Annotated in this window: 49 protein-coding genes (1 of these 49 running past the window's edge); 24 read left to right on the top strand and 25 right to left on the bottom strand. The window is 68.8% G+C overall.

Going from position 1 to position 57,344, the window contains the following annotated elements; genetic code table 11:
• Window positions 1–586, top strand: partial view of an SAF domain-containing protein gene (locus tag ACFCYE_RS06050; protein WP_376177227.1) — the 3' portion only. It extends 26 nt beyond the left edge of the window; the window shows 586 of its 612 coding nt (coding positions 27–612); its start codon lies off the left edge, out of view; it ends in the stop codon at window positions 584–586.
• Window positions 583–1,860 (top strand): CpaE family protein, encoded by a 1,278-nt coding sequence (locus ACFCYE_RS06045; protein WP_376177225.1) that lies wholly within the window; start codon window positions 583–585, stop codon window positions 1,858–1,860. The genes ACFCYE_RS06050 and ACFCYE_RS06045 overlap by 4 nt, the downstream gene beginning before the upstream one ends.
• Here ACFCYE_RS06045 and ACFCYE_RS06040 read toward each other — a convergent pair.
• Entirely contained in the window at window positions 1,751–2,977 is a 1,227-nt protein-coding gene (locus ACFCYE_RS06040) for a pyridoxal phosphate-dependent aminotransferase (RefSeq protein ID WP_376177223.1), read from the bottom strand. The two genes, ACFCYE_RS06045 and ACFCYE_RS06040, sit on opposite strands and share 110 nt — an antisense overlap.
• 117 nt (window positions 2,978–3,094) lie before the next feature.
• Window positions 3,095–5,893, bottom strand: a complete 2,799-nt coding sequence (gene secA / locus ACFCYE_RS06035) for a preprotein translocase subunit SecA (RefSeq protein WP_376177221.1) — start codon at window positions 5,891–5,893, stop codon at window positions 3,095–3,097.
• Between the two features lie 179 nt (window positions 5,894–6,072).
• Between secA and ACFCYE_RS06030 the strand changes: the two genes are divergently transcribed.
• The 4 genes from ACFCYE_RS06030 to ACFCYE_RS06015 all read left to right on the top strand — a co-directional run bounded on the left by ACFCYE_RS06030 (window position 6,073) and on the right by ACFCYE_RS06015 (window position 11,637).
• The gene (locus ACFCYE_RS06030; RefSeq protein WP_376177219.1) at window positions 6,073–6,684 is read left to right on the top strand and encodes a PadR family transcriptional regulator; all 612 of its coding nucleotides are present in this window, start codon (window positions 6,073–6,075) and stop codon (window positions 6,682–6,684) included.
• Window positions 6,681–7,409, top strand: a complete 729-nt coding sequence (locus tag ACFCYE_RS06025) for an ABC transporter ATP-binding protein (protein ID WP_376177217.1) — start codon at window positions 6,681–6,683, stop codon at window positions 7,407–7,409. Before ACFCYE_RS06030 ends, ACFCYE_RS06025 begins: the two co-directional genes overlap by 4 nt.
• Entirely contained in the window at window positions 7,406–10,219 is a 2,814-nt protein-coding gene (locus ACFCYE_RS06020; RefSeq protein WP_376177216.1) for an ABC transporter permease, read from the top strand. Before ACFCYE_RS06025 ends, ACFCYE_RS06020 begins: the two co-directional genes overlap by 4 nt.
• 80 nt (window positions 10,220–10,299) lie before the next feature.
• Window positions 10,300–11,637 carry a hypothetical protein gene (locus ACFCYE_RS06015; RefSeq protein ID WP_376177214.1) on the top strand — a complete coding sequence of 446 codons (1,338 nt, stop codon included), beginning with the start codon at window positions 10,300–10,302 and terminating at the stop codon, window positions 11,635–11,637.
• Between the two features lie 60 nt (window positions 11,638–11,697).
• Here the strand turns inward: ACFCYE_RS06015 and hpf are convergent, their stop codons facing one another.
• The 5 genes from hpf to mtrA form a co-directional block, all read right to left on the bottom strand.
• Window positions 11,698–12,354 (bottom strand): ribosome hibernation-promoting factor, HPF/YfiA family, encoded by a 657-nt coding sequence (gene hpf / locus ACFCYE_RS06010; RefSeq protein WP_376177212.1) that lies wholly within the window; start codon window positions 12,352–12,354, stop codon window positions 11,698–11,700.
• A gap of 120 nt (window positions 12,355–12,474) precedes the next feature.
• On the bottom strand, window positions 12,475–13,107 hold the full coding sequence (locus ACFCYE_RS06005) for a ComF family protein (RefSeq protein ID WP_376177210.1): 633 nt from the start codon (window positions 13,105–13,107) through the stop codon (window positions 12,475–12,477).
• Window positions 13,108–13,215: 108 nt separating this feature from the next.
• Window positions 13,216–14,919 carry an LpqB family beta-propeller domain-containing protein gene (locus ACFCYE_RS06000; RefSeq protein WP_376177208.1) on the bottom strand — a complete coding sequence of 568 codons (1,704 nt, stop codon included), beginning with the start codon at window positions 14,917–14,919 and terminating at the stop codon, window positions 13,216–13,218.
• Window positions 14,916–16,640 (bottom strand): MtrAB system histidine kinase MtrB, encoded by a 1,725-nt coding sequence (gene mtrB / locus ACFCYE_RS05995; RefSeq protein WP_376177206.1) that lies wholly within the window; start codon window positions 16,638–16,640, stop codon window positions 14,916–14,918. The genes ACFCYE_RS06000 and mtrB overlap by 4 nt, the downstream gene beginning before the upstream one ends.
• An 8-nt stretch (window positions 16,641–16,648) precedes the next feature.
• A complete protein-coding gene (gene mtrA / locus ACFCYE_RS05990; RefSeq protein WP_376177204.1) occupies window positions 16,649–17,329 on the bottom strand; it encodes an MtrAB system response regulator MtrA in 681 nt (226 codons plus the stop codon).
• 240 nt (window positions 17,330–17,569) lie between these two features.
• On the opposite strand from mtrA, the gene ACFCYE_RS05985 reads away from it, so the two are divergent.
• The 5 genes from ACFCYE_RS05985 to ACFCYE_RS05965 are packed head-to-tail and all read left to right on the top strand — an operon-like array spanning window position 17,570 to window position 23,079.
• Complete coding sequence (locus ACFCYE_RS05985) at window positions 17,570–18,892, top strand: hypothetical protein (RefSeq protein WP_376177202.1); 1,323 nt, start codon at window positions 17,570–17,572, stop codon at window positions 18,890–18,892.
• The gene (locus ACFCYE_RS05980; protein ID WP_376177200.1) at window positions 18,889–19,527 is read left to right on the top strand and encodes a DUF4129 domain-containing protein; all 639 of its coding nucleotides are present in this window, start codon (window positions 18,889–18,891) and stop codon (window positions 19,525–19,527) included. The genes ACFCYE_RS05985 and ACFCYE_RS05980 overlap by 4 nt, the downstream gene beginning before the upstream one ends.
• Complete coding sequence (locus tag ACFCYE_RS05975; protein WP_376177199.1) at window positions 19,524–20,741, top strand: DUF4350 domain-containing protein; 1,218 nt, start codon at window positions 19,524–19,526, stop codon at window positions 20,739–20,741. Before ACFCYE_RS05980 ends, ACFCYE_RS05975 begins: the two co-directional genes overlap by 4 nt.
• Before the next feature lie 52 nt (window positions 20,742–20,793).
• Window positions 20,794–21,768 (top strand): AAA family ATPase, encoded by a 975-nt coding sequence (locus tag ACFCYE_RS05970; protein WP_376177197.1) that lies wholly within the window; start codon window positions 20,794–20,796, stop codon window positions 21,766–21,768.
• Window positions 21,769–23,079 (top strand): DUF58 domain-containing protein, encoded by a 1,311-nt coding sequence (locus ACFCYE_RS05965; protein WP_376177195.1) that lies wholly within the window; start codon window positions 21,769–21,771, stop codon window positions 23,077–23,079.
• Between the two features lie 139 nt (window positions 23,080–23,218).
• On the opposite strand, the gene katG is transcribed toward ACFCYE_RS05965, so the two are convergent.
• Both katG and ACFCYE_RS05955 read right to left on the bottom strand, forming a co-directional pair.
• A complete protein-coding gene (katG, locus tag ACFCYE_RS05960) occupies window positions 23,219–25,495 on the bottom strand; it encodes a catalase/peroxidase HPI (RefSeq protein WP_376177194.1) in 2,277 nt (758 codons plus the stop codon).
• Window positions 25,496–25,535: 40 nt separating this feature from the next.
• Entirely contained in the window at window positions 25,536–25,964 is a 429-nt protein-coding gene (locus ACFCYE_RS05955) for a Fur family transcriptional regulator (RefSeq protein WP_376177192.1), read from the bottom strand.
• Window positions 25,965–26,106: 142 nt separating this feature from the next.
• Between ACFCYE_RS05955 and aqpZ the strand changes: the two genes are divergently transcribed.
• A complete protein-coding gene (aqpZ, locus tag ACFCYE_RS05950) occupies window positions 26,107–26,859 on the top strand; it encodes an aquaporin Z (protein WP_376177190.1) in 753 nt (250 codons plus the stop codon).
• A 71-nt stretch (window positions 26,860–26,930) separates the two neighbouring features.
• On the opposite strand, the gene ACFCYE_RS05945 is transcribed toward aqpZ, so the two are convergent.
• Entirely contained in the window at window positions 26,931–27,926 is a 996-nt protein-coding gene (locus tag ACFCYE_RS05945) for a stage II sporulation protein M (protein ID WP_376177189.1), read from the bottom strand.
• Window positions 27,927–27,942: 16 nt separating this feature from the next.
• On the opposite strand from ACFCYE_RS05945, the gene ACFCYE_RS05940 reads away from it, so the two are divergent.
• Window positions 27,943–28,752 carry an RDD family protein gene (locus tag ACFCYE_RS05940; protein WP_376177188.1) on the top strand — a complete coding sequence of 270 codons (810 nt, stop codon included), beginning with the start codon at window positions 27,943–27,945 and terminating at the stop codon, window positions 28,750–28,752.
• A gap of 18 nt (window positions 28,753–28,770) precedes the next feature.
• Here ACFCYE_RS05940 and ACFCYE_RS05935 read toward each other — a convergent pair whose 3' ends face one another.
• From ACFCYE_RS05935 to ACFCYE_RS05920, 4 genes are all read right to left on the bottom strand, one after another.
• On the bottom strand, window positions 28,771–29,985 hold the full coding sequence (locus ACFCYE_RS05935) for an ABC transporter permease (RefSeq protein ID WP_376177186.1): 1,215 nt from the start codon (window positions 29,983–29,985) through the stop codon (window positions 28,771–28,773).
• The gene (locus tag ACFCYE_RS05930) at window positions 29,982–30,776 is read right to left on the bottom strand and encodes an ABC transporter ATP-binding protein (protein WP_376177185.1); all 795 of its coding nucleotides are present in this window, start codon (window positions 30,774–30,776) and stop codon (window positions 29,982–29,984) included. Before ACFCYE_RS05930 ends, ACFCYE_RS05935 begins: the two co-directional genes overlap by 4 nt.
• Window positions 30,773–31,702 (bottom strand): efflux RND transporter periplasmic adaptor subunit, encoded by a 930-nt coding sequence (locus ACFCYE_RS05925; protein ID WP_376177184.1) that lies wholly within the window; start codon window positions 31,700–31,702, stop codon window positions 30,773–30,775. The genes ACFCYE_RS05930 and ACFCYE_RS05925 overlap by 4 nt, the downstream gene beginning before the upstream one ends.
• 128 nt (window positions 31,703–31,830) lie before the next feature.
• Window positions 31,831–32,037, bottom strand: coding sequence for a DUF3499 family protein (locus ACFCYE_RS05920; RefSeq protein WP_376177182.1), 207 nt, complete (start codon window positions 32,035–32,037; stop codon window positions 31,831–31,833).
• A 68-nt stretch (window positions 32,038–32,105) separates the two neighbouring features.
• Here ACFCYE_RS05920 and ACFCYE_RS05915 point away from each other — a divergent pair, with 68 nt between their 5' ends.
• On the top strand, window positions 32,106–32,531 hold the full coding sequence (locus ACFCYE_RS05915) for a hypothetical protein (protein WP_376177180.1): 426 nt from the start codon (window positions 32,106–32,108) through the stop codon (window positions 32,529–32,531).
• Between the two features lie 15 nt (window positions 32,532–32,546).
• Here the strand turns inward: ACFCYE_RS05915 and ACFCYE_RS05910 are convergent, their stop codons facing one another.
• The 4 genes from ACFCYE_RS05910 to manA all read right to left on the bottom strand — a co-directional run bounded on the left by ACFCYE_RS05910 (window position 32,547) and on the right by manA (window position 38,713).
• The gene (locus tag ACFCYE_RS05910) at window positions 32,547–33,920 is read right to left on the bottom strand and encodes a DUF5719 family protein (protein ID WP_376177178.1); all 1,374 of its coding nucleotides are present in this window, start codon (window positions 33,918–33,920) and stop codon (window positions 32,547–32,549) included.
• Window positions 33,920–37,033, bottom strand: coding sequence for a glycosyltransferase (locus ACFCYE_RS05905; RefSeq protein ID WP_376177177.1), 3,114 nt, complete (start codon window positions 37,031–37,033; stop codon window positions 33,920–33,922). The genes ACFCYE_RS05910 and ACFCYE_RS05905 overlap by 1 nt, the downstream gene beginning before the upstream one ends.
• Before the next feature lie 71 nt (window positions 37,034–37,104).
• The gene (locus ACFCYE_RS05900; protein ID WP_376177176.1) at window positions 37,105–37,422 is read right to left on the bottom strand and encodes a WhiB family transcriptional regulator; all 318 of its coding nucleotides are present in this window, start codon (window positions 37,420–37,422) and stop codon (window positions 37,105–37,107) included.
• Between the two features lie 184 nt (window positions 37,423–37,606).
• The gene (gene manA, locus ACFCYE_RS05895; RefSeq protein WP_376177175.1) at window positions 37,607–38,713 is read right to left on the bottom strand and encodes a mannose-6-phosphate isomerase, class I; all 1,107 of its coding nucleotides are present in this window, start codon (window positions 38,711–38,713) and stop codon (window positions 37,607–37,609) included.
• 67 nt (window positions 38,714–38,780) lie between these two features.
• On the opposite strand from manA, the gene ACFCYE_RS05890 reads away from it, so the two are divergent.
• From ACFCYE_RS05890 to ACFCYE_RS05870, 5 genes are all read left to right on the top strand, one after another.
• On the top strand, window positions 38,781–40,202 hold the full coding sequence (locus tag ACFCYE_RS05890; RefSeq protein WP_376177174.1) for an O-antigen ligase family protein: 1,422 nt from the start codon (window positions 38,781–38,783) through the stop codon (window positions 40,200–40,202).
• The gene (locus ACFCYE_RS05885) at window positions 40,199–41,497 is read left to right on the top strand and encodes an O-antigen ligase family protein (protein ID WP_376177173.1); all 1,299 of its coding nucleotides are present in this window, start codon (window positions 40,199–40,201) and stop codon (window positions 41,495–41,497) included. The genes ACFCYE_RS05890 and ACFCYE_RS05885 overlap by 4 nt, the downstream gene beginning before the upstream one ends.
• A gap of 125 nt (window positions 41,498–41,622) precedes the next feature.
• Window positions 41,623–43,533 (top strand): glycosyltransferase, encoded by a 1,911-nt coding sequence (locus tag ACFCYE_RS05880; RefSeq protein ID WP_376177171.1) that lies wholly within the window; start codon window positions 41,623–41,625, stop codon window positions 43,531–43,533.
• The gene (locus ACFCYE_RS05875) at window positions 43,530–44,486 is read left to right on the top strand and encodes a glycosyltransferase (RefSeq protein WP_376177170.1); all 957 of its coding nucleotides are present in this window, start codon (window positions 43,530–43,532) and stop codon (window positions 44,484–44,486) included. The genes ACFCYE_RS05880 and ACFCYE_RS05875 overlap by 4 nt, the downstream gene beginning before the upstream one ends.
• Complete coding sequence (locus ACFCYE_RS05870; protein ID WP_376177169.1) at window positions 44,486–45,133, top strand: hypothetical protein; 648 nt, start codon at window positions 44,486–44,488, stop codon at window positions 45,131–45,133. The genes ACFCYE_RS05875 and ACFCYE_RS05870 overlap by 1 nt, the downstream gene beginning before the upstream one ends.
• A 24-nt stretch (window positions 45,134–45,157) precedes the next feature.
• On the opposite strand, the gene ACFCYE_RS05865 is transcribed toward ACFCYE_RS05870, so the two are convergent.
• The 3 genes from ACFCYE_RS05865 to glf are packed head-to-tail and all read right to left on the bottom strand — an operon-like array spanning window position 45,158 to window position 47,857.
• Complete coding sequence (locus ACFCYE_RS05865; RefSeq protein ID WP_376177168.1) at window positions 45,158–45,892, bottom strand: ABC transporter ATP-binding protein; 735 nt, start codon at window positions 45,890–45,892, stop codon at window positions 45,158–45,160.
• On the bottom strand, window positions 45,892–46,710 hold the full coding sequence (locus ACFCYE_RS05860) for an ABC transporter permease (RefSeq protein WP_376177167.1): 819 nt from the start codon (window positions 46,708–46,710) through the stop codon (window positions 45,892–45,894). Before ACFCYE_RS05860 ends, ACFCYE_RS05865 begins: the two co-directional genes overlap by 1 nt.
• Before the next feature lie 10 nt (window positions 46,711–46,720).
• Window positions 46,721–47,857: a UDP-galactopyranose mutase gene (gene glf, locus ACFCYE_RS05855; RefSeq protein ID WP_376177166.1), complete on the bottom strand. Its 1,137-nt coding sequence runs from the start codon at window positions 47,855–47,857 to the stop codon at window positions 46,721–46,723.
• A gap of 88 nt (window positions 47,858–47,945) precedes the next feature.
• Between glf and ACFCYE_RS05850 the strand changes: the two genes are divergently transcribed.
• The 3 genes from ACFCYE_RS05850 to ACFCYE_RS05840 are packed head-to-tail and all read left to right on the top strand — an operon-like array spanning window position 47,946 to window position 51,075.
• Entirely contained in the window at window positions 47,946–48,827 is an 882-nt protein-coding gene (locus ACFCYE_RS05850) for a glycosyltransferase (protein ID WP_376177165.1), read from the top strand.
• A gap of 41 nt (window positions 48,828–48,868) precedes the next feature.
• On the top strand, window positions 48,869–50,002 hold the full coding sequence (locus ACFCYE_RS05845; RefSeq protein WP_376177163.1) for an NAD-dependent epimerase/dehydratase family protein: 1,134 nt from the start codon (window positions 48,869–48,871) through the stop codon (window positions 50,000–50,002).
• A complete protein-coding gene (locus tag ACFCYE_RS05840) occupies window positions 49,999–51,075 on the top strand; it encodes an acyltransferase family protein (RefSeq protein WP_376177162.1) in 1,077 nt (358 codons plus the stop codon). Before ACFCYE_RS05845 ends, ACFCYE_RS05840 begins: the two co-directional genes overlap by 4 nt.
• Here ACFCYE_RS05840 and ACFCYE_RS05835 read toward each other — a convergent pair.
• From ACFCYE_RS05835 to ACFCYE_RS05825, 3 genes are read right to left on the bottom strand one after another with little or no spacing between them, the layout of a single operon-like run.
• The gene (locus tag ACFCYE_RS05835) at window positions 51,066–51,809 is read right to left on the bottom strand and encodes a glycosyltransferase (protein ID WP_376177160.1); all 744 of its coding nucleotides are present in this window, start codon (window positions 51,807–51,809) and stop codon (window positions 51,066–51,068) included. The two genes, ACFCYE_RS05840 and ACFCYE_RS05835, sit on opposite strands and share 10 nt — an antisense overlap.
• A complete protein-coding gene (locus ACFCYE_RS05830) occupies window positions 51,806–53,020 on the bottom strand; it encodes a lipopolysaccharide biosynthesis protein (RefSeq protein WP_376177159.1) in 1,215 nt (404 codons plus the stop codon). Before ACFCYE_RS05830 ends, ACFCYE_RS05835 begins: the two co-directional genes overlap by 4 nt.
• Window positions 53,017–53,988, bottom strand: a complete 972-nt coding sequence (locus ACFCYE_RS05825; RefSeq protein WP_376177157.1) for a glycosyltransferase — start codon at window positions 53,986–53,988, stop codon at window positions 53,017–53,019. The genes ACFCYE_RS05830 and ACFCYE_RS05825 overlap by 4 nt, the downstream gene beginning before the upstream one ends.
• Window positions 53,989–54,112: 124 nt before the next feature.
• Between ACFCYE_RS05825 and ACFCYE_RS05820 the strand changes: the two genes are divergently transcribed.
• Complete coding sequence (locus ACFCYE_RS05820) at window positions 54,113–55,147, top strand: glycosyltransferase (RefSeq protein ID WP_376177155.1); 1,035 nt, start codon at window positions 54,113–54,115, stop codon at window positions 55,145–55,147.
• Here ACFCYE_RS05820 and ACFCYE_RS05815 read toward each other — a convergent pair.
• Complete coding sequence (locus tag ACFCYE_RS05815) at window positions 55,125–57,083, bottom strand: DUF6541 family protein (protein ID WP_376177153.1); 1,959 nt, start codon at window positions 57,081–57,083, stop codon at window positions 55,125–55,127. The genes ACFCYE_RS05820 and ACFCYE_RS05815 overlap by 23 nt on opposite strands.
• 126 nt (window positions 57,084–57,209) lie before the next feature.
• On the opposite strand from ACFCYE_RS05815, the gene ACFCYE_RS05810 reads away from it, so the two are divergent.
• On the top strand, window positions 57,210–57,344 hold a 135-nt coding region (locus ACFCYE_RS05810), incomplete at its 3' end, for a sugar phosphate nucleotidyltransferase (RefSeq protein WP_376178139.1).

The raw sequence follows: 57,344 nt of genomic DNA, 5'->3' as shown, positions 1-57,344 counted from the left end.
CACGCCATGGGGTGACGCCCGCTTCTACATCGGCGTCGCCCTGGTCGTGCTCTCGATCCTCGGCGTCTGGCTGATCGTGAATGCCTCCCGAACCACCACCCCGGTGCTGCAGGCCGATCGGACGATCGTCCCCGGCGAAGCGCTCAGCTCCTCGGACTTCAGCGTGGTGGATGTCTCGCTGGGCGCTGCGGCCGACCGCTATCTCGCCCCACAGGACCTCACCGCCGGACAGATCGCCACGCGCGGATTGGCCGAGGGAGAGCTGCTGTCGGCCGCAGCCGTCGGGGACGCGGACGATGCCCGCACCACGACGATCGTCGTGGAGAGCAGCGCAGGGCTGCCGGCCGGGATCGGGCCCGGCACCGTGGTCGAGCTGTGGCAGGCTCCTCCGTTGGAGGAGGGATTCGACGAGCCCCGCATTCTCGTCGCCGACGTGACCGTGGCATCGCTCGTCGAGGCCACGGGCGTGATGGCGCAGAGCAGACCGGCGGTCGAACTGGTGATCGAACGCTCGGACGTCTCCGACGTGCTCTCCGCCATGACCGGAGGCGCCGCGCTGTCGATCGTGCCGATGGGGTCGCGATGAGCGCGGTCGCCATCGCGCTCGACGAGCCACGGGCGTCGGCGCTGGCGGAGGAGCTCGCCGACCTCGGCATCCTGGTCGCGGCGGTGCTGCCGATCGGGACCGTCCCGCATGCTGCTTTCGGCGAACTCGACGCGCTGATCATGCCGGCCACGAGGGCGGCGCTGACCGCCGAGGTCGTCTCAGCGTGCGACCGGGCGGGTATCCGCATCGTCGCCCTCGGCGACAGCGACTCGCGACTGCTCAGCCGGTTCGGTATCGCCGGCGCTCTGCCGTCGGATGCGACGGCAGAGGCCATCGCGAACGCGATCGCCGGGAATGCTCCCGCCGCGCCGGCATCCCCGCCGCACGGCCGTTCGCGCGTGATCGCGGTGTGGGGCCCGCACGGCGCGCCCGGCCGCTCCACTGTCGCCATTCAGCTGGCGGTCGAGTTGACCCGCGCGGGTCATCGGACCGCCCTGCTGGATGCCGACAGCGTCGCCCCCTCGCTCGCGCTGCTGCTCGGACTGAGCGATGAAGGTCCTGGCCTCGCCGCTGCCTGTCGGCGGGCCGAGCTCGGCGGGCTCGATTCCGCTGAGCTGACTCGGCTCTCGGCGACGGTCGAGACCTCGGGAGGAAGCCTCGAGGTGCTCGGCGGCCTGAATCGTCCGAGCCGCTGGCCCGAGCTCTCGGCCGATCGGCTGCGGCGTACGCTCGCCGCCTGCCGCGACTGGGTCGATCGGTGCGTGGTCGACACGTCGGCCGCGTTCGAAGCCGATGACGAAGTGACGTGGGATCTCGAGGGTCCGAGGCGCCACGCCGCGACGGCTGCCGTCCTCGCCGACGCGGACGAGATCGTGGCCGTCGCGTCAGCGGATCCGCTCGGCGTGGCACGGTTCCTCCGCGACCACTCCGAGCTGCGCGGCATCGTCGGCGACACCCCGGTGCGCGTGGCGGTGAACCGGGTGCGCCCCGGACCCCTCGGAATCGACGCGCGTGGTCAGGTCCGCCGCACCCTGGAGCGGTTCGCCGGCATCACGGACGTCAGCTTCCTCCCGTACGATCAGCGCGCGACGGATGCCGCGCTGCTGCACGCGCGGCCGATCGCCGACGTGACCCCGCGGTCCCCTCTGGTCGCCGGCATCCGTCGACTCGCGCAGGACGCCGGCGACGCGACGGCCCCGACCGTCACTGCCGGTAGTCGGCGAGGAAGTTTCCGAGACGTTCGATCGCGTCGCCGAGCACCCGCGGTTCCGGCAGCGTCACGACGCGGAAGTGATCCGGGGTGGGCCAGTTGAACCCGGTCCCCTGCACGAGCAGGATGCGCTCGGCCACCAGCAGGTCGTAGACGAGCTTCTCGTCATCGTGGATGTCGTGCACGTTCGGATCGAGCCGAGGGAAGGCGTAGAGCGCCCCTTGCGGCTTCACGCACGACACGCCGGGGATGGCCTCCAGGCCCTCCCACGCGACGTCACGCTGCTCGTGCAGTCGCCCGCTCGGCCCGATCAGCGCATCGATGGACTGAACTCCCGAAAGCGCTGCCTGCACGGCGTGCTGCGCGGGGACGTTCGGGCACAGGCGCGTCGATGCCAGCAGGGTGATGCCCTCGATGAAGCCCTTGGCGTGTCCCTGAGGGCCCGTGATGACCAGCCAGCCCGAGCGGAATCCGGCGACGCGGTACGTCTTGGAGAGACCGTTGAAGGTCAGGCACAGCAGATCCGGAGCGAGCGTCGCCGTCGGGATGTGCACCGCGTCGTCGAAGAGGATGCGGTCGTAGATCTCGTCCGACAGCAGCAGCAGCTCGTTCTCGCGCGCGATCTGGACGATTCCCTCCAGCACGGCCTTCGAGTAGACGACACCGGTGGGGTTGTTCGGATTGATGATGACGATGGCTTTGGTGCGAGGCGTGACCTTCGCCCGGATGTCTTCGAGATCGGGCTCCCATCCGGCATCCTCATCGCAGAGGTAGTGCACCGGGGTCCCGCCGGCGAGGCTGGTCATGGCCGTCCACAGCGGATAGTCGGGCGCGGGAATCAGCACCTCGTCGCCCTCATCGAGCAGCGCCTGCATCGTCATCGTGATGAGCTCCGAGACGCCGTTGCCGAGATACACGTCGTCCGGGTCGACCGCGGGGAACCCCTCGATCTGCTCGTAGCGGCTCACCACGGCACGACGCGCCGAGATGATGCCCTTGCTGTCGCTGTACCCGTGCGCCGTCGGCAGCGCCGCGAGCATGTCGTGCACGATCTGATGCGGAGCTTCGAAGCCGAAGATGGCCGGGTTGCCCGTGTTGAGCTTGAGGATGCTGTGGCCCTCGGCCTCCAGCCGCGCCGCCTCTGCAGGGACCCGTCCACGGATCTCGTACAGGACGTTCTTGAGCTTCGACGACTGGTCGAAGTGGCGCGAGTGAGTCATTGAGAAAGCCTATCGCCGCGCAGACGATGCTTCTCGCCCGCAGGCCAAAGCGTGATCCATCGGCGTCGGATCGGCTCGATTCCGCCGGCCGACCATGCGGTCAGCCGGCGGAAGGCATCACTTCTTCTTGCCTGCGCGCCGCTGGGCGCGGTTCTGCGCGCCGGAATCCTGGCCGCCCGCGGTGGGCTGCCCGAACGCGCCGCGTTCGGTCGGAGCGTCCGTTGCGGGAGCGGCGGCTGCGGCCGCGGCGGCACGACGAACACGATCGGTCGCCGCCTGCTGCACCTGGCCGCGCTCGTTGCGCACCTCGACGTCGCCCGAGTCGCTCGGCGCGGAATACTCCAGCCGCTGCTCCGGAGCGCCGTCCGCCAGCCCCTTGGCCTCGACGGAAGCCGTCTCGGAATCGCCGGCGCGACGAACCTCGACCTCGAGGTTGTAGAGGTATCCGACCGACTCCTCCTTGATCTGGCCCATCATCGCCTGGAACATGGCGTAGCCCTCGCGCTGGTACTCGATCAGCGGGTCGCGCTGCGCCATGGCGCGCAGGCCGATGCCGTCCTTGAGGTAGTCCATCTCGTAGAGGTGGTCGCGCCAGCGGCGGTCCAGCACCTGCAGGACGACGCGCCGCTCGAGCTCACGAGTCGCCGGGGTGCCCAGGGTCGTCTCGCGCTTCTCGTAGGCGATCTTCGCGTCCGAGAGCAGCTCGCGGATGAGTCCGTCGGAGGTGATGCCGCCCTTACGGCCCTGCGCCTCGGAGACGACCTCGTCGATCGTGACGCCGACGGGGTAGAGCGTCTTCAGCTCGGTCCAGAGCGCGTCGAAGTCCCAACTCTCGTTGTGGCCTTCGGCGGTGTGGTCCTTGACCACGCCGGTGATGGCATCCTCGATGAAATGCTGCACGCGATCGGCGATGTCGTCGCCGTGCAGGATCTGCCGGCGGTCGGCGTAGATGGCCTCGCGCTGACGGTTGAGGACGTCGTCGTACTTGAGCACGTTCTTGCGCATCTCGGCGTTGCGCGCCTCGACCTGCGACTGCGCGCTGCGAATGGCTCGTGAGACCAGGCCCGACTCGATCGGCACGTCATCCGGGAAGTTCGTCCGAGCCAGGATCGCCTCGGCGGCACCGGACTGGAACAGGCGCATGAGGTCGTCGGTGAGGCTGAGGTAGAAACGGCTCTCACCGGGGTCGCCCTGACGGCCCGAACGTCCGCGCAGCTGGTTGTCGATGCGGCGCGACTCGTGGCGCTCGGTGCCGAGGACGTACAGGCCGCCCGCTTCCACGACCTTCGAGCTCTCCTCGGCGACGATGGCCTTCATCGCCTCGTAGGTCTCATCCCATGCGGACTCGTACTCCTCCGGCGTCTCGGCCGGATCCAGGCCCTTGGCCTTGAGCTCCTGAACCGCGAGGAACTCGGCGTTTCCGCCGAGCATGATGTCGGTGCCTCGACCGGCCATGTTCGTGGCGACGGTCACGGCGCCCAGCCGGCCGGCGCGCGCGACGATCTCGGCCTCGCGAGCGTGGTTCTTCGCGTTGAGGACCTCGTGCTTGATGCCCTTCTTCGCCAGCAGCCGAGACAGGTACTCGCTCTTCTCGACGCTGACGGTTCCGACGAGCACCGGCTGACCGTCGGCGTGCCGCTCGGCGATGTCCTCGACCACCTGTGCGAACTTCGCGGTCTCGTTCTTGTAGACCAGGTCCGCCTGGTCCTTGCGGATCATCGGCCGGTTGGTCGGGATCGGGACGACGCCGAGCTGGTAGGTCGACATGAACTCGGCCGCCTCGGTCTCGGCGGTACCGGTCATGCCTGCGAGCTTGTCGTACAGACGGAAGTAGTTCTGCAGGGTGACGGTGGCCAGGGTCTGGTTCTCGGCCTTGACCGGCACGCCCTCCTTGGCCTCGATGGCCTGGTGGATGCCCTCGTTGTACCGGCGCCCCACGAGGATGCGACCGGTGTGCTCGTCGACGATCATGACCTCGTCGTTCATGACGACGTAGTCGGTGTCTTTCTTGAACAGGGCGAGTGCCTTGATCGAGTTGTTCAGGAACGAGATGAGCGGCGTGTTCGCCGACTCGTACAGGTTGTCGATGCCGAGGTAGTCCTCGACCTTCTCGATGCCGGGCTCGAGCACGCCGACGGTGCGCTTCTTCTCGTCGACCTCGTAGTCCTCGCCCTCGACGAGCGTGCGGGCGATCTTGGCGAACTCGGCGAACCACCGGTTCGCCTCGCCCGAGGACGGACCGGAGATGATCAGCGGCGTCCTCGCCTCGTCGATGAGGATCGAGTCGACCTCATCGACGATCGCGAAGAAGTGGTCCCGCTGGACGAGATCCTCCTTGCGCCATGCCATGTTGTCGCGCAGGTAGTCGAAGCCGAACTCGTTGTTCGTTCCATAGGTGATGTCTGCGGCGTACTGCTCCCGACGAACGGCCGGCGTCTGTCCGGAGACGATGATGCCGGTGGTCATGCCGAGGGCGCGGTAGACGCGGCCCATGAGCTCGGCCTGGTACGACGCCAGGAAGTCGTTCACCGTGATGACGTGCACGCCCTTGCCGGCGATCGCGTTGAGGTACGTCGGGAAGGTCGCGACCAGGGTCTTTCCCTCACCGGTCTTCATCTCGGCGATGTTGCCCATGTGCAGCGCAGCGCCACCCATGATCTGGACGTCGTACGCGCGCATTCCCAGGGTGCGCTTGGCCGCCTCGCGGACGGCGGCATACGCCTCGGCCATGAGCTGGTCGAGCGTCTCGCCCTTCTCGAACCGGGCGCGAAGCTCGACGGTCTCGTTCGCGAGCTCCTCATCGGTGAGTTTCTCGAAGTCCGCCTCCAGCGCACCGACAGCCTTCACGACCTGGTTGAGCCGGCGAAGGATGCGACCTTCACCCGCGCGCAGCAGCTTCTCAAGAGGATTCGCCACTTAAGTCATCTCCCTGTTCTGGGTCAGATCCCGGCCGCCCCGATGGGGCCGGTGCCGGGCATACTGTGCCATGTTACCGGGCCGTGACCTGCGCGTCGCCTGCACGGGATCCTGGACTCGATTTCCCAGTATCTATATACTCAGAATAGATTTCGCACACTCCACCCGAAGGAGATCGCATGTCCGTCCGTCAGAGCCTGCTCGCCATCCTCGACCAAGGCCCCTGTTACGGCTACCAGCTGCGAGCCGAGTTCGATCGACGCACCGGTTCCACCTGGCCGCTGAACGTGGGCCAGATCTACAACACGCTCGAGCGCCTCGAACGCGACGGTCTGGTCCACCGCGGTGAGGTCGACGAGCACGGCCACGTCTATTGGCAGATCACGCACGCCGGTTCCGCCGAGGTCGCCTCATGGCTGTCCTCCCCCGTCGAACGAGGTCAAGCGACACGAGACGAATTGGCGATCAAACTCGCCGTCGCAGCGACGCTACCGGGCATCGATGTGACGACGGTGATCCAGACGCAGCGCAAGGCGTCTCTGCGTCAGCTGCAGTCGCTGCAACGCGCCAAGTACGCCGGCGGAGACCCTGAGGGGCCGCAAGAGCTGGCCTGGTCGCTCGTCGTCGATTCGATGATCTTCGCCGCTGAGGCGGAGGTGCGCTGGCTCGATCACACCGAGCAACGCCTGGCAATGCATCCCGAGCACGCGATGGCACTCGAGCTGGCCACGGATCGTCCGCGTCGCGGACGGCCGCAGAAGACCGCCACGGACGCGGCGAACGCACGATGAGCGCCGACGATGTGATCCTGCGCCTGGTCGGAGTCACCCAGCAGTACGGGCGCGGCCCGACGGCCGTCTCGGCCTTGTCGGGCGTCGACCTCGAGGTCGCCAGTGGCGAGCTCGTCGCCGTCATGGGTGCGTCCGGGTCAGGCAAGTCGACCCTGCTGTCGATCGCCGGCGGGCTCGCGACCCCGACGACCGGCGAGGTCGTCATCGAAGGTGCTCACCTGAGCGAACAGTCTCCTGCGCAGCTGGCCCGGCTCCGGCGCCGCTCGCTGGGATTCGTCTTCCAGGATTTCAATCTCATCCCGACGCTGACCGCGGTCGAGAACGTGATGCTGCCGCTGGAGCTCGACGGCTTTCGCCCGCGCGTGGCCAGACGCGCCGGGCGCGACGCGCTGGCCTCCGTCGGGCTCGACGAGAAGCTCGACGCGTATCCCGACGACCTGTCGGGTGGCCAGCAGCAGAGGGTCGCGATCGCCAGAGCCGTGGTCGGCGGAAGACGCCTGATCCTCGCGGACGAACCCACCGGAGCGCTGGACTCGGTCACGGGGGAACGTGTGCTGAGGATGCTGCGCAGCCGTGTGGACGCGGGTGCCGGCGGCATCCTGGTGACGCACGAGGCCCGACACGCCGCCTTCGCAGATCGCATCGTCTTCCTTCGGGACGGACGCATCGTCGACGAATCGCGCCACGACCCCGCCGATGTCCTGCTGACCGGCACGAGTCGATGAGCGCCGCGCTCGACGCACCCGTCGAGCGCCGCACGGCCTTCCGAGCCCGCTGGCGCGTCGCCGCGCGACTCGCCAGCAGGCAGGTGCGACGCACGATCCTTTCGAGTCTGCTCATCACCGCTCTCATCGCGCTTCCGATCGCCGGCATGACCGCATACGCGATCATGGCGTTCAGCATGAGCGCCACGGCCGAGGAGCGATCTCGTGTGGAACTCGGCGACATGCGGGCCTGGGTGTCGGTCGTCGGCGGCCCGGACTCCGCCATCGTGCAGGCTCCGACCGAACCCGACTGGTACGGGTTCGCCTCGCACTCCGACGGCACGCAGGCCGTGCCGGACCAGCTGCCGGAGGCCGCGACCCTGCTGCCGGTCGACACCGAGATGATCCCGATCGTGGAGGGACAGCTCCGTGTGCTCACATCCCACGGAGCCGCAGTGCTCCCCGCGTGGAGCGGCGAGTCCTGGGACGAGCGCTTCACCGGTCGCTTCGATCTCGTCGACGGTCAGCGCCCACGGGGTGCGGAACAGGCCATGGTCACCCCCGCCGCCCTCGACCGGCTCGGTGCATCCATCGGCGACGCTGTCGTGCTCGCCGACACCCGCGAGGCGTTCACCATCGTCGGCACTCTGGATGCCGCGACGCTGGCCGACGACACCGCAGCGCTCTTCCTGCCCGCCGGAGCGCCGATCGCCGGGGAGACGCGCTGGTATCTTCCGCAGCTCGAACTCTCCTGGTCCGACGTGCAGCAGCTCAACCGGCAGGGAGCGGTCGCGTATTCCGCGGCGGTCGTTCTCGACCCGCCCGAGCGCCTCGATGACGAGACGATGACGGTCACGGACAGCGCGCAGGGCGTGATGTGGTCCGTGCTCATGCTGCTCGCCGTGGCCGGGGCTTTCGCGGGCTACGTCGTGGTGATGCTCGCCGGAGCAGCATTCGCCGTCGCGGCGCGGCGACAGCAGCGTTCGCTCGCGGTCGCCGCCAGTGTCGGGGCCTCCGCGGGCGATCTCCTGCGCGCGATCATGCTGCAGGGCGGGGTACTCGGCCTGGTCGGCGGCGTGTCCGGCGTCGTCGTGGGTGCGGTGGCCGCCGCCGGAATCATGCTGCTCACCGCCGACGGCTCGGCCACCCAGTACTGGGGATTCCATGTGCCGTGGGCAGTGCTCGCGGGCATTCTCGTGTTCGCCGTCGTGGTCGGCACCGCATCCGCGGCGATGCCTGCACGCGCCATCGCCCGCTCCGACACGCTCAGCGCCCTGCGCGGCGCGCGTCGTCCGCAGCGATTGAAGACGTCGCGCCCGGTTTGGGGGTCTGTCATCCTCCTGATCGGCGTGGTGGTGACACTCGCAGCAGCGGCGGCGATGGGCGCTGTGAACGCTGCCGATGTCGGGTACGACTCGCCACTGCGGCTGATCCCGCCGTTCGGGATCGTGATCGGTCCGATCCTCGTGCAGCTGGGCATCCTCCTCTCCGGCGCCTGGCTGCTCTGGATCGCCTCACGAGGCCTGTCGCGTCTCGGCATGGCGGCGCGTCTGGCGTCCCGGGATGCCGCGGCCAACACCTCCAGAACCGTGCCTGCGTTCGCGGCGATCGCGGCGACCGTCTTCATCGCGGTGTTCGCGATCGGGCAGATCGCGATGCAGACCTCGCTCTCGGCTCGGAACTGGGCGTATCAGGCGCCGGTGAACTCCCTGTCGGTCCAGCTGTACTCGACGGGAGGGTCCGCCGTGATCGAGACGGACGCGGCCTCCGCCGCGGCGGCGCAGGCGGTCGAGCTCACCGACATGGTCGACGCACGGGGCGCAGCCGTGATCCGGAAGCAGGTGCCTCCGCAGTTCGCCGACACGTCAGCGGAGATCGATCAGGACGCGCCATGGCTCATGGCGGTGCTGCCGGAGCGGTACCTGCTCGATCCGCAATCGCAGACCTCCTACACCTATTCGTCGCAGGATCCGACGAACCCGCTCTCCGTCATCGAGCCGTCCGAGATCGAGACGGCGATCGGCGTCGAGCTGTCGCCTGCGCAGCTGTCCGCCTATCGCGACGGTGCCGCCGTCGTCGCCGACCCGCGGTATGCCTCGGGCGCGGAGATCGAACTGTCGGCATGGACAGCCGCAGAAGCCTTCGACGGTGTCGTTCCGGACAACATCTGGCTGCCCGCGGACGGACAGCCGGCTACGGCGCCTCCTCGTCGGACCGAGACGCTCGACGCCATCGTCCTCGATCTCCCCCACCAGCCGACCGCGATCGCGATCGCCCCCGAGCAGGCGGCGGAGCTGGGCATCACCGCGCAGCCGGCACAGGTGATCGCCTCGTTCGCCGGGTCGCCGTCGACAGCGGAACTCGATCGTGCCACGGCGCATGCGCAGGTCCTCGGGACCACTGCCGTGTCACTCGCACCGCACTACGAACAGGGTCCGTCCCGCGACGGGTTCTGGATGATTCCGATCCTCATCGCCGTCGCGGTGCTCGTGCTCGGCGCGAGCGCCGTCGCCCTGGGCCTTGCCCGATTCGAGCGCCGGCCGGACGATGCGACCCTCTCCGCCGTCGGCGGCACGCGGGCGCTGCGCCGCGGGATCAGCTTCTGGCAGGGCTTGATCATCGCCGGTCTCGGCACGTTCGCCGGCGCAGCGGCGGGCGTCCTTCCGCCGATCGGATTCGCGATCCAATCTCGCGGCACGCTCCTGGTGGAGGACATCCCGTGGCTCGAACTCGGGCTGCTCGCCGTCGCGCTGCCGCTCTCGATCGCGGTCGTCAGCTGGCTCATCCCGCCACGTGCGCCCGACCTCACCCGTCGCACGGCGATCGCCTGACCGCCGCGTCGCCCGTGGGATCCGTTCGCCCCAAGCGGATGCACAGCCGCGGCATCCGCTCGAGAAAGTAGGATCGGCTCATGGCTGGATTCTGGGGCAGACGGAAGCGCGAAGAAGAAGCGGCACGATCGGCGCAGGACGCCGACCTCGCCCGCAAGGCCGAGCAGGCGCTCGTCGCCGCCGACGAGCGCATCCGCACGGCCAGCGACGAGCTGGTGTTCGCCGAGGCCGAGCTCGGTGCGTCCCTCACCGCGGATCTCAAGGCCGCGCTCGAGGCCGTCCGCACGCATCTGCGCGAGGCGTTCCAGCTGCACCAGCTCAACCACGACGAGATCCCCGACACCGCGGAAGAGCTGCGCACCCGCAACGCGCGCATCGCCCAGCTGTGCGAATGGGCCGAGCAGCTGCTGGACGAGAAGACGGCTGCACTGGCCCAGCAGATCGCCAAAGTTCGTCAGGCACCGCAGATCATCGCGCAGCTGCGTCAGGATGCCGAGGCTCTCACCGCACGCCTCCCCCATGCCCGCACCACGATCGAGCGGCTCTCCGCGCGGTACTCGGAATCCGCCATGGACCAGATCTCCGCCGCTGCGGACGAGGCCGAACAACTCGTGTCCTTCGCCACGCACGGCGCCGATGTCTCAGAGCGGCGTCGCGCATCTCGCCAGAACGAAGAGGCCAATCTCGCGCTGGAGACCGCGTCGGAGGCTGTTCGTCGTGCCGGCGTCGTGCTCGACGCCGTCGAAGACTTCGAGATCGAAGCGCTGCGAGCCGAATCGACGCTGGCCGAGGTCATCGCCGACTCGCGTGGGGACATCATCGCCGCTCGGACCGCTCCGCAGGTGCCCGCCGTCACGTCGGCGGTCTCCGAGCTCGAGAAGGCGCTTGCGTCCCTGGCGCCGTCGGGCTCTCGCAACGATCCGTTCGCGGAGCTGAGCCGCCTGCGCACGGCCAATACGGCACTCGACGAGGCCATCGCGACCGCACGTCACCGCATCGACAACCCGCTGCCGCCGCTGGAGCACGTGCAGCACGCGCTCGACGACGCCGACCGTCAGCTGGGAGTCGCCCGCAGCCTGATCGCCGGCCACCGCGGCTGGATCGGTGCGGATGCCCGCACGCGTCTCGCCGAGGCCGAGCGGCTGCGGACCGACGTCCCGACGCTCCTTCCTGCCGAAGAGACCAGGGAGCAGGCGCTCGCGGCTGCTCGACGGGTCGCGCAGCTCGCCTCGGAGGCGCTCCAGCTGGCTCAGCGCGACATCGACTCCGCGCGTCCGCAGCAGCAGAACGACGGCTGGGGCGCAGCTCCGGGTTGGGGTGGCGGCGGCGGACGTCGAGGGGGCGGCGGCGGCGACCTCGCATCCGGCATCCTCGGCGGTCTCGTGATCGGCAGCATCCTGGACGGCATCTTCGACTGACGACCGCCCGCACGACGAAGGCCCGGCGCGAGCCGGGCCTTCGCTGCGTTCACGGGTCGATCAGGACGCCAGCGCTTCTTCGGGCGATGCCTGCGTGGTGAGCGAGATGACGCCGTAGTCCCATCCCTTGCGCCGGTAGACGACGCTCGGGTGGTCGGTGCGGACGTCGACGAACAGGAAGAAGTCGTGTCCGACCAGTTCCATGCGGTCGACCGCTTCCTCCACGGTCATCCACTCCGGGTCGAAGTTCTTCGTGCGGATGACGACCGGCGAATACGCCTCCTCCTCCTGGGGCGGCACCGGGATGGCGCCGGTCGCGACGGCGTGCAGAACGTCGGCGGAAGCCGGCTGCACATCGATTCCTTCCAGGGCTCCGCTGCCCTTCTCGAAATGGGCACCTCTGGGGTGCTGGCGGCCGTCGACGCGCTTCTCCTTCGCGCGTCGCAACTGCTCCGACATCTTGTCGAGGGCGAGATCCAGCGCGACGAACTTGTCGCCGTCCGTTGCTTCCGCTCGTACGACGGGCCCCTTGCTCACCAGCGTGAGCTCGACGGTCTCGTCGGGAATCCGCCCGCCTCGATACGCCCGGTGGGTGACCTTGACATCCAAGCGCTGCGCACGGGCCGCGAGCGTGGAGATCCGGGCGATCTTCTCCTCGACTACAGTGCGAAAGCGATCTGAGATGCTCACTCCCACGCCGACGATGCTCGTTTCCATTCCTGCCTCCTTGTCCCGGTCCTCCCGGCCAAGGGCGGACCGTGGTCGCCTTGTGAACCCCTACCGTAGTCCCCGTTCCCATGGATGTCACGGCCCATTTCCCCCGTGTCGGCCTGGCGTTCACCTGAGCCGCGGCGTGGCCCCGAGAGCGATCGCTCCTCGGACCCGGAATCCCGCCGCGCGGAGGACATCGGATGCCTCGATCAACGTCGCCCCGGTGGTGATCACATCGTCGACGACGATCACCTCCTCGCCGGTTCCCGCGGCGCGCACACGCATGCTGCCTGCGACATTGCGTGCCCGTTCGGCCCGGCCGAGCCCGCGCTGATCCTCAGTCCGGGCGGCCTGGACGAGCAGGCGCGTGGGTTTCCGGCCGCACGCGCGCACCAGCAGCTCCGGCATTCGGAAGCCCCGGCGTCGGAACGCGGCCCGGGAGGTCGGCACCGGGACGAGCAGCACATCGGCGCCGGACGGCATCAGCGGGTGCAGCGCCGCGGCCAGCGGTGGGATGAGCAACGTGCTCCCGTCCTCCTTCACCGCGCGGACGCACCGCGCAACGACGCCGTCGAACGGCAACGCAGCGGTCGCGGACAGGCCACCGGTCAGCGCGCGTCGAACGGGAGCCGGGTGCAGGAGCTCACGGCATGCGTCGCACAGCACTCTGCCCGGTTCGTCGCACCCGGCGCAGGAGGCGCCCAGCAGCACGCTGAGGACCTCGTCGAGCAGCCGGGGCCCTGGCTCGCGTCTGATCATCCCGCCACTGTGCACCAGTGCCCGAGCCCATGAGCACCCGACGACGCGGCATTCACGGTGCCCGTGCAGAACCCGCCGGATCGACGAGCCGTGCAGAACGAGATGTCCTCAGTATCCTGCGCGCGTCCCCAGCACGAGCACGCCCTGATAGAACTCCTGCCAGGCCGACGCGCGCGGCGCGAAAAGGGTGCCGTCCGCGCCCAGTATCCGCACGCCCGCCGGCGACTTCGCTCCGGCGAAGGAGGCGCTCCCGTTCGGAGCGGTCTGCTCGCTGCCCGGTCCGCCGACGATCTGCATCCTCAGCGCCGCCTCGTCCCCTTCGGTCAGGATGCCGAGGCTGTCGGCGCCCAACCACACGAGTCCCTGTGCCGGCGTGCTCAGCTCGACCACCTCGTGCGTCGGCCCGAATCCGGTGGGGACATTGCTGTCGTCCCGCAGGATGACCGCTGTCACGACGCTCTGGCGACCGCCGATGGTCACCAGCGCGGCGATGCGCACACCGTCCGTCGAGACCCGCAGCGCCGAGATCGCCGATGCCTCGGGCCACGCATCGACGATGTCGGGCGAGGTCACGTCCTCCGTCCACGCATGGACATCCTGCGGATCGCCGGTCGGGGCCGACCAGATGTAGCCGTACGGATCGATCGAGGGCTCGACGAGTCCTGGCCGGGCATCGAGTTCGTTCGCCTTCGAGTTCGTTATGGCCCAGATCGCCCCTGTGCTCAGCTGCACGGCGGCCAGGCCCTCGCCCTGCGCGAGGTCGATCGCGGAGACGGGCTCGTCGAACTGGGCAAGCGGTTCGGTGATGCCTGCGATCGGAGTCACCTCGCCGCCGACCAGGCTGCCGAAGCCGTCCTCGGTCAGCACGATCGTGCTGACGTCCGAACTGTCGGACGCGAGACCCGCTTCATCAGCATCCAGCTCGCTGCCGTTCACGGTGAAGCGGACCTCGCTCACGCCCGTGGCCGCCAGGCTCTTCTCGAGCTGCGTCCTCATCCGCGCGAGCGTGGCCGCGTCGAGCGACAGCGCCGCGTCCGTGAGAGCGACGCTGGCGACCTGCTCGGTGACCGGGACGGAGTTCCCGTCCAGCAGCACATCGGCAGGGAACGCGCTGTGCACGGCCGGTTGGAGCCAATCGCTCGGGGTCCCCTCGATCGCGGCCTGCGTGATCGAGGTCGCCACGTTCGACCCGCGCGGATACCAGCGCACGTCCGGTACCAGGTGCCGCCAGCTCTGGTCGTAGTACTGGAGCGAGTAGCGGCTGTAGACCTGCTGGAACGACCCCTCGTCCAGCACGATCCCGTCCGGAGCGCTTGCGATCCGCCACTCGCCGTCGTCGTCGCGCTCCAGGCGGAAGGCCAGCTCCGTGTCGCCCGCCGCCTCCGTGTAGCGGCCGTCGGCGTCCACGCTCGCGCGCTGATCCAGATCGACTCTGACGTCCGCTTCATCCGCGGAGTCGAGCTCCTCCGGTGTGTCCACGCTGGAGGCATACGACCGTGAGCCGGCGACATCGATCGTGATGCCGGCGCCGGGTCGCCACGTGTCGGCCAGATCCGATGTCAGGAACTCCCTGGCGATCGACCAGTTGTCCGTCGGCGTGATGGAGGCCTCCAGGAATCCCGCCACGATCACTTCCGGACCCGCGCCCGAGATCGGACTCGACGCCCGCTCGGTGAACGGCGAGTCCGCTTCGACGTCACCGACCGGGAGACCGGCCTGAACGGGACCCGACGTCGGAAGCCCGGCGCAGGCTGTCAGGGCCGCCGCGAGGACGACGACGGCGACGCCGCGCACCACGGTCGAGATCCTCATGGTCGGTCCTTCCGATCTCGCGCGGCATCGGGGTCGACAGCGCCGTTCGCCTCGGCATCCAACTCGTAGCGCACCTGCGCGATGTGGAGGGGCTGCGTCGCGTCGGAGAGATCGCCCAGCGCATCCTCCGGTTCGAGCGACACCGGCGACGGCCCCAGCAGCGCACCCGGGTGTCGAGGGATCGTCAGCACGAAGTTCGATCCGACCGCGAGCTCGGACCAGACGGACAGGGTGCCCCCGTGCAGGCGCGCATCGCCGAGCGCGATCGACAAGCCGAGCCCGGTGCCGCCGATCGTGCGCTGGCGCGACGGATCCGCGCGCCAGAACCGATCGAACACCCGGTCGACATCGGCAGCCGACATCCCGAGCCCGAAGTCCCGCACGCCGATCGCGACAGCATGCTGATTGCTGTCGACGGTGACGACGACCGGGCGCCCCTCGCCGTGCTCGATCGCGTTGCCGATCAGATTGCGCAGCACACGACGCACACGACGCGCATCCATGTCGACCGGCGAGTAGCCGCCAGGGGCGACCAGGCGCAACTCGGTGCCGTGGCCGTCCGCCAGCGGCCGCATCTGGTCGATGACGTCTTCCGCGAGGTGAGCCAGACTGGTCGCCTCCAGTTCCAACTGCACGGATCCGGCGTCGTAGCGGCTGATCTCCAGGAGGTCGTTCAGCAGCGTCTCGAAACGCTGAACCTGCGTGTGCAGGAGCTCGGCGGTGCGGGCGGTGGTCGGGTCGAAGTCTCCCCGCTGATCGTTGAGCATGTCGGCGGCGAGACGGATCGTGGTCAGCGGAGTACGCAGCTCGTGAGAGACATCCGAAACGAACCGCTGCTGCACGAGAGAGAGCTCGCCTAGCTCCTTGATCTGCGCCTCGATGCTGTCGGCCATCGCGTTGAACGACCGGCCGAGCGTCGCCAGCTCGTCCTCGCCGTGCACCGGAATGCGCACACCGAGATCGCCGGTCGCGAACCGCGCACTGGTCTCGGCCGCTTCGACGATCGGCACGGACATCGACCGCAGCACGATCCACGAGATGCCGGCGATGATCGCGACCAGAGACAGTCCGGCCACCCACAGGGTGCGCTGCACGAACACCAGTGTCTGCTCGGAGTCGGACAGGTCGTAGGCGATGTAGACCTCGTACGGTCCGACATCCGGTACGAACATCTGCTGGCCGACGATGATGCCCGGCACGTCGTCGCCGTCCTCCTCGAGCGCGACCGACTGCCAGGACTGCACGTCGTCGAGCGTTTCGACGCGGGTGCGAAGGGTCGGGCTGACCAGCCCGTCGTCCAGCAGCTCGATCGACCCGAAAGTGGGTGGTGCATAACCGCCTGGTTCGATGTCCCCCTGGAAGACGGCGATCCGATCGGAGGAGGACGTACCGCGCAGATCGCGCTGCACGACGCGCCACAGCGCCACGAACGCGGCGCGATCATCGCCGACCTCGGCTGCGTCCAACGTGCTCTGCGCCGCAGCGACAGCGCGACGCGCGTCGGCGAGCGCCTGATCCTTGCGGGACTCGAACAGATCGTTGGCGATCACGAGCGCCATGGTCCCGCAGGTCACGAACACCGCGGATGCCGTCAGCAGCAACGTGATGGTGAGCGTGCGGAAGCGCAGCGACCGTCGCCACAGCGCGCTGACGTTGGCGCTCCAACTGCGCCAATCGCGCCAGAGGCCGACCTGCGTGACCGTCGCGGTCGTCGCGATCACGCGGACTCCTAGACGACGGTGCCGGCGCGATATCCGACGCCGCGCACCGTCATGACGATCTTGGGGTTGTCCGGGTCGAGTTCGACCTTGGCCCGCAGACGCTGGACGTGCACGTTCACCAGACGCGTGTCGGCCTTGTAGTGATAGCCCCACACCTGCTCGAGGAGCATCTCGCGGGAGAAGACCTGCTGCGGCCTGGATGCCAGCGCGACGAGCAGCTGGAACTCGAGCGGTGTCAGCGCGATCGGCGCGGTGCCTCGGCGCACCTCGTGCGCGTCGACATCGACGACCAGGTCCCCGATGCGCAGCACCTCGCTGGTGGCCTGCGTCGACGGGCGAAGGCGGGTACGGATGCGCGCGACGAGCTCCTTCGGATTGAAGGGCTTGACGATGTAGTCGTCGGCACCCACCTCGAGGCCCCGCACGACATCTGCAGTGTCGCTGCGGGCGGTGAGCATGATGATCGGGATGCCGGATTCAGCGCGGATCCGCGTGCAGATCTCGATGCCGTCCATGCCCGGCAGCATCAGGTCGAGCAGGATCAGGTCCGGCTTCTGCGTGCGCCACTCCTCGACGGCTCGCGCACCATCGGCGCAGAACACCGGCTCGAATCCCTCGGTGCGCAACACGATCCCGATCATCTCGGCGAGTGCGGTGTCGTCGTCGACAACGAGGATGCGTGAGGTCATGTGTGCCCAGCTCCGACTTTCTTCCCAGGGCTGCCGTCGGGAACACACCGAACGGCCGCAGATTTTCCCAGCGTACTTCACGACACGCCGGGATTCACGGAACCATCCGCAGCCGGTCGGTTCCCATGGCCGGTATGACACGATGGGAACAGGACTGTCGGAGGGAGCGCCGTGAGCGGACAGACGTGGACACCCGCCCCGAAACGGGGAATCGTCCCCCTGCACCCTTTCACTTTCGGCATGCTTCTGGGCCGCGCATTCGCCGTGCTGCGGCACAACCCCAAGGTCGTGTTCGGCTTCGCGGTGGTGATGCAGCTGCTGATGACCATCGTCGCCGCGGGCATCATGGTCACCGTCCTGATCGTGACGATCCTGCGTCTGCAGAACGTCGACCCCGGCTCGCCGGACTTCGAGCCGCTGGTGATCGGAACGTTCGCCATCAACGGCCTCGTCGCCTTCGGGGTCGGTCTGCTCTCGCTGGGCTTCACCGCGCTGGTGCAGGGAATCGTCGCCGCAGAGGTGCGCTTCGCCGCTGTCGGCGAGAAGGCCGGGCTCGGCCGGCTCTGGGCGCAGGTGCGGCCCGTCTTCTGGCGCCTGGTCGGCTTCGCGCTGCTGCAGATGCTCTTCACCCTCGGAGTGATCGCTGTCGCCGGCGGCATCATCGTCGGTCTCGTGATCGGCGCCATCGGCGGATCGTCCGATTTCCTCGGGCTCGGAATCGGGCTGATCCTGCTGGTGATCGCTGCCAGCATTCCGCTCGCGGTGTGGCTCTTCACGAAGCTGCTGCTCGTGCCCAGTGTGCTCGTGTTCGAACACGCCGGGTTGCGCGAGGCGCTGGTGCGCAGCTGGCGTCTGACGCGCGGCCGCTTCTGGGTCGCATTCGGCGTGATGTTCCTGATCAACCTGATCATGGGATTCGCCGCGCAGCTGGTGAGCTTCCCGTTGTCCCTTCTCTCCAGCCTGCTGATCCCCGTGCTCGCGCCGACCGGATCGGACGACCCGGCGGCGGTGGTGGCAGCGGCCGTCCTCGCCACCGCGCTGCCCCAGATCCTGGTCCTGGTCATCCAGGCGGTGGCGCTGGTCGTGCAGGGCACCGGGGCAGCATTCGTCTACATCGACTGCCGGTACCGCTATGAAGGGCTCGATCAGACCCTGATCGCCTTCCTCGAGCGCCGCGACCTCGGGTGGGCACACGACCAGCTCGGCGACCCGTTCGCCGTCGATCCGACCCGCGCCGTCACGAGCGCGCCGCCGACCGAGCGGACCGACGGCCAGGTCATGATGCATCCGGGTCAGGCACCGGGATACAGTTCTGCGCCGCCGCTGTACGGCGCGGGGCAGTCCCAGCCGCTCGCCGGCGTTCCCGGCCGACCGTACGCTCCCGCCGGTGACGCACCCGTCGGCCAGGCAGCCGCCTTCGGTCCCTCCGTGCCGGCGCAACCGCGGACGCAACCCGCACGGCCATACGCGCAGCCCGTTCCGCCGCCCGCTCCCCCGCAGCAGCCGCCCCAGGCGCAGCCGCCGTCCGACAGCCCCTGGGCGCCGCCGGGCGGGCGCGCATGACCCTGCCCTTCGAACCCTTCGTCCCCGACGGGGACGAGGCACGCCGATGGGCCGAGCAGGAGCTCGCCGAGCCCCGCTACGACGAAGCACGCCCGACCTGGTTCGATCTGCTCGCACGCGACGTCGTGCGGTACCTGAACGACCTGTTCACTCCCGAGGGCGGCGGACAGGTGGGCCCGCTCGCGCTGGTCATCGTCTGCATCGTGATCGTCGCAGCTCTCATCGCGGCTCTCATCGTGTGGGGCCGCCCCCGTGGCTCGCGTGCGGTGCGCGCCGCCGGTCTCGACCTCCTCGGCGAGCGCGACGATCGCACGGCCGCTCAGCTGCGCGCCGACGCCGAACGCGCAGCGAGATCCGGCGACTGGGACGCAGCGACCATCCTGCGCTTCCGCGCACTCGCCCGCCACATGCTGGAGCGCGACCTGATCGATCCGGCTCCCGGTGCGACGGCGCAGGCCATCGCCAGAGACATCGCGCACGTGTTCTCCGATGAGACCACGGCATTGCAGGCGGCCGCCGCGTCCTTCGATGATGTGCGCTATCTCGAGCATCCGTCCTCCCCCGAGCGCTACCGCACCCTCTCAGAGATCGACGATCGGCTGGCGTCGCGGCATCCGGAGGCGGTGCCGGCATGAGCTCGCTCGACGTCTCGACCCCAGGACAGCCGGCGGCCGAGCATGCCGCGTCCACCGCGGCGCCGACCTCGCGCCGCTCACGGCGGTGGCTCGGCTGGGTCGTGATCGTGCTGCTGGTGCTCGGCGCCGCCCTGCTGATCATGCGGATCAGCAACTCGGCATCCGTGCCGTTCCGTGGCGGAGGCGATCCGGACGCCACCGGCGACCACGGCATGCTCGCCCTCACCGAGATCCTGCGCGATCAGGGCGTCGACGTCGAGGTCGTGCGGACCCGCGCAGACGCGATCGCCGCGATCTCCGATGACACGACGCTGACGATGACGGATCCGTACACGTTGTCCAGCGATGCCGTCCGCGACCTGCTGGACGCGGCGAACGATGTCGTGCTGCTGTCGTCGAGCACCCGGATGCTCGACCTGCTCGAGCTCGGCGAGACCACCTCGGCGAGCACGTCGGCCGCGGTCCCGGCATCCTGCGACCTCCCCGAACTCGCCAAGGTCGGCGAGATCCACCCTGGACGGCTCTTCATCCCCGGCGACGGCGTCACCGGGTGCTACTCGGATGCCGAGGGCACTGCGGCACTGCTCGTCGATGAGTCGTCCGGATCGCGCCGGGCGATGATCGACGGCACCCGTCTGTTCGGCAACGCCTACCTCGCCGAGGACGGCAACGCGGCGCTCGGACTGGCGCTGCTCGGACAGAGCGATCACGTCGTCTGGTACGTTCCGTCGTTCGCGGACGGCGACATCGAGGCGCAGGCTGAGCCGTCGCTCGGCGACCTCACCCCGGAATGGGTCACCCCGGCGATCGTGATGCTGATGCTGGCCGGTGTCGCCGCCGCCCTGTGGCGGGGTCGGCGCTTCGGCCCACTGGTCGCCGAGACGCTGCCGGTGACGGTGCGAGCCTCCGAGACCATGCACGGTCGCGCCCGGTTGACGGCCAAGGCCGCGGACGCGGGCCACGCCGCCGAGGCCATCCGCGATGGCTCGATCCGCCGGCTCGCGCGCCGGCTGAGCCTGCACGAGCGCGCGAGCGCCGCCGAGGTCGCGGATGCCGTGGCCGACCGCCTCCGCATCCCGCGCGCCGCGGTGCAGGAACTGCTCACCGGTGCCCTCCCGGCGTCCGATGATGCCCTGATCGATCAGGCACGACGACTCAGCGAGCTCGAATCCGCGGTCGACGACGCCGTCCGAGCCGAACGGGGAACGCGATGACGCCGACCGCCCCGCTGAGTGCAACCGACCCGCTGCCTGTGGAAGGGAACCCATGACCACCCCATCGACGAACATCACGGACGACGCGGCACTGCGTCAGGCGATGCATCGTGTGCGCCAGGAGGTCGACAAGGCCGTGATCGGGCAGGCCGGCACCGTGACCGGCCTGCTGGTGTCGCTGCTGGCCCGCGGACACGTCCTGCTGGAGGGCGTGCCGGGGGTCGCGAAGACGCTCGTGGTGCGTTCGTTCGCGCGCGCCCTCGGTCTGGACACCAAGCGCGTGCAGTTCACCCCGGACCTGATGCCGGGCGATGTGACGGGTTCACTCGTCTACGACGCCCGTACCGGAGAGTTCGAGTTCCGCGAGGGCCCTGTCTTCACGAACCTGCTGCTCGCCGACGAGATCAACCGCACACCTCCGAAGACCCAGGCCGCCCTGCTGGAGGCGATGGAGGAGCGCCAGATCTCGGCCGACGGCGTGAGTCGGCCGCTGCCGGATCCGTTCCTGGTCGCCGCCACGCAGAACCCGATCGAGCACGAGGGGACCTACTCGCTGCCCGAGGCGCAGTTGGACAGGTTCCTCATGAAACTCGTCGTGGCGATGCCGGAGCGGGACGCCGAGGTGAACGTCCTCCGCCTGCACGCCCGGGGATTCTCGCCGCGTGAGCTCACCGGCATCCGCCCGGTCGTGACCGCGGAGGAGATCCGAGCCGCGCAGGATGCGGCGGCGCGCGTCGACGTCACGGACGATGTGCTCGGCTACGTCGTCGACCTCGCCCGCGCGAGCAGGCAGTCGCCGTCGGTCCAGCTGGGCGCGAGCCCTCGAGCCTCGACCGCGCTGCTCGCGGCGGCGAAGGCGTGGGCGTGGCTCAACGGATCGTCCGCTGTGACCCCCGACCACGTTCAGACGATGCTCGTGCCGGTGTGGCGCCATCGTCTGCAGCTGCGCCCGGATGCCGAGATGGAGGGCGTCTCGGCCGATGCCGTGCTGACCGCCGTCGTGCAGCAGACCAGGGTGCCGATCTAAGTGTTCCTCACCGGCCGCTTCCCCCTGCTGATCGGGCTGGGGATCATTCCCGTCGTCGTGATCTCGTCGACGACGGGAACCGCGGCGTGGGCGGTCGTCGGCGGCTGGCTGCTGCTGGTCCTGGTCCTGATGTGCGTGGACGTCATCGCGGCGGCATCGCCACGAGCCGTCGTGGTCACTCGACGCGTCCCGTCCAGGGTGCGCCTGAACGAGCCGGTGGCGGTGAGCATCGCGTTGCAGAACGTGGGGTCGCGCACGCTGCACGCGCGCTTGCGCGATGCGTGGCAGCCGACCGCGGGCGCCGGGACGGAACGTCAGCGGCTGATCGTGCCCGCCGGAGAGCGCAGACGGATCGAGTTTTCACTGCATCCGCGACGCCGAGGCGAACTGGTCAGCGAATTCGTGATGATCAGGGCTGTCGGTCCGCTCGGACTCGGCGGTCGCCAGGCGCGGCATGACGTGCGCGGCGCCGTGCGGGTCCTCCCTGCGTTCGCATCGAGGAAGCATCTGCCGTCGCGGCTGGCCCGGCTGAAGGAGCTCGACGGAAACACGAGCATCCAGGTCCGCGGACAGGGGACGGAATTCGACTCGCTGCGCGAGTACGTCCGCGGCGACGATGTGCGATCGATCGACTGGCGTGCGACGGCCAGAGCGGGCACGACCATGCTGCGCACCTGGCGGCCGGAGCGCGATCGGCACGTCGTGATCCTCATCGACACAGGCAGGACGGCCGCCGCGCGAGTGGGCGACGGCACCCGCTTGGAGGCATCCCTCGAGGCGGCGCTGCTGCTGGGCGCGCTCGCGTCCAGGGCCGGCGACCACGTGCACCTGGAGATGTTCGACCGTGTCGTGCGGGGCCGAGTGACAGGCGTCGACGGTGCTGCGCTGCTTCCGGCGATGTCGGATGCGATGGCCCCGGTTCACGCGGGCCTCGTCGACACGGACTGGCCCGCCGCGTTCGCATCGCTGCGCACGCTGACGACGAGGCCGTCGCTGATCGTCGTGCTCACCGCGCAGGATGCCGCGGAGTCCGCCCGAGGATTCCTCGGCGCATTTCCGACCGCGGGGCGCGCCACGACCGTGCTCGTCGGGTCGGTCACGGACACGTCGATCATCGAGATCGCCCGCGGGCGCGGCTCACGGGAGGACGTGTATCTGGCGGCTGCCGCCGAGCGCACGCTGCGGGATGCCGAGAACGTCGCCGACGCCGTGCGCCGCGCCGGCGGAGAGGCGATCACGGCCGACCCCGAGGCGCTGCCCCCGCGGATCGCGGATCGCTACCTCGAGCTGAAGGCCGCCGGCCGCCTGTAGCGCACGGGTGTCGGCTCCCGTCGCAGTTCGTGTCGCTGCGCTTCCGATGAACCGACACGCAGTGCGCCGCGAGGAGCTGACAGACCACGAACGGCCCCCGCCGTGAGGCGAGGGCCGTTCGGATCAGGCAGAGACCGGATCAGACCAGGTCGAAGCGGTCCAGTTCCGTGACCTTGCCCCACGCGGCGACGAAGTCGCGCACGAACTTCTCCTTGGCGTCGTCGGAGGCGTAGACCTCGGCGATCGCACGCAGCTCGGAGTTCGAACCGAACAGCAGGTCGACACGGGTGCCGCGGCCGACGAGCTCGTCCGAGCCGTCCTTGCGCCCCTCGAACGCGTGCGAACCGGGATCGAGCGGCTTCCACGTGGTGCCGAGGTCGAGCAGGTTCACGAAGAAGTCGTTCGTGAGCACACCGGGCGTCTCGGTGAACACGCCGTACTGCGAGCCGTCCCAGTTCGCACCGAGCACACGCAGACCACCGACGAGAACCGTGAGCTCGGGCGCGGTCAGCGTGAGCAGGTTCGCCTTGTCCAGCAGCAGGTGCTCGGCGGGGATCGCCGCGACCTCCTTCGAGACGTAGTTGCGGAAGCCGTCTGCCTGCGGCTCGAGGAACGCGAACGACTGGACGTCGGTCTGCTCCTGCGAGGCATCGGTGCGTCCGGCGTGGAACGGCACGACGGCGTCGACGCCGGCATCCTTCGCGGCCTTCTCGACACCCGCGTTGCCGGCGAGCACGATCAGGTCGGCCAGCGACACGCGCACGTCGCCGGTCTGCGCGTCGTTGAACTCGGTCCGGATGCCCTCGAGCACGCTCAGGACACGAGCGACGCGCTGCGGGTCGTTGGCCTCCCAGTCCTTCTGCGGAGCCAGACGGATGCGAGCGCCGTTCACACCACCGCGCTTGTCGCTGCCGCGGAACGTGGATGCCGCAGCCCACGTGACCGAGACGAGGTCGGCGACCGACAGACCGGACTCGAGGACCTTCGCCTTGAGCAGGGCTGCGTCGGTGTCCGAGATCAGAGCGTGCTCGACGGCGGGGACGTTGTCCTGCCAGATGAGCTCCTCGGCAGGGACCTCGGTGCCGACGTAGCGGGCGCGCGGGCCCATGTCGCGGTGCGTCAGCTTGAACCAGGCACGCGCGAAGGCATCGGCGAACGCCTCGGGGTCGTTCTTGAAGCGCTCCGAGATCGGACCGTAGATGGGGTCGAAGCGCAGCGCCAGGTCGCTGGTGAGCATGCGCGGCTCGCGGCGGCCGTTCGAGTGGGCGAGCGGGACCATGTCCTCGCCGGCACCGTTCTTCGGACGCCACTGGTTGGCCCCGGCCGGGCTCTGGAAGAGCTCCCAGTCGTACGCGTAGAGGATGTGGAAGAACTCGTTGTCCCAGCGGGTCGGGTGGTAGGTCCAGGTGACCTCGAGACCACTGGTGATCTGGTCGTCGCCCTTGCCGGTGCCGTGGTTGTTCTTCCAGCCGAGGCCCTGGCGCTCGAGACCGGCGGCCTCGGGGTTGTCCTCGAGGTTCGAGTCGGGCGCGGCGCCGTGCGTCTTGCCGAAGGTGTGTCCACCGGCGATCAGCGCGACCGTCTCCTCGTCGTCCATCGCCATGCGTGCGAAGGTCTCGCGGATGTCGCGCGCCGAGGCGAGCGGGTCCGGGTTGCCGTTCGGGCCCTCAGGGTTGACGTAGATGAGCCCCATCTGCACGGCCGCGAGCGGACGCTCGAGATCGCGATCGCCCGAGTAGCGCTCGTCGCCGAGCCACGTGGTCTCCGGGCCCCAGTACACGTCGTCGTCGGGCTCCCAGGCGTCGATGCGACCACCGGCGAAGCCGAAGGTCTCGAACCCCATCGACTCCAGCGCGACGTTGCCCGCGAGGATCATCAGGTCGCCCCAGCTCAGCGACTGGCCGTACTTCTTCTTCACCGGCCACAGGATGCGGCGCGCCTTGTCAAGGCCGACGTTGTCCGGCCAGCTGTTCAGGGGGGCGAAGCGCTGCTGCCCGGTGCCGCCGCCACCACGTCCGTCCGTGACGCGGTAGGTGCCGGCGCTGTGCCATGCCATGCGGATCATGAGCGGGCCGTAGTGACCGAAGTCCGCGGGCCACCACGCCTGCGAGGTCGTGATGGTCTCCTCGATGTCCTTCTTGACGGCATCCAGGTCCAGCGCCTCGAAGGCGGCCTTGTAGTCGAAGTCGGCGCCGAGCGGGTTCCGCTCGGCGGTGTTCTTCGCGAGGATCTTGAGGTTCAGCTGCTCGGGCCACCACACGCGGTTGGCCGAGCCCATCGTCGGATGCGGCTGGGCGTGGATGACGGGGCAGGCGCCCGCCTCGGTGGGCTCGACGGGCTCGTCGGTGACGGTCTTCGACTGGTCGATTCCGGTGACGTCATCACCGATACCGGGGACCTGTTCGTGAGCGGTCATGGTTGTCCTTCCGATGTGAGGGCAGGTGGATGGTGGAGGATCAGGAGTCTTCGTCCGCGCACGAGGCGCACAGTCCCCAGTACGTGACCTCGGCGACCGCGACGCGGTAGCCGTGAGTATCGCCGGGGACCAGGCACGGGGCGTGACCGGTCGCGCAGTCCACATCTTCGACCGCGCCGCACCGGGTGCACACGAGATGGTGGTGGTTGTCGTCGACGCGCAGTTCGAACAGCATCGGATGCCCGGCGGGCTCGATGCGGCGCACGAGGCCGGCGGCGGCGAAGTCACCCAGCGCGTTGTACACGGACTGCAGCGTGGAATCGACGATCGGATGCACGGCGGCGTGGATCTCGTCGGCGCTCGCGTGCGGATGCGAGCGCAGCGCATCGAACACGGCGCGACGCGATTCCGTCACCCGAAGACCGGCGGCGCGGATCGCGTCGTCGATGTCCGAGGTGAGAAGCGGCATGTCTCGATCCTAGTTGTTTTGAGTAATTCAAGAAAGCCCGGCGCGCGGTGCGCGCGGCGCGCCTTCTGAGAGTTCTCTGTGAACAGCGGAATCATGTGGTGCGCCGGACCAGCTGGGCCGGTCATGCGAAAGGACACAGATCATGAGTGATTCCACGTCGGCTGTGCCCACCCTCGGCGCGAAGCTCGCGGCCGAGGGATTCGGCACCTTCCTTCTCGTCTTCGGCGGCGTCGGCACCGCGCTGTTCGCCTCCAACCTCTACACGGAACCAGCCCCCAACGCCGCGGTCTACAGCGCGGTCGCGCTCGCCTTCGGCCTCACCGTGGTCGTCGGCGCCTATGCGTTCGGCCCCATCTCGGGTGGCCACTTCAACCCGGCGGTCACGCTGGGCGCGGCGGCCGCCGGTCGCATCGGCTGGAAGGACGTCCTGCCCTACATCGTGGCGCAGGTCGTGGGTGGCGCGGTGGCGAGCACCCTGCTGTTCCTCATCGGACAGTTCGGGCCCGAAGGCTGGCTGACCGGGGCGCAGAACGCCGGCTTCGCCAGCAACGGCTTCGACGAGCTCTCCCCCGGTGGATTCGGGCTCGGTTCGGCGATCATCGCCGAGGTCATCCTGACCGCGATCTTCCTGTTCGTGATCCTCGGCACCACGCACTCCAAGCGCGGCACGCCGTTCGCAGGCCTGGCGATCGGTCTCACGCTGACGCTCATCCACCTCATCAGCATCCCGGTCGACAACACCTCGGTGAACCCGGCGCGCTCCATCGCCGCGGCGATCTACGGCGGCGTCGGCCCGCTGTCGCAGCTGTGGGTGTTCCTCGTGTTCCCCATCGTCGGCGCGCTCATCGCCGGTTTCGCCTACAAGGCACTGTTCGACAGCACCAAGCGAGCCTGACGCTCACAGGAAGGGCCGGTGCCGCGGCACCGGCCCTTCCTCATGCCCGGATGCCGGTGCGCACCGAAGGCTCAGCCCGCGACGAGGCGCGGTGTGCCTGCCTCGTACTCCAGCAGATCGCCGGTCTGGCCGCGGCGATACGCGCGCCCGCCGATCACGAGCATGTAGATGAGGAAGATCGCGAGCGCCGCGGCTCCGATGCCGATCTTGATCGGCCATGGAAGGGACCATCCGGTCACGAACCCTTCGACGAGGCCGGACAGGAACAGCGCGAAGACGAGTCCGATCGCGACGGTCGCCAGGGACCGCCCCTCCTGCGCGAGTGCCTCACCGCGCGTGCGGTGCCCAGGAGCCACCCACGCCCAGAACACGTGCAGGCCGGCGGCGGCTGCGACGAAGAGGCAGGTCATCTCCAGCATCCCGTGCGGGAGGATGTACAGCACCATGATGTCAGCGCGGTCGTGGGCGGCCATGACCGCGCCCGAGACGCCGAGCCCTACGGCGTTCTGCGCGATGATGTAGATCGGCCAGATGCCTGTGACACCGAACAGCACGCACTGGGCTGCGAGCCAGGCGTTGTTGGTCCACACCATCCCCGCGAACACCGCGGCCGGGTTCTCGGTGTAGTACTCGGTGAAGCTCTCCTCGGCGTATTCGGCGAGGAACTCAGGGGTCCCGAGCGTGGCGATCAGGTTCGGATCGGCCGATATCCAGGCCGCGGTTCCGACGGTGATGGCGACGAACGCGATCGCGATCACGAGCGTGGTCCAGCGCACGCGGTACAGCGCGGCGGGGAGCTGATCCGCGAAGAATCGCGCGATCTGGACCAGAACGTTGTCGCCAGCGCCGGTGAGACGCAGGCGGGCCCTGGCCAGGATCGTCGAGAGGTACGCGCTCTGCGGCGACTCCCCCACGGAAGTCTTCAACTCGGCGAGATCCGCGGATGCCGCGCGGTACCGCACGACCAGCTCATCGACACGATCGCCGTCCTCGAGGCGGGCGCGACTCAGTTCATCCAGGCGTGTCCACTCCGCCCGGCGCGCGTCACTCAGAGCGTCGGCATCCACCTGATTTACTGTACTCATGTCCACGCCGATCGAGTCAGCCGAAGAGATCCTCTCCGGTGAGGCCGTCGCGATCGACGTGCAGCCGATCGGCTTCTTCCTGCGCGTCATGGGCGCCTTCATCGACATGGTGCTGTCGTTCGCGCTCTACATCCTGTTCATGTTCCTGCGCATATGGGCACTCGATGCCGGGCTCATCGACGACGCGATCGACCGCATCCTCAATGTCACGTCCCTGGTCGTGTGCTTCGTGGTCGTCCCGGTGGCGATCGAGGTGTCGCTGCGCGGACGGAGCCTCGGCAAGCTCGCGGTCGGCGGTCGCATCGTGCGACTGGACGGCGGCGCCACAGGATTCCGGCACGCGTTCATCCGGGCGCTCCTCGGCGTGCTGGAGATCTACATGACCTTCGGATCGGTCGCGCTGCTGACCGGCGCCTTCACGGCGCGGTCGCAGCGACTGGGCGACCTCGTGGCCGGTACCTACAGCCAGCGGGTCCGCACGCCGAAGCTCGAGCCGCATGAGCCTGCGATGCCGCCCGCGCTCGCGGAGTGGGCTGCGATCGCCGACGTCGCGCGCCTCCCCGATCGTCTGGCCAGGCGGATCTCTCAGTTCCTCCGGACGGCACCGCAGATGATGCCGCAGGCACGTATGCGCATCGCCGAACAGCTCGTGGCGGAGGCAGCCGACTTCGTCTCGCCTCGCCCCGTCGCCCCGGCCGAGCAGGTGCTCGCGGCGATCACGGTGATCCGCCGCCGGCGCGAGCTGCGCGGACTGCAGATCGCCGATGCACGCGCCGAGCATCTGACGGGCCGCTCGATCGGCGTCTGAACCGCCCGGCCGACCGCGTCAGAACCGGATCGCGTCGATCACCTTGACCCTCAGCGCGACCAGCGCCGGGATGAATCCGGCCACGGCGCCGACGATGACCGATGCCACGAGACCGGTGACGGCCGCGCGCATCGGGAACGGCGGGATGTCCTGGATGCCGGGGAACATGCTCGTGACGATCCAATCCGAACGCAGCAGCGCGACCACGATCGCGATGCCGATGATGCCCGCCACCGTCGTGGCGACGAGACTCTCCAGCAGGACGGTCGTGAACACCCGTCCCCCGGTCGCACCGAAGGCACGGCGTACGCCGATCTCCCGCACGCGCTGGCGCATCGCGACGAGCTGGATGTTGATCAGGCTCAGGGCGCCCAGCGCAAGGATCAGCACGGCGACGCCGCCCATGATCAGTTCGAAGATCCGCGCCGCCTCCTCGCTGCCCGACAGAGATGCCCAGTCGGTGCGGTTGACGGACACCTGCTGCCCTTCGGGCAGCCCCGCGCGCAGATCCATCGCGAGCACGGGGCCGACCTCGGCCGCCTGATCGGTGCCGAGCCAGACCTCGTAGACAGGCATGACGCCCTCGGGCAGGCTGTCGACGCGGGCGCGATACGCGTCGAAGAGAACGTCGACCCGCGGTTCCTCATCCCAGACGCTCTGCCGCGGCGTCACGCCGACGACCTGGTACGTTCCGCCGGCGGGCCCGGACACGGTGAGAAGCGGATGCTGGGACAGCGCGACCCTGCCGAGGCGGTCCCAGAGCGGCTCGCTGATCACCGCCGCCGGTGCGAGCGCCTGGAGATCGTCGTCATTCAGCCAGCGGCCCTCGAGCAGCTCCTCGCGGTGGATCAGCGGGAAGGCCGCATCGATCAGCCGCGTCGGGATCTCGACGACTCCGTCCGGCAGCTGCACCGGCAGCATCATCCCCTGCACGTTGCGCGCCGTGTGCGAGAAGCCGAAGCGCTCGCTCACCCGCTCGAAACGCGCGTCGAAGTCGTCGATGTCCACCGGGACACCGGTCTCGTCGTAGGCGTTCACCGCGATCGTCGCGACGCGTCCGCCCCAGCGGTCGGACTGCTCTGCCTGGAACTGCTGCTGGAACTCGCTGAACGCGACGACCGCTGTCAGAGCCGCGACCGAGACTGCGATGCCGATGAGGCTCAGCAGGACGCGGAGCTTGTGCACGCGGATCTCGGCCCAGGCATCCGCGAGCGCACCGAGGATGCCGCTCATGAGGCCACCTCTTCGGCCGGTGCGACGATGTCAGCGGCCGCACGCAGCACGACGGGCTCTGCCGTCGGCACCGATTCGGCGAGCGTCGACGCCTCGAACGCACGCGTGAGGTCCGCGGTCGCCAGCAGCCCGGCATCCAGCCGGTAGTGCCGCCTGGCGCGGGCGGCGACATGCAGGTCGTGCGTGATGGTGACGAGCGCGGCGTCCGTCTCGGTCGCCACCTCGTCCAGAAGCGCCATGACGGAGGCTCCCGTATCGATGTCGAGGGCGCCGGTCGGCTCGTCGGCCAGGATGAGCACGGGCTTTCTGACCAGAGCGCGCGCGATGGCGACGCGCTGCTGCTCGCCACCGGAGAGCCGGTCCGCGACCTGGTCGATCCGGTGCCCGAGCCCGACGCGATCGAGCATGTCGGCGGCGATCTCGCGTCGGCGCCAGAACAGGCGGCCCGACGCGTGCCCCAACGGCATCATGACGTTCTCGAGTGCCGTACGTCCGGCGAGCAGGTTGAACTGCTGGAAGACGAAGCCGACGTTGGCGCCCCGGAGCCGGTCGAGCCGTCCCGTGCGCATCTTCTTCACCGGTCGCCCCTCGAACGACACGGATCCACTGGTCGGCGAATCCAGCATCCCGAGGATGTTGAGCAGGGTGGATTTGCCGGAGCCCGACCGACCCACGATCGAGACGTGATCACCGGCGCCGACCTCGAGGCTGATGCCGCGGAGGATCTCCAGCGTGGAATCGTCCGCCAGTGCGACGCTCTTGGTGACGTCTTCGAGCACGACGAGGGTCACCAGCTGGTCCCGCTCTCGCACTGCTCGACTCCGGGCTGGACTTCGTAGCAGACCTCTTCGACCGGAGCGACGAAGCCGGGGACGAACTGCCGGATGCTGTCGCCCTCGGCGAGTCCTTCCGTGACCTCGACCGTGGTGCCGTCGTTGACGCCGAGGACGACCGGACGCTCCTCCGGCTCGCTCCCGTCGCCGGCATCCACCCACACGATGCCCGAACCGGACCCGCCCTGCACAGCCGTCACCGGGATCACCAGCGCGTCGTCGACCTGGCCCAGCGCGAGGTCGAGCTGCGCGGGGAGCCCTGCGAACACCGTCTGATCGGCGGGGACGGCGCAGCGGACGCTCGCCGTGCCCTCGGCAGAGACCTCGACGCGGACGCCCGTGCAGACGAAGGGCGCCGGCCCCCCGGTGATGGTGACCGTCGCTTCGCTCGGCGCACCGACGAGACGGTACAGCTGCACGGGGTCGACGGTGGCGAGCACATGGTAACGGGCGGGGTTCAGCGTGCCGATCTGCTCCCCCACTGCGGCGATCTGCCCCTTGACGAGCGCGATCTCGGAGATCTCGCCCGCTTCGGGCGCGACGATGTCGACGCTCTTCTTGGGATCGTCCTGCTTGATCGTGAACAGCTTCTGACCGGCCGCGACCGTCGCACCGTCGGTGACGTGCACAGCGGTGACGGTGCCGTTCACGTCGCCGCGCAGCGGGAAGGACTCGTCTCGCGCGACATTGGCCGGCAGCGAGAGCGCATTGACCACCGAGCCTCGTTCGACCGGGATGACCGGGTCCGAGACACCCGCTTCGGGCGAGACGACCGCGGCGGTCGAGCTGTCCGGGAAGAACGCCAGCTTGACGAGCGCTGCGGCGCACGCGCCGAAGACGATGAGCAGGAGGATGGGGAGGACCCAGCGACGCCAGACGACCACGGCAACTGCCTTTCCGGGTGCGCCGCCATGACGCACTCGGGATCAGGATAGCGGGAAACTATTTTCCCGGTACATACCGAGTGCTGACGGCGCGTCGCGGCGTCCTCCGCCCGCTCGCGGCGGTGGTGTCAGGCCCGCAGCGCCTCGTGACGGACGACGATCCATCCGCTCGGCACCGACAGCCGATCCGCGTGCTGCGCGCACAGGTCGTGGGCGTTCGGGTGCCGGGATCCACCGAGCGGGCCGAGGGCGGCCATCTGGTCGCCGTAGTCATAGGTCAGCGTCGCCACGGCCTCGCGTGCGCAGCCGACCTTCGAGCAGAGTCGTTCGTCCATCTCCGTCAGGCTATGCCCCTTGCTCCGATCCCGCGCGGAGGCCGCGCCCAGCGGCCTAGACTTTCGTCATGCCTCGTCGCCGCCTGCCCCGCACCGTGCCTCGCCGTGGCGCCAGGCACGGCAGACACGGTCGTCTCGGGCGCAGCGAGGTCGTCCGTCCGCCTCTGCCGCCGCTGGACGGCCGCATCGACCGGTTCGATCTGGCCGTCGGCACCGCCGTCGAGTTCCTACGAGGCACATGGCCGGAACTCGAGGACGTGCGCTTCGAGATCGGCGCGATGCCGATCGGCGAGGACGAGTCCGGCGAAGTCCCGCGGTGGACGATCGATCAGGGCGCGCGCCGGATCGTGCTCTACCGCATACCGATCGAGCGGCTCCTGCCGCCGGGTCATGACGATGCGGCCCATCGGCGCATCTCGATCGAGAGCGCGGTGTTCCGCGCCGCAGCCGAGTTCGTCGGGCGCGACCCGTGGGAGCTGGGCCCGGAGGGCTGAGGCACCCGATGGGGTCTACGGGTAGACCGTGATCTCCCGCTCCGCGCTCGCCCCTGACACCACCGGCCAGCCGGCGAGCGCTCCTGGCGCCGTCATCGTCACCGCTGCCGTGATATCTCCGTCGGCGACGAGGCGGTAGACCGCTTCGTTGCGGACGTCGACCGTCTCCGAGGTCCCGGCCGGAACCGCCACATCGCGCGACGCCGCACCGAGGGCGGAGAGCTCCACAGTGATGTCCTGGTCGGAGCTGTTGACGAGGTGCAGCCTCGGATTCGGTCCCGCCGGCACCGCGAACAGCGACTCTGTCAGCGTCGGGGCGGGCGTCATCCATGCGAAGTCCGTGCCGGCTCCGGTGCCTTCGCTCTGCCAGATCGCGCCGACCAGTGGCGCGTCAGCCGTCACCTCGACGTTGTACGTCCCGAGCTCGAGGTCGGCGAGCGCGACGTCGAGAGGCGTGGCAGCGGTCAGCGGGACCGTGAACTCCGAAACCGCATCACCGGCCTCGTCGCGAACGACCACACGCGCTTCGGCGTCTGCGTCGACGGACAGCAGTCGAACGGCGTCGGTCGCCGTTCCCTCGGTGGGGGCGACGACCTGGACTCCGGCGAAGCGGAGGGTGTCGGATGCTTCCATCGCGGAGCCCTGCAGGTCGGTGCCGGCCGGGTCGAGTGTGCGCGTCAGCGCCGACTGCAGGACGGCGCGCACCGGGGCGCCCTCTGCGGTGATCCGCACGACGGGATCCTCGGCATTCGCGGCGATCGATGCGAACGGCAGAGCGATCTGCGTCGCCGCCGGAATCACCCTCGTCGTCGGATTCGGCGATCCGCCGTAGACCTGGAGCGTCACGGTGGCCGGCACCGACCCCGGGTTGGAGAGCACGAGCACGTCGTTCGCGCCCGTCTCGACCGATCCTCCGACGATCCACGATTGAGTGGTCGCCGGCGCGCACGACGCCGCAGCGAGGCCGATCAGGTCTTCTGCCGCGAGTGCGATCGATTCGGATGCGGCGATCTCGGCGCTCTCACGGCCCTCCACCGCGCCGGTCAGCACGGATGCGCCGTCTCCGCCGACCAGATCAGGCGTGGCGATCGTGCTCTGCTCTGGTGCGGTCGGCTCGCCGTCGACCGTGATCTGCGCGTCGCCCGCGGACTGCATCTGGTCCGCGCTCTGGGAGTCTCGTCCCAGGGCTCGGAACGGTCCGGTGCACACGAGAACCGGATCGCCCGGCACCGTCGTGACCTGCGTGGACGCTGCGGTGTGCTCGAGGGCGGGCCATGGTGCCACGATCGCGGCTGCGACTCCCGCCACGCACCCCACCGCGACGATGGCACCGACGAGCAGCCGTGCGCCCGTGGCGACGACCGTGATCGCCCTCCTGCTCGTCGCCATCAGCGGTCCTCCTCGGTCTTCGCGCGGACGCCGGGCTGCGGGTCCGCTGGCTCAGCGTCGTCCGCTTCACCGCCTGGCTGCGGTTCGGCTGCGGACTCGCGCTCGTCCTCGTGCTCGGACGACGCGGCCTCCTGGCTGCTCGACACGGTCTTCGTCGGCGCATCCGAGGCGTCAGGGCGCACCTCGTCGGCGCCCCTCGGCTCTTCGGCCACCGGCTCGTCGGCGTGCTCTTCCACCGCGGCATCGGACTCCTCGTGCGCGGCGTCACCACCGTGTCGCCGGACCGGCGTCAGCGGCTCCTCCGGCGCCTTTCCGACCACTCGGGAGATCGCCCTCGATGCGCGACGCGATGCGCGCGTCGGCACGGCGAGGAGCAGCGCTGCGAGCACCACGAGCAGCTGGAGCGTCATCACCGATCGGGAGATGCCCTGATCATCGCCGGCCTGGTCAGCACGTGCGGCGCCCTCGGCGCCGGAATCCTCCAGCCGCCAGAGCACCCCGATGCCCGTCACGTCGCCTCCGCGGACGAACCCGGTGCGCTGATCCAGAGCGATGACGGCGTCCAGACGAAAGCCTTCGGCCCCGTCATCCGCCCCCGCTGGCAGTTCGTCCAACAGCACGAAGTCGATGCCGAGGTCCGCCAGCTCCGCGGCCGCGTCGAAGTCGCGTGTGGAGATGAGGTCGACGGCGAGCGCGGTCACATCGGTGCCCTGGACCTCTGTGGCCGTGCTGAGGAGGGTGGTCTGCGCGCCGAGCGTGTCGCTGGCGCCCCACACGACGCGCGTCGCAGCGCTGTTCTCCCCGAGCGGTGTGATGACGAGCGTTCCCAGGTCCCTGTCGCCGCGGGCGTTGGCGGCGATCAGCGCGGGCAGCGTGCTCCCCGATCCCTCGACGAGCACGCTGCGTCCGGCATGGACGGCTGTCAGCGCCGGCACCGCGGCGACGGCGAGTGCGAGGCCCGCGACCACAGCCGCGATCGTGCGCAACCGCGGCAGGGCGATCAGTGTGTCCAGAGTGACGGCCGCCGCCCCGACGACGCCGATCCACGCGAGGCTCAGTGCGGCTCCGGGCCAGATCGCGACGGGGGTGCCCTGGGCGAAGCTGATCGCGATGCCGACGACGAGCATCGCCGTCGCCAGCCCCGCGACGGCCACGGCGAGCAGGACGAAGCCGGCACGCCAGCGCGGGGCGAGCGCGGAGACGACAGCGAGCAGCGCCAGGGGGGCGAGCAGCAGAGGCGCCCATGCGGCGACGGCCGGATCCAGGATCTGGGTCCACCCGGCGATGTCGCCGGTCGGGAATCCGGTGGCGAGCAGCATCCTTCCCGCGGCATCCGCCTGTGCCTGCGCGGACTGCCAGATGAAGCCGGGGTCGGCGAAGACCGCCAGCACGTCGCCCTGTGCCAGGCGCCGCAGTACCAGCGGCAGGAACATCGCGAGCGTCGGGATGAGCAGCCAGATGATGCGCATGGCGCCGCGCAGCCTCCGCTGCGCCAGCACGGTGACGAGCGCGATCGCCCAGATCACGGCCAGTGCCGGCGCAAGCGATGGGGATGCGGCCACGACACCGACCAGAAGGATCGAGGCGGCGCCTGCGGCACCCCACGACCGGTGTGCCACGGCGGCGGTGTGGAACAGCCACGGCAGCAGCAGGTGGACGATCACCGCGGCCGGGCGACCCTCGATGAGCGCGGTCAGGAACGTCGGCGCCAACGCCCAGGCGACGCCGACGAAGATGCGAAGGCCGGAGCGGTCGGTCACCCGGGTGGCGGCGAACCAGCCGCCGAGCACCGCGAGAGGCAGCGCGAGCAACCACAGCAGGACGACGGAGAACGAGGGGCCCACCGGCCACAGCGTCCCGAGGACCGCGAGGACGGCGGCGAACGGATCAGCAGGACCTGTGACCGCGACACCCAACCCTCTCAGGCCCCAGGCCGCATCGTCCCAGAGGCCGGCGAGCGTATCGCGCATGGGCAGCAGCCCTCCTCCCGAGAGGTTCTGCCACGCCAGCAGGGACGTGAACGCCGCAACGCTGACGATGGCGGCCGCGAGCACCGTCCATGCGCCCCCGCCGGAGAAGAAGCGCAACTCGCTGACGGCGCCGCGTTCGCTGCCGTGACCGTCGTCGAGGCGCCTGCGCAACTGCGAGCCCGTCACGCGCAGCGGCGCGATGCTCGACCACCCGGCCGAGCGGAACGCCTGGATCCGGCCGCGCGCTCTTGCGACGGCACCGAAGCGCACCATCGCGGTCGCCGCGGCCGCCCACTCCGGAAGCACCGCCGCTGGACGCTTGCCGATGAGGCGGATGATCGTGCGCCACAGCGCGAGAGGGAGGAACGAGAGCCAGTGCAAAGGCACGACGAGAGCCGGCGCGTAGGCGAGGCGACGGTGCAACTGGGCCAGGCGGGTGACGTAGGCGCGCTGCGAAGGGCGCTGCGGCAGGGTCGCGGGGGCATCCGCTTCGACGCGGATGCGAGCACCGGAGGTCAGCACGACTCGGCCGCCTCCGAGTCTGGCTCTGACGCCGAGATCCAGTCCCTCGTCGGCACCGGCGAGCGCATCGTCGATCGTCAGGTGCTCTCGGACCTCTGCGCGGATCAGGATGCCGCGGATGTCGGCGCCCAGCGCTTCATCGGCGCCGTCGTGCTGACCCTGATCGAGCTCGTGCGCGGCGAGCTCGACGGATCTGCCCAGCGTCGTCATCGTCACGCCGAAGGACACGATCTCGCGATCATCATCCGCACGGACCAGCTTCGGGGCGGCGATGGCCGCAGACGGCGACCGCTCCAACGCACCGGCGAGCTGTGCGAGCGCCCCAGGAGCCGGCGCACTGTCGTGCGTGAGCAACCACAGGGCGCTGCCGTCGGGAATCCGAGCCGCCGCGAGGGCGACAGCATCCGCGAACGATGTCGCCTGGCGGGCCTCGATGATCGCATCGGCCATCGCGGCCACCGCCGGACTCTCCCTCGCCGTGGTGACGTCCCCGCACACCACGAGGGTGACGGCATCAGGGCGACGGGTCTGAGAGGCGAGTGCGTCGATGGTTCGAAGCAACTGCGCACGGGCGGTCGCGCCGGATCGCGCGACGATGACGGCATGAAGTCGGGCTGGCATGGCGTGGCCAGCCTAAGCGCCTCGCGACGTTGTCGCCCTCACTGCGACCGGCGCGCCTGCGAAGCAGTGCGTCAGCTGGCGCGGCGCTTGAGCTTGCGGCGCTCGCGCTCGGACAGACCGCCCCAGATGCCGAAGCGCTCGTCGTTGCTCAGGGCGTACTCCAGGCATTCGCCGCGGACATCGCACGAGGTGCAGATGCGCTTGGCGTCCCTGGTGGATCCGCCCTTCTCGGGGAAGAACGCCTCAGGGTCCGTCTGCGCGCACAGCGCATCGGTCTGCCACGCGAGCGTGTTCTCTTCTTCGACGTCGATGCGCCGGACCCCGGGGACCCCGAGGTTGACTGGATCGACGAACCAGTTCTCGGGAACGTCGGAACGGTAACCCGTCATGTCGCTCTCCTTGCCCTGTCAGTTGCCCCCCGCCGGGCCGTGCTCAACTAATTACACCCGTGTCATTCGCCGTGGTCAAGTCGCGGAGAATAAACCCTCAAGCGGGTCTTGAAGGTTCTTGAGCACCCATCGGCGTGTCGCGTCGGGCGAGTCGCGCCTCGACGTCAGCGAACCGCGATACGGCTCAACCGGGTTGCGCGATGAATGCCTCACCCGTGCCCGTGACCGTGAGGATGCTCTCGTCGGAGGCGAACAGCGCACCGCCGACCTCGACGCTGTGCCGCTGCGCATCCGAGCCGGAGACCGTGACGGATCCGGATGTGACGAGGATCATGGCGGGCGATGTCACCTCGACCCTCACGGGCTCCCCCGCGAGCGTCACGCGTCGAAGCGCGAAGTCGTCCACATCGACCGGGTACGAGGTCACCGGCTCGGCTGTCGGCGTGATGACCGGAACGACCCCGGGCGTCGCATCCAGAACGCTCAGCAGCTCGGGGACGTCGATGTGCTTGGGCGTGAGCCCTCCGCGCAGGACGTTGTCGCTGGCCGCCATGATCTCGACGCCGAGACCGGAAAGGTAGGCGTGCAGGAGGCCCGCGCGCAGGAAGATCCCCTCGCCTCGCCGCAGCACGATGTGGTTCATCAGCAGCGCGACGACGACGCCGGGGTCTCCGGGATTGCGCTCCGCGACGGCCCGGATCGCACGCAGGGTGTCGCCGAACTCCGATGCGGACGATGTCGCCAGCGCCGCCGAGATCTCGAGGGCCTCTGCATCGGCGGCTCCGGACAGCAGCCAGGCGATGGTGGCCTTCAGCCCGTCCTCCCCCGTCAGATGCGCGCGCAGCGCCGACACACCGGCACCGTCGCCGAGCCCGTCGAGGAGCCGCAGCGTGTCGGCCACCGGCCGCAATCCCCCCAGCGCCTCGAAGCGCTCGCTGAGAGCGACGATGAGCTCCGGCTTGTGGTTGTCGTCGCGATAGTTGCGCGTGGGGTCGTCCGCGGCGAGTCCGGCTTCGCGCGCCCAGCCGTCCCTCGCCTGGGCGATGGTCGGGTGCACCTGGATGGAGAGCGGATCGGCGGCGGCGAGGATCTTGAGCAGATACGGCAGGGAACCGCCGGTCACGGCATCCAGCGTCCGGCCGTCAGCCAGATCGGCCGGGTCCCCGGGGTGATCGCCGAACCAGACTTCGGCCTCCGGCGCCCCGGAGGGCGAGCGGCCCTCCAGATCGGCGATGAGAGTGGTCGATCCCCACGCGTAGTCGCGCGGCACGTTCGAGAGACCCAGCAGCATGCTTCCAGCGTAGAGCCACGGCGCTCGGCACAGCGGATGCCGGAGCACCCGCGGTAGCCTGAATCCGATGGCGCAGTACACGAAGCATCCCGTGGCAGCCCCGCCCACCGCGCCGGAGCGCGAGTCGACGGGGCATCTGCTGTTGCGCGGCTACGTCGTCCTCGTGCTCATCGCCGCGTTCGCGCACTCGGCCGTGTACAACCTGGTCGGTCAGATCGGGGCCGCGATCGCGATCGCCGTTCTGACGCTCGCGACGTCGGCGATCGGCATTCCGATGCTCGCGCGATCGCTGCCCGCGCCGTTCCTCTGGCGCCGTCTGCCCTGGGCGGCTCTGGGCTACACGGCGTTCGCCCTGGTCTCGGTGGTCTGGTCCGGATGGCGCATTCCGACCCTGGCCACCTGGGTGCTGCTGGCCGCGGTGACCGTGAACGCCCTCTTCATCGCCCATGCACTGAGCTGGCAGGAGATCCTCCGCGCGCTCGCCTCGGCGTTCAAGTGGATCCTCGGCCTGTCGCTCGCGATCGAGCTGTGGGCCTCGTTGGTCGTGCACGGTCCGATCCTGCCGAACTTCTTCGACGCCCCCGGCGGGAAGATCGACGAGCAGTGGTACTGGGTGCGCGACAATCTCTTCGACGGCGGCCGACTGCAGGGCATCGTCGGAAACGCGAATCTCCTGGCCTTCCTGTCACTGTTCGCGATCATCGCCTTCGGCATCCGCTTCGCCCTCGGGGCGCGGTGGCGGACGACGCTGGGCATGTGGATGCTGCTGGCCGCCTACTTCTTCGTGCGCGCGTCCTCCGCCACCGCCTGGATCTGCGCCTTCGCCGCCGCGGCGGTGCTCGTGATCGCCCTGCTGATCCGGCGCACCCGCACGCCGAGGGGGCGCGCCAAGGTGTACGCGTGGTGCCTCGGCATCCTGGTCGTGACCGTCGCGGCGGCACTGCTGCTGTACCGGCCGATCCTCGCCGTGCTCGGCCGCTCGGCCGACCTGACCGGTCGCAGCGACCTCATCTGGGCCGTCGTCCTCGAGAAGGCGGCGACCAGCCCGGTGGTCGGACTCGGGTTCTCGAGTCCATGGGTCCCGACGCATCCCGCTTTCGCGGGCTGGATCACCGATCACGGCATCACGGTCTTCCATGCCCACAACATGTGGATCGATGTGCTGTTCCAGCTCGGGATCGTCGGTCTCGTGCTGATGGCGGTCGCTTACGGCGCCCTGCTCTGGCGCTCATGGTTCTTCGCCGTCGATCGGCCGCGCTGGGACCTCAGAGCGGACCGACCCTTCTCCCCCGTCACGCTGCTGCCGATCGTGTACACGACCGTGCTGCTCGTCCAGGGGCTGAGCGAGTCGACGCCGATCATGCTGTGGGGATGGCTGCTGCTGGTGATGCTGTCGTTCAAGATGAAGTCGGTGCCGCTGGTCGGCGTCGGACTCAGCGAACAGGTCAGGATCACCGAACGCGGGCGCGGCGCGCGGCGGGTGCCATGAGCTCGCGCCAGCGCATGGCACGCCTGCTCGGCTCGGTCGAGATGGCCAAGGCGTTCACGCTGGCCGCGCTGATCGCCGTGTTCGGCTCGTTCGCGATCGAGCGCATGACATCCACCGTGACGTTGGCCGCGATCGTCTTCGCGCTGTGCACGATCGGCGTGGCGATCCTCATCGTGCGTCGCGAGGAGCTTTCGCTGCTGCGGCTGGCGCCCTCATCGCTGCTCGCGTTCCTGGCGCTGGCGCTGATCAGCGTGATCTGGACGACCGACCGCGGCGACACGGTGTTCGCGTGGCTGTCGCTGTTCGGCTATGCCGTGCTCGCGATCACGATCGGCCATATCCGCGACACTCTGCAGACCGTGCGGGCGATCGGCGACACGCTGCGGGTGCTGCTCTCGATCTCCCTGGGACTCGAGATCCTCTCCGGCGTCCTGCTCGACCTGCCGATCGCGTTCCTGGGCATCGAGGGCGCCCTCGCCTCGGGCGGACCGATCCAGGGCATCTTCGGCACTCGCAACATGCTCGGGTTCGTCGCCGTGCTCGCCCTGATCACGTTCGTGATCGAGTGGCGCACGCAATCCGTCACCTCCCCCGTGGCTGTGCCGTCGATCGCGCTCGCCGGATTCCTCGCCCTGCTGTCCGCTTCCCCGACCGTGCTCGTGCTGGCGGCCGGCGTCGGTGTCGCCACGGCAGCCCTCACGATCGTCCGGCACACGGCACCGGCGCACCGCGCGTTGGTGCAGTGGGTGCTCGCGGGGCTCGCCACGGCGGCGCTCGCACTCGCGTTCGTCCTCCGGCATCCGATCATCGCCTGGCTCGGCGCCGGCTCCGATTTCTCGATGCGCGCCGACCTGTGGAACCGGATCCTCGACTTCGTGGCGATCAAACCGTTGCAGGGGTGGGGCTGGTTCGGCCCGTGGCACCGCGGCGAATACCCGTTCAACTCCCTGAACTATCTGCTCGACCAGCAGCATGCGACCGCGCTGAACGCATACTTCGACGTCCTGCTCCAGCTGGGCGCGGCAGGTCTCGTGCTGTTCGTGCTGCTCGGCGGTGTGGCGCTGGTCCGGTCCTGGCTGGTTGCCAGCTCGCGTCGGTCGGTCGTGTACGCGTGGACGCCGCTGATCCTCGTGACCCTGGCGATCGACTCGATGTTCGAGAGCTTCACGCTGTCGGACCTCGGCTGGTTCATGCTCGTGCTGTGCGCGCTCAGGGCCGGACAGTCCCGGTCATGGCGGGAGAACATCGACGCCGCACAGACGGGCGTCATACCGACGCTCCCCCCACAGCGCTGATCCGGCCGGGGCACCGCCTGGCTCCGGGGATCCCAAGATCGGCCAGGTAGGCTGTCTCTGCTCGCCTGAGCCGCCCGTCGGCATGCCACGTCGGCGCGCGTCGCCCCACCCGGAGAGATCATCACGTGACACACGTCCTGCAGAACGTCGTCTTCCCGCTCGATCGTGACCCCGACCTGCTGCCGCTGTACGCCGACCCTGAGACGTGGTCGACCATCGAGGGCGAAGCCGTGCGGGTGTCCTCCCGTGCGCACCTGGGCAACATCCTCGGACGCAACCGCGCGCGCATCGTCGCCGGACGCCGCGTCTCCCTCGGCACCTATTTCAACGCGTTCCCGGCGTCGTACTGGCAGCACTGGACGAGCGTGCGGCAGGTGCGCCTCACCGTGCACACCAACGGCCCCGCAACAGTCCTGGTCTACCGCTCGAACGGGGCCGGTGTCCAACAGCGCGTGGCGACGCAGGAGGTCACCGGCGAGGCCACCAGCAACTTCGACCTCTCGCTCACCCAGTTCAGCGACGGCGGGTGGATCTGGTTCGACGTCGTGGCCGATGAGAAGCACGCGGTGCTCGAGGGCGCCGAATGGACGACGGAGCAGGAGCCGTCGCGCACGGGCAAGGCCTCGATCGGCATCACGACGTACAACAAGCCGGACTACTGCGTCTCGACCCTGACCGCGCTGGCTGACGCCCCCGAGGTGCTCGAACTCGTCGACCGCATCTTCCTGATCGATCAGGGCACGCAGCTCGTCGCAGACGAGAACGGCTACGCCGCCGTCGCCGAGCGTCTCGGCGACACGCTCGACATCATCCGCCAGCCCAACCTCGGTGGTTCCGGCGGCTTCGCCAGGGCGATGCACGAGACGCTGCAGCGACCGGAGAGCGACTTCGTCCAGCTGCTCGACGACGACGTCCGCATCGAACCCGAATCGCTGCGCCGCTCGATCATGTTCGCGCGCTACGCGACCAACCCCGTCCTCGTCGGCGGACACATGTTCGATCTGCTCGACCGACCCAAGCTCCACGGCTGGGCCGAGGTCGTCGACGAGGTGCCCTTCATGTGGCGCAACCTGTACCAGGAGGAGCTGCCGCACGACTTCGGCGCCGCCAACCTGCGTCAGACTCCGCTGCTGCACATGCGCATGGATGCCGACTACAACGGCTGGTGGATGTGCCTGATCCCGCTGGACGCGATCCGCGAGGTCGGGCTGTCGCTGCCGGCGTTCATCAAGTGGGATGACGCGGAGTTCTGCCTTCGCGCCGGCGAGGCCGGGTTCCCGACCGTGTCGATGCCCGGTGTGGCCCTCTGGCACGTGTCCTGGATCAACAAGGACGACTCGATCGACTGGCAGGCGTACTTCCACGCCCGCAACCGCATCGTCGCCGCGCTGCTGCACTCCGGAGTCTCACGCGGAGGACGACTGATCCGCCACAGCCGCCGCGTCGATCTCAAGCACCTGATGATGATGCAGTACTACCCGGTCGCGCTGCGCGCTCAGGCGCTGCGTGACGTGCTGTCCGGGCCCGATCACATGCGCGGCAATCTGGCGACGGCGATGCCTGCCGCCCGCGCCCTGGCCGCGGAGTATCCGGAGACGATCGTGCACCGGGACCCCACCACCGTGCTGCACTCGCGCCACGGCCGCCGGGTGTACAAGCAGCTCAAGAAGAACGAGTTCGACAGCCCGACCGGAGTGAAGCTGCGCTGGTTCACGCTGTCGACGCTCGTGTCGCACTGGCTGCACCGCCCCGACCCCGCCAACGTGGCGCAGCCGGAAGTGGAGTTCGGCAAGGGCGATGCCCACTGGTGGCGTCTGCCGCACTTCGACAGTGCGCTCGTCAGCGCGGCCGACGGCTCGGGCAAGAACATCTACACACGCGACCGCGCGCGCTTCCGCAGCATGCTGCGCGAGACCATGCGCCTGCACGCCCAGCTGCAGCGCCGGTGGCCCGAACTGCAGCAGCAGTACCGCGATGCGCTCCCCGACCTGGTGTCCGACGCCTCCTGGCAGCAGACCTTCGAGGAGAAGGCATGACCCCCGCCGTGTTCGATCCGGCCTCGGCGACGATCGTCATCGTCACCTTCAACCGCTCGCATCTGCTGACCGGGCTGCTGACGAGCATCTCTCGGATGGAACCGAAGCCCGGGCACGTCGTCGTCATCGACAACGCCTCATCGGACGACACCACCGAGGTGGTCGAGTCCTTCCGGCCGACGATCGGCACCGAGATCGTGTACCGCCGCCTGGCGGAGAACACCGGCGGCTCCGGCGGCTTCAGCGAGGGCATGCGCACGGCGTACGAGCTGGGCTCCGAATGGATCTGGATGATGGACGACGACGTCGAGGTCGTCCAGGACGGGCTCGCTCGCATGGGAGCCTGGACGCCGCGCTTCAAGAGCATCCAGGGCCGGCGCTACGACTACGACGGCAGCGAGTTCTACTGGCAGTACCGGATAGCCGAGCGGATGGGCATTCCGATCCCCTTCGCACCGGCCGGCTTCGACGCGTCCGGCTTCAAGGAGATGAACAGCGGATGCTTCGAGGGCATGTTCATCCATCGTTCGATCGTGCAGCAGATCGGTCTGCCCGATCCCCGGTTCTTCATCTACTGGGATGACCAGACCTACGGCTGGCTCGCGTCGCGAAGGACGACCGCCGTGATCGTCGACGAGTTCGTCCTTCGTCGTACCCGCGAGATCCGGCAGTGGGACATGGGCGTTCGCCATCTGAACGCGTCGAGCAACGCCTATCGGTACTACATCATGCGCAACCGCGCCTTCATCAAGCAGTACTACCGCGCGAACGGCGTGTACAACCCTGTGCTGTTCGGGCTGGGCACGACCGCGACCTTCTTCAAGGAACTGATCCGACTCGTCTTCGTCGAACGCACCGTTCGCGGCACGAGCAACCTCTTCCGCGGCATCCGTGACGGCGGCAGGCTCGGCCGCGACCGGAGCTGGAAGCCGATGCCCCCTCTGGAGGCGTGATGACGAACGACTCGCAACCTGGAGACGCCCCGCAGCAGGAGGCGGTCTGGTACTTCTCCCCGAAGAAGAACAGCAGCGGGAAGATCTGGCTCATCTCGGCTCTCGCCGGCATCGCCCTGGCGATCGCCGTCGTGTTCCTGGTGTTCGTGCTGCCGAGCGGCTTCCAGGCCGAGCAGACTCCGTCTCCGACGCCGACGGAGTCCCGTACGCCGAGCCCGAGCCCGACGGCGACCGATACGCCAACGCCGACACCCACCCCGACGCCGACTCCGACACAGGCGCCGACACCGACCCCGACGGCGGCACCGGAGGAACCTGCTCCCCCGGTGCCGGATCCCGGTGTCAGTGAGTTCACCGCTCAGGTGCAGCCGCGACTCGACGACGGCGTGACCGGCCTGCAGTACGCTGCCGAATCGGGCGGCGAGCAGGCGGCCACGGACATCGGCTTCCTCCGTGCGGATGCCGAAGTGCTGTCGGACACGCCCGCGCCGAGCTCGATCTCCGCCGATTGGTCCAGCGGCGTGTCGAACTACCTCACCGCCCTGGACAATCTGCAGAACGCCTACCGCAGCGGCGCGGACGTGGCAGGGGCGCAGAGCACCGCCGCATCCACTCTGCAGACGCTGCGCGACCTCGTCGGACTCTGAGCAGCCGAGCAGGCTCCGGCCGGCTCAGACTCCGAGGTCGGCGTTGTAGCGGTCGAGCACGTCCTCGAGCGGACCATCCAGCACGAGCCCGCCGCGGTCGAGGTAGAGCCCGCGGGTGCAGAACCGTCGCAGGTCGCGTTCGTTGTGACTCACGAAGAACATGGTCCGTCCCTCAGCGAGCAACTCGTCGATGCGGCCGTAGCACTTCTCCCGGAAGCCCTTGTCGCCCACGGCGAGCACCTCGTCGACGAGCAGGATCGGCTCGTCGAGCTGCGACACCACGGAGAACGCGAGACGCACCTTCATCCCGCTGGACAGGTGCTTGTACGGGGTCTCCTCAAAGCCTTCGAGCTCGGCGAATTCGATGATGCCGTCGTAGCGGCGGGCGACCTCGGCGCGTGACATGCCGTGCAATCCGGCCATCATCCGCACGTTCTCGCGCACGCTGAGATCGTTGACGAACCCACCGGTGAGTTCGATCAGCGGCGCGACCCCGCCGTTCACGCGGACGCTGCCCTCATCCGGGAGCAGGACGCCGGCGACCAGGCGCAGGAGTGTCGACTTGCCCTGACCGTTGCGGCCGACGACGCCGATCGACTCCCCCGGCTGCACGTCGAACGAGACGTCGCGCAGCGCCCAGAACTCGCCGGGACGCGAACGCCGAGTCGCATCGGCGAAGATGTCCTTGAAGTTCCGCCGTCCGCGGCGGTTCCGCCGGAAGCGGACGCCCAGGTCTCGCACTTCGATCGCTGCGGCCATCACAGTTCCTTCAGCACGGTTCGTTCGAGCCCGCGGAACGACCAGGCGCCGAAGATCAGGATGCCGAAGCTGATCACGACGCTGGCGGTCACGGCCACGGGCTCCCACTGGTCGGGGAAGAACGCCATGCGGTACAGCGTCATGATTCCGGCGAGCGGATTGAACGCCCCCAGCGTGTCGAAGGGCGCTGGGAGATCCTGAACGCTGTAGATGATCGGGGACGCGTAGAACAGCGCACGCAGGATCAGCGCCGTGGTGCGTTCGAGGTCGTTGTACAGCACGCACAGCGGCGCGATGAGCAGGCCGAGCCCCACCAGGAGCACGACCTGCAGCAGGACGGCGACCGGGAACCACAGGATGCCCCAGCCGATGGTGACCGACTTGGCCGGATCCGTCTCGGCGATCAGGTTGACGATGACGAAGCCCACGAGCACAGGGAGGGAGAACAGGAACTCCATCCCCTTGCTCAGCACGATCCTGTTGATCCAGATCGAGCGCGGGATGTTCGTCGAACGGACCAGGCGCGCATCCTTCTTGAAGGCGCGCGTGAAGTCCGACACCGCCACGTTGAACCACACCCACGGCAGAAGCGCGGCGATGAGGAAGATGATGTAGGGCTCATCGCCCACCGAACGCTGGAACACCTGAGTGAAGACGAACCAGTAGATCAGGCTCATGACGAGGGGATCCAGGACCGACCACAAGTAGCCGAGGAAGCTGGTCGAGTAGCGGACCTTGAGGTCGCGGGCCGACAGCAGCCACAGCGAATGCAGGTATCGCCGGGGCATCCCCGGCGCCCCGACGGCAGCGTGACTCACGGTATCGAGTCTAGGAGAGCTGGTTGTTCCACATGGACAGCGCCGAGCCGATGGCCATGTGCATGTCGAGGTACTGGTAGGTGCCCAGGCGTCCGCCGAAGTAGACGTCCTTCTCGCCCTTGGCGAGCTCGCGGTAGGCCAGCAGCCCGGCACGATCGTCCGCGGTGTTCACCGGGTAGTACGGCTCGTCCGCCCGCTCGGCGAACCGGGAGAACTCGCGCATGATGACCGTGCGGTCCTGCGCGAAGACGTCCTTGCGCTCCGGGTGGAAGTGCTTGAACTCATGGATGCGCGTATACGGGATGTGCGCATCCGGGTAGTTCATGACGCTCGTGCCCTGGAAGTCGCTGATATCGAGGACCTCCTGCTCGAAGTCCAGCGTCCGCCAGCTCAACGCCCCCTCGGTGTACTCGAAGTACCGGTCCACCGGGCCGGTGTACACGACCGGGACCTGCCCGATGACGGCCTTCTTGTTCAACGGCTGCGACTCGTCGAAGAAGTCCACATTCAGCTTCACCTCGATGTTCGGGTGATCCGCCATCCGCTCCAGCCACGCCGTGTACCCGTCCGTGGGCAGCCCCTCCCACGTGTCGTTGAAGTACCGGTTGTCATACGTGTACCGCACCGGCAGGCGGCTGATGATGTCCCCCGACAGCTTGGACGGATCCGTCTGCCACTGCTTGGCCGTGTAATCGCGGAAGAACGCCTCGAACAACGGACGCCCCACCAGGGCGATGCCCTTCTCCTCGAAGTTCGCCGCCGTGGTCACATCGAACTCGCCCGCCTGCTCACGCACCAGCGCCCGCGCCTCGGCCGGCGTGTACGCGGCCTGGAAGAACTGATTGATCGTGCCCAGATTCACCGGCATCGGGAACACCACATCCTTGTGGTTCGTGTACACCCGGTGCACATAGTCGGTGAACGACGTGAACCGGTTGACGTACTCCCACACCGTCGCATTCGACGTGTGGAACAGGTGCGCACCATACCGGTGCACCTCGATCCCCGTCGACGGCTCCGCCTCACTGTACGCATTCCCACCGATGTGATGACGACGATCGATGACAGTGACCTTACGACCCGCAGCAGCAGCACGCTCAGCAATAGTGAGGCCGAAGAAACCCGACCCGACGACAAGGAGATCCATAACACCATCGTATCCACGGGCGGCCGTGAACCCCCTGCGCGCCCGCTTCCGGGAGTCCCTGCGGATCGCGACCTATGATGTTCCTGCCATGACTCTGCAGATCTTCATTCCCTACTGGGGTGATCCGGACCTCCTCTTCGATGCGATCGACTCGGTCCGCGCCCAGCGCAACCCGAAGTGGGAGTTGACGATCATCGACGACTGCTACCCGGACGCCTCTGTCGGCGAGCGGCTGCAGACGGAGACGGATCCGCGGATCACGTATGTGCGCAACGCGACCAACCTCGGCATCACCGAGAACTACCGCGAGGCGATCCGCCGCGCGACCGGTCGTCACGTCGCCATTCTCGGGTGCGACGACCTGCTGCACCCGAACTACGTCGATGTCATCACCGGGGTCATCGAGCGGCACCCCGAGGCGGACGTCATCCAGCCCGGTGTCCAGGTCATCGACGAGAACGGCAAGGTTGTGCTGCCGCTCGCCGATCGCATCAAGCAGCGCGTGCTCGCTCCTCGCGACGAGACGGTGCTCACCGGCCAGGACATGGCGACGAGCCTGCTGCGCGGGAACTGGCTGTACTGGCCGTCGCTCACGTTCCGCACCGACACGCTGCGTCGAGTCGACTTCCGTGACGGACTGCCGATCATCCAAGATCTCGCGCTGCTCGTCGACATCGCGTTCCAGGGCGGATCCCTCGCCTACTCGCCGACGCTGGCATTCTCCTACCGACGCCACAGCGGCAGTGCTTCGCAGAAGACTCTGCTCGACGGGCGCCGGTTCAACGACGAGCGGACGTATTACGCGACCGCTCGTCGCCAGGCCGCGGACAAGGGCTGGAAGCGCACCGCGAGGGTGACCCGGATGCGGGTCCTGGCGAGGCTGCACGCGATCACCGAACTCCCGGGAGTTCTCAGGCATGGCAACGCCGCTGGGCTAAAGTCGACTCTGGCTCACATCTTCGCCCTGTAGCGGAAGCCTGCGAGGTGGGCCCGATTGGAGAGACTCCCCTCATGGCCGACCACGTTCTGATCACCGGAGGCGCCGGCTTCATCGGCACCCGTCTCGCGCAGCGGTTCGTACGTGCTGGATTCCGCGTGACCGTCCTGGACTCCCTGCTCCCGCAGGTGCACGGCGACGCCCCAGAGGCATCGCCGCTGCTGCGATCGCTGGACGGCACGGCGACCGTGGTGCGGGGAAGCGTCACGTCGAAGGATGATCTGCGTCGTGCGCTCGATGGCGCGAACATCGTCATCCATCTGGCGGCCGAGACCGGTACCGGCCAGTCGATGTACGAGATCGACCGCTATGTCGAGACGAACGTCGGCGGAACCGCGAAGCTGCTCGACCTCCTGACCAACGAGCAGCACGACGTCCGGCGCATCGTGATCGCCTCGTCCCGCTCGATCTACGGCGAGGGCGCGTACCGCACAACGGACGGTCGCGTGGTCTACCCCGAGCACCGCGCGGATGCCGACATGGCCGCCGGTGACTTCCAGGTGCATCACCCCGACGAGGGCGAGCTGGAGCTCATCCCGACCGACGAGTCGGCGCTGCTGCACCCCTCGTCCCTGTACGGCATCACGAAGCAGATGCAGGAGGCGATGATCATGACCGTCGCCCCGACGATCGGCGTCGAACCAGTATCGGTGCGGTACCAGAACGTGTACGGGCCCGGTCAATCGCTGAAGAACCCCTACACCGGCATCCTGTCGATCTTCTCCACCCTGATCCGGCAGGGCAAGGAGATCAACATCTTCGAGGACGGCGAGGAGAGCCGCGATTTCGTCTACATCGACGATGTCGTGGAGGCCACATTCCTCGCGGCGACCGAGGCGGCTGCGGCCGGCGAGATCCTCAATGTGGGCTCCGGCGTCGGCACGACCGTCAACGAGGTCGTCTCCGCGCTGTTCGCCGCGCTCGGACGCGAGGTGCCCACCCGGATCTCCGGGAACTACAGACTCGGCGACATCCGGCACAATATCGCCGACACGTCGCGCATGACCCGTGTGCTCGGCTTCACCCCGCAGGTCGCCTTCCGCGACGGCGTCGCGGCGTTCGCCGAGTGGGTGCTCACCGAGCCGATCGAGCAGGACGCGTACCAGCGCTCGCTCGACGAGATGGCGCAGCGGAATCTGCTGAAGTGAGCGCAGACCTGACGACGCCGCGGGAATTCCCGTTCCGGAGCAACAGCCTCAACCTGTTCCGGCTCATCCTGGCGTTCCTCGTGCTCGTCGCGCACGCGTTCTACACGGCGGGTCTGAACTGGGCTCCCGGCTTCAACGGCGAGAACCTCGGCGGGTGGGCCGTCATCGGCTTCTTCGTCATCAGCGGCTTCCTGATCACACGCTCCAGACTTCGGACGGATGCCGGGACGTTCCTCGTCCACCGCATCGCACGCATCATGCCGGCGTTCCTGGTGTGCCTCGTGCTGACCGCCGCGGTGTTCGGTCCGATCGCGCAGTTCGCCACCACGGGTACGCTGGCCGGCTACCTGACGACGCCGACCACCCCGCTCGAGTACATCTGGGGCAATCTGTTCCTGCACATCGATCACTACGCGATCGGCTCGTCACTGAGCACGCTGCCCTATCCGGATGCCTGGAACGGGTCGCTGTGGACGCTGTACTTCGAGTTCATCTGCTATCTGGTCGTATGGGTGCTCGGCGCGTTCGCGATCTTCCGACGCTCGGTGCTGCTGGCGCTCGGCCTGTGGATCGGCGCCGTCGCAGTCCGCGCAGCGACCGCGGCCGGGCTCTCCGGCGGCCTGGACGGGGACTTCGATCTGCTGGCCAGGCTGCTGCCGTACTTCCTCGCCGGCTCGCTCGTGTACCTGGTCGTCCAGCGTTGGGGGTTCGTGCCGCTCGTCGGCATCCTGTCGATTCCGGTGGCGGCCGTCCTGATGGTGTTCGTGCCGATTCTGGGCGGACCCTTGGCCGCTCCCCTGCTGTGCTACGCGCTGCTGTATCTGTCGACGGTGGTCCCGCAACCCGAGTGGATCGCGCGCAACGACATCTCGTACGGGTTCTACATCTACGCGTGGCCCATGCAGCAGCTCGTGTACATCTTCGGCGGTGCGCAGTTCGGCGTGCTGGTGTACCTGCTGATCACGACGGCGGTGACGGCGCTGCTCGCCATGGCGAGCTGGTTCGTGATCGAACGACCGGTGATGCGGCTCGCCAGGCATCGGCCGGCGAAGATGGTGCCTGCTCAGGCCTGAGCGCGCACTCGCCGCCGGGCCTCGCGCCACAGCCGAACCAGCAGCAGACGCGAGCGAAGCGCCGGCAGGATGCCGCGCGGGCGATCGCTCGACGCGTTCTCGCCGTGCACACGTCGGCGCAGCGTCGGCTGCTCCACGTGCACGAGCTCGCCGGCGGCGTTCGCGACGGTGGCCAGCCACAGGTCGTGGGACTCGGACAGCCCGTCGGGGAAAGGCAGCGCCACAGGGAGGAAGTCGCGACGGATCGCCATGGCGCATCCGAAGTACGGCGCGTCGCCGAGCAGAAGCCTGAGCTGGTTGCGGTGCTGTTGCGCACCCCCGCCGGTCCGCAGCAGCCAGTCGCGGCGCGTCAGAGGCGACCGCAGCGGCACACCGGTGGACAGCAGGACCAGATTGGATGCCGCGACCGCACGCTCCTCGAGCGCGGCGACGAGCAGAGCGCGTCGGCCGGGGATCCACACGTCGTCCTGGTCGGAGAGCATGAGGACGTCGCCGGTCGCGCGAGTCAGCGCCTCTTCGAACGAGCGCACATAGCCGTGGTTGACGTCGCGGGCGAATACGCGGACGCGCGGGTCGTCGTAGGTCTCCAGGAGCGCGACCGTGCCGTCCGACGAGGCGTCGTCGATGATCACGACCTCGTCCGTCGGTTCGAGCTCCGCGAGGATCGAGTCCAGCTGCTCGCGCAGGTACCGCTCGCCGTTGTACGTCGCCATGCAGACGCTCACTCCGGTCATGCCGGTATCCTCCGGTCCGCCAGTGCTCGCCGCAGGACGAACAGCTGATACCCGGCCACGCAAAGTTCGGACACGGCCACCGACCAGGCGATCAGCGGCAGCGAGCCGAGCGCCGCGAACAGCAGGATCAACGGCGCGCCGACCAGGGCGCCGACCAGCGTCGACACGGCGAGCGCCGAGACGCGCCCCAGCACGACCAGGCACGCGTACCCGACGACCGCGGCGACGCCGATCCCGATGAAAGCCACCCCGAGCGGGATCGACAGCGCGAACGGCACCTGGATCTGGAAGCTCGACAGCGGCAGCGACACGAAGGGCGAGAGAACCGCGATCGCGATCCCGCCGAGCGTCGCGATGCCGGCGGCCGCCCATGTCGCGGTGCGGCACCGGGCGGCGACGTCGGCACCGCGCTCTGGAACCCAGCTCTGGAAGAACTGCTGCACGGGCTGGAAGGCCACGGAGGCGTATCGGAACAGACGGTCGGCGAGCCCATAGACGGGCATGGCCCCCGGGAGGAAGATCTGCACGGCCACGACCGGGAGCGTCACGTAGAGACTGCTCGTCAGCGTCGCGAGCACGGCGTGCCGCTGCGCCATGAGACTGTCGCGCCACGGCACGGGGCTGGGCCCAGTCGGCGCGCCGCGCAGGATGACGAGCGCGGACAGCGACACGCCGACAAGGTACCCCAGGCCCTGACCGGCGAGATAGGCCCACAGCTCCCCCGTCACGATGGCACCGACGATGCCGAGCACTGCACCGCCGACGATCGGCAGCGTGTCGAAGCGGATCAGTCGGGACGGGCTGCCCGTGCCGATGAAGTACCAGGCGGCACCGACACTGGGAAGCAGGTAGACGAGCGCGCCGAGCAGGGATTCGAGCCACATCCCGCGCGTCAGGATGCCCAGGATGACGAACACGAACGGGAGTGTGATGAGGTACAGCATGGCGCGGATGCGCAGTGACGAACGGTAGAAACCGGTGCGTTCCTCGACGGTCATGGACGCGACGCTGGCGGCACCGGTCGCCCCCCACCCGAACGAGACCACGATTCCGCCGAGCTGCGCCACGCTCTGGATGACCACGAGGATGCCCCAGGTCGTCTTGCCGAGCGCGTCGGTCAGCACCGGGATCGAGACGACGCCGACGAGCGTGACGATGATGACCGAGATCGTGAATCCGCTCAGCCGGCCGGCGATCTGCCCGCGGCTCATGCGTCTGGCCTCTCGTCGGGGGCGGCGCCCTGGATCGGTGCGGCTGACCAGCGGATCGTTCCTGCGATCTCGCGCAGCCCCTGCGGCATCGCGCCCATGCGCCCGCGGACGGCCGCGACCGCGGCGACGCGGAACACCCGCCACATGACCCGCCTCGGGCGCGCGACGCGGAGCACATCGACGAAATGGATGCCGTCGAACAGCGTGTCGCGCAGAATCCGCGCCGGCATGGCACAGAAGTATTCGCGATCGATCACGAGCCGGTTCCGGACCCGGTAGAAGTACCGGAACGGCGTGCTCAGCGTCAGTACCGGCGGGATTCCCGGCACGCGCACCGGAAGGCCGAACAGCGTCCTGTCGTAGGAGGCTCCGAGTGCGTGTCCGAGGCGCACGCCGTCCGCCGCCAGCACGGCGAGCCCCGCGCGCTTCAGCCGCAACTCGAATTCGATGTCGACGAGGTCGATGAAGAAGTCCTCGCGCAGCGCGCCGACGTCGTCGAGCACCTCGATGGGGATGAGCATCCCGGACTGGATGACCTCGGCCGCCGGGGCGTGGCCGTTGCGCGCCGCTCCTCTGGCCTGGCGCACGCCGGCGAAGTACTCGGGCACGATAGCCCCGAACCGGATCCCGTCGGCCTCGGCGGCCTCAGCCGCCGCGAGCAGTCCGGCGACGAGACCGTCCGGCGCGTGGGAGTCCTGGTCCATGGTGAGCACGTACGTCGCTCCGCCGTCGCGGGCCAGGGCGATTCCGCGGTTCAGCGCCGCCGCGATGCCGGCGTTGCGGTCGAGCCGCTCCACTTGGGCGCCGAGACCGGAGATCCGCTCGAGCGCGGCATCCGCGTCCGGTCCCGATCCGTCATCGACGACGATCACGCGATCGACCTGACCGACGACAGAAGTCACCGCTCGTACCGCGGCGTCTGCGGGGCCGAACGTCGAGAACACGGCGACGGTCCTGCGCGCCGTCACAGACGCACCCCGTCCCCCGGCCGAGGGCTCTGACGGAGGGGGTCGGTCATCCCAGAGAGCACATGCATCGCTCACCTAGACTAGCCTCAACGCCGACAGCGCACCTGAGGAGGACTGCCACGCGATGACAGCGGGACACCCCTCGGGGACCATCGTTCTGGCCGCCTATCAGCCGAACCCTGAGCTGTTCCGCCGTCAGCTGCAGTCGCTCCAGGCGCAGACCGTCAACGACTGGACCTGCGTCATCTCCGTGGATGGCGAGCGCGCCCCCGTCGCGGCGCTCGTGGGCGAGATCACCGGCGGCGACGAGCGCTTCGTCGTGATCGGCGACGACCGGCGCCGCGGGTTCTACGGCAACTTCGAACAGGCGCTGACTGCGGTGCCCGCGGATGCCGCGTGGGTGGCGCTCGCCGACCAGGACGACCACTGGTATCCGCACAAGCTCGAGACGCTACTCCCACTCTTGGAGGATCACTCGCTGGCCTCTGGCCAGGCGCGCCTGGTGACATTTCCGGACGGCGTCGAACTCGGCGTCACGGATCGCGCCGACCACGGTGCGGCGTCGACGGTGCTCATCAACCAGTTCACAGGATCGCTGTGCGTGTTCGAGCGGGCGCTGCTCGACGATGCGCTGCCGTTCCCGCATCCTCCGTCCCGCGTCGCGACCCACGACCACTGGCTCGCCGTCGTCGCGGGCGCTCGTGGAGGAACGGCGATCGTCGACGAGGTCGTGCAGGACTACATCCAGCACGACGCGAACGTGTACGGCGATCCGAGCCGTGCCGGAGACACAGGCGTGCTCGCACCGCTGCGCAACGCGCTGCGGCTCGCGGAGCGCGTCGAGGGGTCGAAGTCCCCGCTCGCGGTCGCCCGCATGACCTTCTGGACGTACGTGGGATGGCGGCAGCTCATGGTCGACACTCTCGAGGCACGGCGCGCGTCCGACTGGAGCATCACGGCGCCCCTGGCGGGCGGGTTCGGTCGCGCACGGAGCTACCGCAAGCTCGACGCGCAGCTGCGCATCGCCGTGGCGCAGGGCGTGATCTCGTCCCGGTACGCGTGGGGCTACCGCGCGAGCTGGTTCGCCGGTGCACTGATCGGCGGCCGTGCCCGCGTCACGCGTGCGATCGCGGTCGCTACCCCAGCCCGCACGCCGTGATCTGATACAGCCGCGCGTCGCCCTCGCTGTCGACGAGCTCGACGACGCCGGCATCCGCCAGGTCCTCGAGACCAGGAAGCGGATGCGTGTCAGGGTGCACCTCTCGTTCGCCGAAATCGAGCACGAATCCGACGTTCAGCGCGTCGACCGCGTCGCAGACCTCGTCATCGGTGAGGGCATCGTCGAGGTGTTCGTTGATGAGCTCCATGTCGTCCGAGACGTCGACGAGCATGTGCGGCATGAGTACGTCGCGACCGCCGATCGCGTACGCCAGACCAGCACCGGTGTAGGGGTTGCCTGCGATGACCACGCCCTCCGGAACGGTCTCCTCGAGGCGTTCGAGCAACGCCATCTCATCGGCACTGACCAGGACGGAGTCGTCGTCCAGGTCGAAGACGTTCTGCGCATAGACGATCGCCCTCGGTACGGCCGGGAGGGGGAACACGAGGAAGCCGATCGCAGCGGCCGCGATGCCGACGACGAGGCGTGCCTTGGTGGCTTCGGGGCGTGCAGCCATCCAGCGGCGTTGGACAAGCTCTGCTGTCCGCGTGAGACCGAATGCAGCCAGCGGCAGCAGCGCGATCGCGAACACGGACGCCAATCGCTGCCAGTTGTTGTACCAGCTGCCCGTCAGCGCATCACGCAGATCCCACAGCGGACCGCCGAAGGAGGTCACCACGATGAACAGACCGAGCCCGATGAGCCAGGACGCCACCATCACGATCGCCATCGCCGTGCGCTCCCGGATCGCCCACACCAGGCCGATGATCACGGCGAGTGCGACGGCGACGGCACTGATGCCGTAGTACATCGACAGCTGCACGCCTTCTGAGAGCGCCTGGAGCTTGGGGAACGGCACCGGCCAGAGCCGCGCGGCCTCCGGCGGGCGGAGCACCTTGAGCAGCACGAAGCCGACGATCGCGTACCCGACGAGGCCGACGACGAGCCAGACGCGCTCACGCACAGCGGGGCGCGACCGCCAGGTGCGCCAGGCGAACACCGCGACCATCGGCACCGACAGGGCGAGCCAGGCGACGAATCCGCCGGGGTGGGCGAGTGCGAGGCCGGGGAGCGAGCCGACGATGATGAACGCCCACCACCCGCGATGCAGTCGCTCGGCATCCCTGCCGATACCGAGCACCGATGCCGTCGCGGCGAGCACGAATGGCAGGACCGCGAGCGACAGCTGGAACGGATACAGCACTCCGTAGTCCATCGGCAGGAGCGGGAAGGTCGGGATCGAGACGCTCACGATCGCGGCGGACACCATCGCCGTGCGCGATGCGCCGACCAGCACCCGCACGAGCAGCATCGCGCCGACCGGCCAGATGACGGCCGCGATGACCAGCGTCTGCGCGTTGACGACGGCCGGAATGCTCGCACCGCTGAGCTGCACGACGATGGTCGCCGTGGCGTGCCACACGGACGGGTAGAACGGCAGCCCGCCGTTCGGGCTGGTCATCTGGCCGAGCTCGAGCGGCGAAGCCGCCGAGAAGTCGAGGATGTACTGGATCGCATTGAGGTGGAACACGTTGTCGAACGTCTGCGAGATCGCGTTCGGCTGTCCGAGCACCAGCGTCACCTGGATCGTCAGAACCACTGCGGCCGCGATGGCTGCGCCGACCGTCCACCAGCCGGCACCCGGCCAGCGTGCGCTCGGCCGCCGCCACGAGACCGGACGTCCGGCCCACCGGCGGACGAGCACGATGCCGATCGCGATGAGCGCGGCGACGACGAGAGACGGCAGGATCGACCAGCCGATGCCCAGCCAGCCCGCGATGACACTGGCACCGCCGATGACCGTGGTGGCGAACACGGGTGCGGCCGCAACGACCCACAGGCCGCGCAATCCGATCAGACGGGCCAGCGTGCCGCCGAGGACGGCGTACACCAGGACCAGAACGGTCGCGGGCCAGAGCAGCTCCAGCATTCCCATGTGTCTCCCCGACCCTCTCGCGCACGAACCGGATCAGGATATCCCGCGCGGATCGGCAACTCCTGACACACGCGCCCGTATCGGCGCTCATCGGGGCTGAAGCCGTGCATGTGACAACATGGAGGCGTGAAAGGCATCATTCTTGCGGGGGGTTCGGGGACGCGTTTGCATCCGATCACGCTTGGTGTTTCCAAGCAGTTGATCCCGGTGTATGACAAGCCGATGGTCTATTACCCGTTGTCGACGCTCATGTTGGCGGGT

The organism is Microbacterium sp. NPDC056234, from assembly GCF_042267585.1.
Taxonomy (GTDB): Bacteria; Actinomycetota; Actinomycetes; order Actinomycetales; family Microbacteriaceae; genus Microbacterium.
This window is presented reverse-complemented; position numbering and strand designations above follow the sequence as displayed.

Bases quoted from the DNA above. Each gene is read 5' to 3' on its own strand.
- ACFCYE_RS06040 (WP_376177223.1), bottom strand. From the start codon at position 2,977: ATGACTCACTCGCGCCACTTCGACCAGTCGTCGAAGCTCAAGAACGTC.
- ACFCYE_RS05890 (WP_376177174.1), top strand. From the start codon at position 38,781: ATGGCGCAGTACACGAAGCATCCCGTGGCAGCCCCGCCCACCGCGCCG.
- ACFCYE_RS05970 (WP_376177197.1), top strand. From the start codon at position 20,794: ATGACCACCCCATCGACGAACATCACGGACGACGCGGCACTGCGTCAG.
- ACFCYE_RS05870 (WP_376177169.1), top strand. From the start codon at position 44,486: ATGACGAACGACTCGCAACCTGGAGACGCCCCGCAGCAGGAGGCGGTC.
- ACFCYE_RS06025 (WP_376177217.1), top strand. From the start codon at position 6,681: ATGAGCGCCGACGATGTGATCCTGCGCCTGGTCGGAGTCACCCAGCAG.
- katG (WP_376177194.1), bottom strand. From the start codon at position 25,495: ATGACCGCTCACGAACAGGTCCCCGGTATCGGTGATGACGTCACCGGA.
- ACFCYE_RS05865 (WP_376177168.1), bottom strand. From the start codon at position 45,892: ATGGCCGCAGCGATCGAAGTGCGAGACCTGGGCGTCCGCTTCCGGCGG.
- ACFCYE_RS05940 (WP_376177188.1), top strand. From the start codon at position 27,943: ATGTCCACGCCGATCGAGTCAGCCGAAGAGATCCTCTCCGGTGAGGCC.
- ACFCYE_RS05885 (WP_376177173.1), top strand. From the start codon at position 40,199: ATGAGCTCGCGCCAGCGCATGGCACGCCTGCTCGGCTCGGTCGAGATG.
- ACFCYE_RS05935 (WP_376177186.1), bottom strand. From the start codon at position 29,985: ATGAGCGGCATCCTCGGTGCGCTCGCGGATGCCTGGGCCGAGATCCGC.
- ACFCYE_RS05900 (WP_376177176.1), bottom strand. From the start codon at position 37,422: ATGACGGGTTACCGTTCCGACGTTCCCGAGAACTGGTTCGTCGATCCA.
- ACFCYE_RS05830 (WP_376177159.1), bottom strand. From the start codon at position 53,020: ATGAGCCGCGGGCAGATCGCCGGCCGGCTGAGCGGATTCACGATCTCG.
- manA (WP_376177175.1), bottom strand. From the start codon at position 38,713: ATGCTGCTGGGTCTCTCGAACGTGCCGCGCGACTACGCGTGGGGATCG.
- ACFCYE_RS05955 (WP_376177192.1), bottom strand. From the start codon at position 25,964: ATGCCGCTTCTCACCTCGGACATCGACGACGCGATCCGCGCCGCCGGT.
- ACFCYE_RS06000 (WP_376177208.1), bottom strand. From the start codon at position 14,919: ATGAGGATCTCGACCGTGGTGCGCGGCGTCGCCGTCGTCGTCCTCGCG.
- ACFCYE_RS05815 (WP_376177153.1), bottom strand. From the start codon at position 57,083: ATGGGAATGCTGGAGCTGCTCTGGCCCGCGACCGTTCTGGTCCTGGTG.
- mtrA (WP_376177204.1), bottom strand. From the start codon at position 17,329: ATGACCTCACGCATCCTCGTTGTCGACGACGACACCGCACTCGCCGAG.
- ACFCYE_RS06045 (WP_376177225.1), top strand. From the start codon at position 583: ATGAGCGCGGTCGCCATCGCGCTCGACGAGCCACGGGCGTCGGCGCTG.
- ACFCYE_RS05875 (WP_376177170.1), top strand. From the start codon at position 43,530: ATGACCCCCGCCGTGTTCGATCCGGCCTCGGCGACGATCGTCATCGTC.
- ACFCYE_RS05905 (WP_376177177.1), bottom strand. From the start codon at position 37,033: ATGCCAGCCCGACTTCATGCCGTCATCGTCGCGCGATCCGGCGCGACC.
- ACFCYE_RS05910 (WP_376177178.1), bottom strand. From the start codon at position 33,920: ATGGCGACGAGCAGGAGGGCGATCACGGTCGTCGCCACGGGCGCACGG.
- ACFCYE_RS05975 (WP_376177199.1), top strand. From the start codon at position 19,524: ATGAGCTCGCTCGACGTCTCGACCCCAGGACAGCCGGCGGCCGAGCAT.
- ACFCYE_RS06030 (WP_376177219.1), top strand. From the start codon at position 6,073: ATGTCCGTCCGTCAGAGCCTGCTCGCCATCCTCGACCAAGGCCCCTGT.
- ACFCYE_RS06020 (WP_376177216.1), top strand. From the start codon at position 7,406: ATGAGCGCCGCGCTCGACGCACCCGTCGAGCGCCGCACGGCCTTCCGA.
- aqpZ (WP_376177190.1), top strand. From the start codon at position 26,107: ATGAGTGATTCCACGTCGGCTGTGCCCACCCTCGGCGCGAAGCTCGCG.
- ACFCYE_RS05845 (WP_376177163.1), top strand. From the start codon at position 48,869: ATGGCCGACCACGTTCTGATCACCGGAGGCGCCGGCTTCATCGGCACC.
- glf (WP_376177166.1), bottom strand. From the start codon at position 47,857: ATGGATCTCCTTGTCGTCGGGTCGGGTTTCTTCGGCCTCACTATTGCT.
- ACFCYE_RS06015 (WP_376177214.1), top strand. From the start codon at position 10,300: ATGGCTGGATTCTGGGGCAGACGGAAGCGCGAAGAAGAAGCGGCACGA.
- ACFCYE_RS05820 (WP_376177155.1), top strand. From the start codon at position 54,113: ATGACAGCGGGACACCCCTCGGGGACCATCGTTCTGGCCGCCTATCAG.
- hpf (WP_376177212.1), bottom strand. From the start codon at position 12,354: ATGGAAACGAGCATCGTCGGCGTGGGAGTGAGCATCTCAGATCGCTTT.
- ACFCYE_RS05850 (WP_376177165.1), top strand. From the start codon at position 47,946: ATGACTCTGCAGATCTTCATTCCCTACTGGGGTGATCCGGACCTCCTC.
- ACFCYE_RS06005 (WP_376177210.1), bottom strand. From the start codon at position 13,107: ATGATCAGACGCGAGCCAGGGCCCCGGCTGCTCGACGAGGTCCTCAGC.
- ACFCYE_RS05920 (WP_376177182.1), bottom strand. From the start codon at position 32,037: ATGGACGAACGACTCTGCTCGAAGGTCGGCTGCGCACGCGAGGCCGTG.
- ACFCYE_RS05915 (WP_376177180.1), top strand. From the start codon at position 32,106: ATGCCTCGTCGCCGCCTGCCCCGCACCGTGCCTCGCCGTGGCGCCAGG.
- ACFCYE_RS05835 (WP_376177160.1), bottom strand. From the start codon at position 51,809: ATGACCGGAGTGAGCGTCTGCATGGCGACGTACAACGGCGAGCGGTAC.
- ACFCYE_RS05980 (WP_376177200.1), top strand. From the start codon at position 18,889: ATGACCCTGCCCTTCGAACCCTTCGTCCCCGACGGGGACGAGGCACGC.
- ACFCYE_RS05985 (WP_376177202.1), top strand. From the start codon at position 17,570: ATGCTTCTGGGCCGCGCATTCGCCGTGCTGCGGCACAACCCCAAGGTC.